Genomic DNA, 55,276 nt, shown 5'->3' with positions numbered 1-55,276 from the left:
TCTCCAGCGAGCCGAGGCTTGCTTCAATCTGGGTGGTGTCGAGCCGGGCGATGAGTTGGCCGGCCCTGACGTGATCGTTTTCCCTGACGTAAATTGATTTTACTATTCCTCCCTCAAGATGCTGGACTGCCTTGCGCTTCGAATGAACTTTTATGACTCCTGGAGCCACAACCGCGCCGCGAAGTGGCACTGCCATCGCCCAGACCCCGAAGCAGCAGAACTGCAGAACGAGCAGCACACATCCCCATCCGATGATCCGCCGCATATCGGATCGTGGCCGTTCCTTGCGGAAAACGGCGACTGCGCGACCTTGACCCCTTTCCGTCATCGAGCAGTTCTCCCCGTGGACAGTTGCGCAGGTTCCGTGCCGTTCCGGACCACCTGCGGCTTCGAAACGGAAGCGACAGCAGGGCGGAGAACTTCAGCAGGCGGTCCGAAACCGAGTTGCACGCCATCCCGCAAAAGGAGCGCTGCATCTGCAATGGTCAACAGTCCGGGCCGATGGGTGACAATGACCAGCGTCGCGCCGCGCGCTTTCGCACGCTCGATGGCGGTACACAGCGCTTGCTCGCCCTCCGGATCGAGGTTGGCATTTGGCTCGTCCAGCAGGATTAGCTTGCGATTGCCAAAGAAGGCGCGGGCAAGGCCGATACGCTGACGCTGACCACCGGAAAGCTTGCTGCCGTCGCGCCCTATTTCGGTCTGGTAGCCCGCGGGGAGAGCCAGGATCATCTCATGCGCCTGCGCGAGCATGGCCGCGGCAACGATGTCCTCGTCACGTGCGTGTTCGTCAAACCCGGCGATCGCTTCGGCCACTGTGCCGCCCAGCAGCTCCACGTCCTGAGGAAGGTAGCCGATGAACTGACCAAGCTGGTTGGGGTCCCAGGTATGCAGCGCCGCATCGTCCAGCCGGATCGTCCCGCCAGTCGGTCTTTCAAGCCCTGCCATCAGGCGCAGCAAGGTCGATTTTCCGGCGCCGGACGGGCCGATCACGACGATCAGCCTGGAAGGAGGGCATTGAAAGTTGATGCCTGCGAGGATGGGGCGCTGCGTCGCAGCCGTCCGATATGTCACCCGCTCGACTTCAACTCTGCCGGACGGCGATGGAAGCAGCGTACGTCTCTCTCGAACGACAACTGGAGCTGCTGCGGCCTGAACTTGTGTCCAGGCCTCGCGCGCGGATGTGAGTACGCGCCGCGCCGAGATCAGGCCCTCCATGGGCTGCAGCGTACGGGCGATCAGGATCGAACTGGCAATCAGGCTGCCGGCCAGCACTTCGCTCTGGAGCACGAGCCACGCACCTGCGCCGATTGCGGCAACCTGCAAGATGGTTCTTACCATGCGCGCCGCGGCGCCGATCGCATAAACGCGTTCGCTGGCTCGCACGACGGGCGCCAGAGCCTGATCGTTGAGGTCCATGAATTCGCGGACGGCACCTCTGGTCCAGCCCATCGCACGAACCAGGCCGGAATGCCGGACAACCCCGTCAAGCGTAGCCTGGGTCTTTTGTGCGGCCTGAGACGCCTGCGCGATCTCGGTACGCGCGATCCAGCGGCTCACGACGCCCATCGCGAGCAGAACTGCCGTTCCGACCAGCGCAATCACGCCGTACCAAGGATGCAGGAAGAAGAGAATGAAAATGAAACCCGGCAGGAACGGGGCATCGAGCAGCGCCGCAATCGTTGCGCTCGAAAGGAACGTCCTCAACTCGCGCAGCTTTGCCATGTCCTGCGCCCTGGCGTCACCGCGATTGGTGGCGTCAACAATCATGCTCTCAAGCACGAGGGGAGCGAGGTGCCGCTCAAATCTGACCGCAAAGCGGCTGAGCAGCCGGCTGCGCAGGGTGTCGAACGCGGCGCAGAAAACAAGGGCAATTGCGGCAATGACGGTGAGACCGACAAGAGTTTCGACGCTGCCGCTGCTGATCACCCGATCGAACACCTCGATAGAGTAAAAAGGCACGACCAGGAGCAGCATGTTTATCGACATGCTGAAAGCGACGATCCACATCAGCGCGGATCGTCCGGGAATCAATCCAAGCAGCGAGCGTTGGCTCAACGCTGGAATTTCACTACGACTACGCAAGGACATGAGCGGCCGGCACTATCACCAATTGGGTACTGCAGAGAGCTGGATCGGGACGGCCCGGCAGCCGCCCCGATCGAGCTTGCATCACACGATTTCGATAAGCGTATCGCCAGCAGCGTCGTTGATGTCGTCGATCGACGTGAACGCGGTTGCGTCACCCGTCACGCCAGTGAGCGTGATGGTGCCGAAGCCGAAGTCGATAACCGTATTGGTGCCGTCATCATCGACCACGACCGTGGTCGGATCAAACCCCGCTGCAGCGTCGACATTGATGTGGTCGCCGTCGGTGAAGCTGAAATCGGTGACTTCGTCGTCGCCAAAGCTTGCTCCAGTACCATCGCCAAAGTTGAGCGTATCGGTTCCGCCGCCGCCCGTCAGCATATCGTCGCCGGCGCCACCATCGAGGACATCGGCGCCGTTGCCGCCGTCCAGCTCGTCGTCACCGGCACCGCCATTCAAGGTATCTTCACCAGCAGCACCCGCCAGCGTGTCGGCACCGTCGCCACCGTTCAGCGTATCATCGGCGTCGCCGCCATCGAGCGTGTCGTCTCCGGCATCGCCGTCCAGCGTATCGTCGCCCGCGCCACCGCTGAGATCGTCGTCTCCGGCACCGCCGCTCATGACGTCGTCACCATCGCCACCGGCCATGACGTCGTCGCCGGCGTTGCCAGACATTGTATCGTCGCCGGCACCGCCTTCCATGGTATCCGCATCGGCGCCACCATTCATGGTGTCGTCACCGTCGTTGCCGTTCAGCGTATCGTTGCCGGCGCCTCCGTTCAGCACGTCGTCATCGGCACCCCCGTTCAGCTCGTCGTCGCCCAGGCCGCCGCCGAGCGTATCGGCTCCCGCGTTGCCGTTCAGGACGTCGTCGCCGAGACCGCCGCTGAGCGTATCGACGCCGTCACCGCCGTTCAGCTCGTCGTTACCCGCACCGCCATTCAGCGTATCGTCACCCGCATTGCCCGAGAGGATATCGGCACCGGCATTGCCGCTAATGTCATCGTTTCCAGCTCCACCTTGGATGTCATCGTCGCCTGCGCCACCAGACAGAACGTCATCGTCGGCTCCGCCATCGATAATGTCGTTACCGGCGTTTCCATTGATCGTGTCGACGCCGGCATTGCCGTTCAGCGTATCGGCTCCGGCGCCGCCATTGATCTCATCGTCGCCGTCACCGCCGTCGATCGTGTCATCGCCGGCATTGCCGTCCAGCGTATCGTTGCCGACCCCTCCATCGATTGTATCGTCGCCGGCCCCACCGCTTACGTCGTCATCGCCTTCCAACGCGGTTATCACGTCGGCGCCCGCGAGCCCGTTGATCTGGTCGTCCATTGCCGTGCCGGGTAGTGTGTCGTCGCCAGCCGTTCCATTGATGAGTGCCATGCAATCTACTCCTTGCGCCCGAGCGTGCGCGATGCGGGACGGCTTGCGGCCCGTCATGCACCTAGCGGTTCTGTGTTTGGTTTATTTTCCATCACGATCGATGTGGATCTCATCACGATCGATGTGAGTTCGACGGCGGCAAGTTGGATGAAAACGGGACGGCGTCACAATCCCCATCTGGGGACAAAAAGAAATGTCAGGTAGACGACGTTGGCGCGGCAGAGCCGCGTTCGCTGATCGGCTTGACCGTCAGCTATTTGCTATTTTGACAGAAACCGGTGAGCCAGCCACGATCGGAAATATTCGCACATACTTTTTGATGTGATGGGCTCCGCGAAGCACGACATCAGCGGCTTGCGAAGCGCCGATCACCTTGACGCTGGCCTTTTGACGCTGGCCTTGGGTTGCGTTGATCGCAGAAAGAAACGATATAGGCCTACGGCTGCGGGCCGTCATAGCCCTCGATGACGATCAGCTCGGCGATCGAGTGCGGCTGCCGCAGCTTCATATTGGCCTGGTATTCCGGCGAATTATAGCAGGCCAGCGCTTGCTCGTAGCTGTCGAATTCGATCACGACGTTACGCGACCGGCTCTGGCCTTCGACGGCGGTGAACTTGCCGCCGCGCACGACATAGCGCCCGCCGAATTTCTTGAAGATCGCGGGATTGGCCGCTGCATAGGGCTTGTAGCCCTCGTCATTGTTCACGTCGACGCGACCGATCCAGTATCCCTTGGCCATCTCACTTCTCCGTTTCTTGTTCGATAATTGATTACCCCAGCGCCTGCTTGATTTCCGCCTGGACGGCATCCGCAGCAAGCCTGGGGTCGGCGGCTTCCGTGATCGGGCGTCCGACCACCAGATAGTCCGCGCCGGCGGCAATCGCCCGCGCCGGCGTCATGATGCGCTTCTGGTCGCCGGTCGCAGCGCCCGCCGGGCGGATGCCTGGCGTCACCAGGTTCATCTGGTGGCCGACAATCTTGCGCAAACTTGCCGCCTCTTCCGGCGAGCTGACGAGGCCGTCGACGCCGAGCACCTGCGCCTGCTGGGCGCGCGCTTCCACCAGGTCGGAGACGTTGAGACGATAGCCCGCGGCGTGCAGATCGCCATCGTCATACGAGGTCAGCACGGTGACCGCGAGAATTTTCAAACCCGATCCGGAGCGCGCCTCGACCGCGGCCTTCATGGTCTGCGGATAGGCATGCACCGTGAGGAAAGTCGCGCCGAGTTTTGCGACGCTCTCGACGCCGCGCGCCACCGTGTTGCCGATGTCGTGCAGCTTGAGATCGACGAAAACCTTCTTGCCCGACTTCGCCAGTTGCTGGACCAGCGGCAGACCGCCAGCATAAGCGAGCTGGTAGCCGATCTTGTAGAAACTCACGCTGTCGCCGAGCCGCGCGACCATCGCTTCTGCCTCAGCCACCCCAGGCAAATCGAGTGCGACGATCAGGCGGTCCTTGGCTGCGATATCGGCTGGCTGCATGTCACCTCACATCATGCGTTGGGAAATGTCGATCAACTGCCGCACCATGGCTTTCAGTCCGTCGCTGTCGGCGGCATTCTTCAGGCGGTCCATCTCGTCATAGGCGTCGTCCGCGAACGGCAGTGCGAACTGGTTCGGGATCACCTGGGCATGGCAGGCCGACAGGATCAGCCGGAGCGCGGCCAGCGCGCGGGCGCCGCCGAGCCGGTTGCCGGAGGCGGAAGCGATCGCAAACACCCGGTCGCGGAACACCTGGCCACGGGTCTCGTGCGCGTCCTGCACCCGGCTTACCCAATCGATGGTGTTTTTCACCAGCGCCGGCACCGAGGAATTATATTCCGGCGTCACGATCAGCACGCCGTGATGGGCTCCCATCATGCGCTTCAGGTTGACCGCGTGCTTCGGCACGCCGGATTTCGCCTGCAGGTCGCCGTCATAGATCGGCAACGGAAAATCTGACAGCGAGATGCGGGTGACTTCGGCGCCTTGCTGCGCCAGTGCGTGGGCCGCAACGGCGGCCAGCTTCGCATTCAGCGAGCCTGTGCGTAGCGATCCCGGGATCACGAGGATTTTCAGCGCGGACATATTTGAATTCGTATTCGGGGCAGACCGGCCGCGCGAATACGCGGCGCATCAGCCCTTGCGATACACCCAGACCCGCGCGGGCGGAAGGTTCATCCAGATCCGCTCGGAGGCTTCTGTGGACACGCCCGGCAGCGATTTCGGAATCGGCGGCGCGACCGAATAGGTGAACTGTACGAAGGGCGCCCCGGGCGCGAGCGCGACGAAGGCGTCGCGGATCAGCTTCAGGCGCGTCAGCATCGGTTTCGTCACAAGCGGCAGGCCGGATACCACGGCGGAAGCTGGCGCATCCAGCACGTCCTTCAGCGAGGAGCGTAGCGCGTAGGCGTCGCCTTGCACCACCTTGGCCTGCGGATAGCGGTCGCGCAGCAGCGCGCAGAAGCCCGGATTATACTCGACCAGCACGAGCCGCTTTTGATCGACGCCGTGTTCGATCAGCGCGTTGGTGATCGCGCCGGTCCCGGGCCCAAGTTCGACGACCGGTCCCTGCGCTTCGACGTCGACATATTCTGCCATGGTCCGGGCGAGCAACTTGCTCGACGGCATCACCGCGCCCATGTGCAGCGGCTTTTCAATCCATGAACGAAGGAAGCGGACCTCATCATCGAGACGAGGCTTCTTCAACGCACGCACGGACGATTGCAAAGGCATGTCGCTACCAGGCGGGACCCGCTGACGAGCGGGATGTCAGAAAACAGTCATAAACACGTATAGATCGACGGGGATGTGGTCAAGCCAAACGGTAACGCATCGGCCGCGCCAAAGTACCCGCGATCCCGCAATAAGACACTGTGCAAGCTGAATGAATCATGACTGCGCGACGCGGCGCCGTCCGGCTATCTCCGCGCGTGCGCCTTACGAGCCCGCGCGGTTGCCGAAGAAGTCCTTGACCTTGGTGAAGAAGCCCGCCGCTTCCGGCTGGGTGGCCCCCGATGACAGTTTTTCGAACTCGGAGAGCAGTTCCTGCTGCTTCTTGGTCAGATTCTGTGGCGTTTCGACCATGACCTGGACATACATGTCGCCAGTCTGGCGCGAGCGCAGCACCGGCATGCCTTTTGATGCAATGCGAAAACGGCGGCCCGACTGTGTTCCAGCCGGCACTTTCACCTTGGTCTTGCCCTTATCGATGGTCGGGACCTCGAATTCGCCGCCGAGCGCGGCCGCGACCATCGAGATTGGAACCCGGCAATGCAGATCGGCGCCGTCGCGCTGGAAGAATTCATGGGTCGCCAGCGACAGGAAGATATAGAGATCGCCGGGCGGTCCGCCGCGAACGCCGGCCTCGCCTTCGCCAGCCAGCCGAATGCGCGTGCCGTCCTCGACGCCTTGCGGGATGTTGACCGACAGCGTGCGGTCGCGCGTCACCCGTCCGGTGCCCGAGCAGTTCGGGCAGGCATCCTCGATCATCTGGCCACGGCCCTGACAGCCAGGACAGGTCCGCTCCAGCGTGAAGAAGCCCTGCGCCTGGCGGACGCGGCCGGCCCCGCCGCAGGTCGAGCAGGTCTTCGGCTTGGTGCCGGCCTTGGCGCCGGTGCCCGAGCAGGGCTCGCAGGTGACGGAAACCGGAATCTCGATCTGCGCGGTCTTGCCCTGAAAAGCTTCTTCGAGCGTGATTTCCATGTTGTAGCGCAGGTCGGCGCCGCGTTCGCGACCACCGCCGCGGCCACGCTGGCCGGCCATGCCGAACAGGTCTTCGAAAATATCGGAAAATGACGAGGCGAAGCCCGCGCCGAAGCCGGGGCCGCCGCCGCCCATGCCCTGCTCGAACGCGGCATGGCCGTAGCGGTCATAGGCGGCGCGCTTCTCGCCGTCCTTCAGCACTTCGTAGGCTTCGTTGATTTCCTTGAACTTCACTTCACTGGTGGCGTCGCCCGGATTCTTGTCCGGATGCCATTTCATCGCCAGCTTGCGGAAGGCCGCCTTGAGCTTGCCGTCGTCCGCGTTCCGCTCGACTTCCAGGGTTTCGTAATAGCAGCGCTTGGTGGACATCAGTCAAACCCGCCCGAAGTTCGTCTTCATGCCGAAGGGTGCTTCTCGAAAGATGCCGCCATCGGCTTAACGAAAAATGACCCCCACCCATCGAACGCAAGCCGCGCGCTCTGTTGGATGAGGGTCATGATCGAAAGCCCGCTTTACGCCGACTTCTTGTTGTTCTTGTCGTCGTCGACCTCGGTGAACTCCGCGTCGACCACGTCATCCTTGGCAGCATCCCGCTTGGCGTCCGCCTCGGCCTGCTGCTTGTACATGGCCTCGCCGAGCTTCATCGAAGCCTGCGCCAGCGTGTTGGTCTTGGCCTTGATGGCCTCGGCATCCTCGCCCTTCAGCGCTTCCTTCAGGTCGCTGACGGCGTCCTCGATGGCGCGGCGCTCGCTTTCCTCGACCTTCGAACCGTGTTCGGCCAGCGCCTTCTCGGTGGAATGCACCAGCGCGTCGGCATGGTTCTTGGCGTCGACCGCCTCGCGGCGCTTCTTGTCCTCGGCAGCATTGGCCTCGGCGTCCTTGACCATCTTCTGGATGTCGGATTCCGACAGGCCGCCGGATGCCTGGATCCGGATCTGCTGTTCCTTGCCGGTCGCCTTGTCCTTGGCCGAAACGTTGACGATGCCGTTGGCGTCGATGTCGAAGGTGACCTCGATCTGCGGCATGCCGCGCGGCGCGGGCGGAATGCCCATCAGGTCGAACTGGCCGAGCACCTTGTTGTCGGCAGCCATTTCGCGCTCGCCCTGGAAGACGCGGATGGTGACGGCGTTCTGGTTATCCTCGGCGGTCGAGAACACCTGGCTCTTCTTGGTCGGGATCGTGGTGTTGCGGTCGATGATGCGGGTGAACACGCCGCCCAGCGTCTCGATGCCGAGCGAGAGGGGTGTCACGTCGAGCAGCAGCACGTCCTTGACGTCGCCCTGCAGCACGCCGGCCTGGATCGCCGCACCGATGGCGACGACCTCATCCGGGTTGACGCCCTTGTGCGGCTCCTTGCCGAACAGCTGCTTCACGACTTCCTGCACTTTGGGCATGCGCGTCATGCCGCCGACCAGCACCACTTCGCCGACTTCGGCGGCGGTGAGGCCCGCATCCTTCAGCGCCTTGCGGCACGGCTCGATGGTCTTCTGCACGAGATCGTCGACCAGCGCCTCGAACTTGGCGCGCGTCAGCTTCATCGTCAGATGCTTCGGCCCGGTCTGGTCTGCCGTGATGAACGGCAGGTTGATTTCGGTCTGCGTCGTCGACGACAGCTCGATCTTGGCCTTTTCAGCGGCCTCCTTCAGGCGCTGCAGGGCCAGCTTGTCGTTGCGCAGGTTGATGCCCTGCTCCTTCTGGAACTCATCGGCGAGATAGCTGACGAGGCGCATGTCGAAGTCTTCACCGCCGAGGAAAGTATCGCCGTTGGTCGACTTCACCTCGAACACGCCGTCGCCGATCTCGAGGATCGAGACGTCGAAGGTGCCGCCGCCGAGGTCGTAGACCGCGATGGTGCCGGATTTCGTCTTGTCGAGGCCGTAGGCCAGCGCTGCCGCCGTCGGCTCGTTGATGATGCGCAGCACTTCGAGACCGGCGATCTTGCCGGCGTCCTTGGTGGCCTGACGCTGCGCGTCGTTGAAGTAGGCGGGCACGGTGATGACGGCCTGCTCGACCTTCTGGCCGAGATGGGCTTCCGCGGTCTCCTTCATCTTCTGCAGGATGAAGGCCGAGACCTGCGAGGGCGAATAGGTCTTGCCGTCGGCTTCGACCCAGGCGTCGCCGTTCGATGCCTTGACGATCTTGTAGGGAACGAGCTTCTTGTCCTTCTCGACCATCGGGTCGTCGTAGCGGCGGCCGATCAGGCGCTTCACTGCGAAGAACGTACGCTCGGGATTGGTCACCGCCTGGCGCTTGGCGGGCTGGCCGACGAGACGCTCGCCGTCATCGGTAACGGCAACGATCGACGGCGTCGTGCGCATGCCCTCGGCGTTCTCGATGACTTTGGCAGTCTTGCCGTCCATTACGGCGACGCACGAATTCGTGGTGCCGAGATCGATCCCAATGACCTTTCCCATGGTCCTCATATCCTTCTTTTTGCGGCAGGTTGGCTGGGCCCTGGACGGCGCACCTAACCGAACCCCCAACGTTCAAATACTCGCGATATTGCGACGGTGAGCCTCATATAGGAGGGTGGGTTATGCCTGCAAGGACCGAACGCAAGCTTAGGGCCTGAAAAGCCTGATGTTTGAAAGAATGTGTCAGCTCAGGGCAAGGGCCGGGCCGGCACCTGGAGCGGCGTTAAGCAATCGGCAAGGGCGCTCATCGCCCGCGCCGCCGGGAGGCGGTGCGCATGGGCCCGCCGCCGGGTGGAGGGGAGCGGTATTTGGCCGCTGGAAGCGCCTCAAAAACAGCCCGGAGAGCGGGCAGAAACCCGCAAAATGCCTAGATATCGGAACGTAACGGGGGAACGGACGCCTACCCTGCCCTGTTGCAGGGACATCAAAACCGCTAAAAGCGGGCCGACTGGAACGACCCTGTCGTTCCCGCAAGGCCCAAAGATTCCATTCGAGATTCCATGCGCCGCATCGTCGGGCCGCTGAACGGCCTCCATGCAAACCCGGTAGATCCTTCATGAAGCCCCTTCGATACTTTGCTGCGGTTGCCCTGGTCGTTGCCACCACGTCTTCCGCATTTGCCGCCGATCCGGTCTTCCCGCCGGGCGCGAGGGTCGGCATGACGCCGCTGGTCGGCCTCAACAAGGCGAGAGCGTTCATCGGATTCGAGACCGAGGACCAGGGCGTCAAGGTCCTGGTCGCGGACCTGCCGGCGGAAGCCTATGGCGAGGTCGCCAATGCCTTCAAGGCCAACCCGGGCGGCACCGGCGGCATCAAGCCGGAGAGTATCGAGACATCAGCAGGACTTGGTTACTACACGGTCGAAAACGGCAAGGATGGCGCGACCAATGTGCGCCGCTATTCGATGATCCTGCCCGGCCCCACCTTCTCCGGCTATGTCGCCGTTCAGGTGCCGGAGAACGCCTCGAAGATCTATACCGACGATGCCGTGCGCCAGATGTTCGCTTCCGCCAAGATCCGCACCGAGGTGCCGGTCGAGGAGCAGCTCGGGCTGATGCCGTTCAAGATGAGCGAGCTCTCGAGCTTCAAGAACATCCGCACGCTGGCGCCGGGCGCCGCCCTCATTCTCTCCGACAGCGACGAAAAGAAGGGTTTTGAGATCGCGCCCTTCATGATCATCGGCCTGATCGGCTCGACGGCGGCCTCACCCGACGATCGCGGCCGCTTTGCCCAGCAGATCGCGACCACCATTCCCGGCGTGCGCGACGGGCGGATCACGATGTCCGAGCCGGTCCGCATCGACGGCCAGCCGGGTTACGAGACACGGATCGACGCCATCAGCGGCAAGGACAATACGCCTGTTACGATCGTGCAATGGCTGCGGTTCGGCTCCCAGACCTCGATGCGCATCATCGGCTCCTCGCCGCGCGACGACTGGACCAAGGCGTTTCCGCGCTTCCGGGCCGTACGCGACGGAATTCATCCGCGGGGCTGATCGCGAAATTTGCGGGCGGCGCCGCAATTTCGAGCTTTCGTCGGTACACACATGGAACTAGCCTTGCCTGCTGTCGGGTTCGCAACAGGGGAGACGCGCTATGCTTTCTCGCAGGCTGGTTCTGACAGGTTTAGGCGCGACGTCCGTCGCCGCCCTCGTACCAGGAGCAATCATGGCCGCAGCGGTCAAGCCGGATAACGCTTCGGCGCTCATCGTCATCGACGTGCAGAACTGTTTCCTTCCGGGCGGAAGCCTCGCGGTCAAGGACGGCGACCAGGTCGTGCCCGTCATCAACCGCATCGCCAAGGGCTTTGCCAATGTGGTGCTGACACAGGACTGGCACACCGCGGGCCATGTCTCGTTCGCGACATCGCATTCCGGCAAGAAGCCGTTCGAGACGGTCGATCTTCCCTACGGCAAGCAGGTGCTGTGGCCGGATCATTGCGTGCAGGGCACCGAGGGCGCGTCGCTGTCGAAGGATCTCGCCATCCCGCATGCCGGGCTCGTGATCCGCAAGGGTTTCAACAAGAACGTCGACAGCTATTCGGCCTTCACCGAGGCCGACGGCAAGACCTCGACGGGGCTCGCCGCTTATCTGAAGGCGCGCAAGGTGAAACGGGCGTTCCTCGCCGGCCTCGCCACCGACTACTGCGTGGCATGGAGCGCACTCGACGCGCGCAAGGCCGGCTTCGAAACCTATGTGGTCGAGGACGCCTGCCGCGGCATCGACCTCCAAGGCTCGCTCGCCAAGGCCTGGACCGACATGACCAAGGCTGGCGTCAAGCGCATCCAGTCGGGTGACATTGCGGCGTAGGCGCGTCCTCTCGAAGAGGCCTGGAATGTCCGATCCGGCGGCTCCGTTCGCGTTCGAGATGATCCGTCGTGCGCCGTCGCCGCGCACGGCGGGCCTGATCGCCGGCATCACGGGTTATCGCGAAACGGCGCGCGGCCGATTTTTCCAGCGCGAAACCGCGGGCCTCGTGGTGCCGCTGATCATCAGCGTCGGCACGCCGTTCCTGATCGCGCTCGGGCGCGATCCTGACGCTGATGACCGGCAGCCGAGTTTCGCCGCCGGACTTTATGCCGGCCCGGCCCATATCGAATCCGACGGCGGCGCCGAATGCGTGCAGGTGGATTTCACGCCGCTCGGCGCTTACAGCTTCTTCGGCGGCGCCGTCGTCGATCTCGCCGCGCGCATGGTCGATATCGGCGATGTGCTGGGGCGCGAAGGACGGCAACTGCGCGAGCGGCTTGGCGCGACATCCCGCTGGCAGGATCGCTTCGATCTGGTCGAGGATTTTGTAGCTGGCCGTGCCACCCATCTGCCTTCGTCCGAGATCGCATTCGCCTATGGACGGCTCGCGCACAGCGCGGGCGGCACGCGCATCGCTGCGCTTGCAAGCGAGATCGGCTGGAGCCGCAAGCATCTGGTCGATCGCTTCCGGGCGGAAATTGGTCTGGCGCCGAAGCCGGTCGCCCGCATCATGCGCTTTCATGAAGCGTGCCGGCTTGCGCGGACCGAAACCGCAAGCGGCTGGGCCTCCATTGCGGCCGAAAGCGGGTATTCCGACCAGGCGCATCTGGTCCGCGAATTTGCCGATCTTGCCGGCGAGACCCCGACGGCATGGGCCCGGCGGCTGAGGCTGATCGACAGCCGCCTGACGCGGCCGCTCGAGGCGCGAGCTGCGTAGCCGGCCGGGTAACAAATCTTCAAGCCGGAACTGGAGCACTGCGGCATGGTTGGCGCAGTAGAGCAATCAGCAAGGAGTTGCCATGACCAGTCCAGGCAAAAGCGAAGCGCCACGCCTCTATCCAACGATGCGCTGCCGGGATGCCGAGGCCATGATCGGCTGGCTGAAGGACGTGATTGGTTTCACCGAACGCGTTGTCTACCGCAACGGCGGCACGATCCATCATGCCGAACTTGCCTATGGGCCCTCGATCCTGATGCTCGGCCAGAGCAGGGACGATGAATATGGCAAGCTTGTCGGCGATATCGGTGGTCGCCGCACGGACGCGATTTACGTCGCCGTCGACGATCCCGACTCGCTGCACGCGAGGGTGAAGGCGGTCAGCGGTAGAATCGAAATGGAACTGCGCGACACCGACTACGGCAGCCGCGACTTCGCCTGCCGGGACCCGGAAGGCAATCTCTGGAGTTTTGGGACGTATCGTCCGAGCACAGACGAGAAGCCGCTGTAAGCTTTCCTGCTCAGTTCGCCACGTCGGCCGCCGGCGCGGCCTTGGCACCGCCCTTGGAGACGCCGACCAGTGCCGGGCGCAGGATGCGTTCGCCGATCATGAAGCCGGCCTGCACGACCTGAACCACCGTGCCCGATGGCACCGACGGGTCGGGCACTTCGTACATCGCCTGCTGGAAATTCGGATCGAACTTCTCGCCGGACGGATCGAACTTCTTGACGCCGTTCTTCTCCAGCGTGTTGAGCAGCGAGCGTTCGGTCAGTTCGACGCCTTCGATGAAAGCCTTGATGCCGGGATCGGCGGTCTCTTTCACATCGGCCGGAATCGCATCGAGCGCGCGCTGCAGATTGTCGGCGATTTCGAGAATGTCGCGGGCGAAGCCGGTAATGCCATAGGCGCGCGCGTCGGCAACCTCCTTGGCGGTGCGCTTGCGCAGGTTTTCCATCTCCGCCAGCGTGCGCAGCATCTTGTCGCGCGCCTCGGTCGCCTCCTTGACCAGCAGCTCCACCGCCCCTTCCTCGGGATCGTCGGGCATGATGTAGGGCTTTGAGACCACGGGTTCGCCCGTCTCTGCCGGGTTTGCCGTGTTGTCATTCGGCCGCTTGGGATCGGTCATAAGGCTGCCTTCTCAAAAAACGCGTCTGGCTCAATGGGGATTTGCTGCCCGCGATATCGTGCTTTAGCGGCCGAAAATCAAGCGTTCCATAGCGTTTTCGAGCGAAGTGGGCACCGGTTCGCGTCAAGAAAACGCGTCAGAACAGAAAATCCCGGATTAGGGTCGATTCATGACCGATCAGCCGCCCAGCATCCGGCTGACGATCCGGGCGGCATAATCCACCGTCGGAATCACCCGCGCATAATTGAGCCGGGTTGGCCCGATCACGCCGAGAACGCCGACGATGCGGCCGGACGCATCGCCATAGGGCGCGATGATGGTGGAGGAACCGGACAGCGAAAACAGCTTGTTCTCCGATCCGATGAAGATTCTGACGCCCTCGGCGCGCTCGGCGCGGCCCAGGAGGTCGATCACGCCGCGCTTGGTCTCGAGATCGTCGAACAGCGACTTGACGCGTTCGAGATCTTCCAGCGCGTGCAGATCTTCCAGCAGATTGGCGTGGCCGCGCACGATGAGTTGGCGCTCCTCGTGTTCGCCGCCGGACCAACTCGCAATGCCCGCCTCGATCACCTTCTGCGTCAGTTGATCGAGTTCGACGCGGCTCTGCGCCATCGCGTTTTCGAGCTCAAGGCGCGCTTCGGCCAGCGTGCGGCCGCGAATTCGCGCATTGAGGAAGTTGCTCGCTTCGGTCAGCGCCGACGAAGGCACGCCGGGCGGCAGCGCCAGCACGCGGTTTTCGACCTGGCCGTCTTCACCGACCAGCACCACCAGCGCGCGCTCCGGCTCCAGCCGCACGAATTCGATGTGCTTCAGCCGCGAATTGGATTTCGCCGTCAGCACCACGGCGGCCGCCCGCGTCAGGCCGGACAGCCGCGTCAGCGCTTCGCCGAGCGCGGCCTCGACCGATTGCGCGCGGCCGACGGAAGCAAGCTGGTTCTGGATCGATTCACGCTCCGGCCCGGTAAGATCGCCAACCTGCATCAAGGCATCGACGAAGAAGCGCAGGCCGAGTTCGGTCGGCAGCCGGCCCGCCGACGTATGCGGCGCGTAGATCAGGCCGAGCGCTTCGAGGTCCGACATCACGTTGCGGACGGACGCCGGCGATAGCGGTACCGCGATCAGGCGGGAAATGTTGCGCGAGCCGACCGGCTCGCCGGTGGCGAGATAACTCTCGACGATTTGACGAAAAATGTCGCGCGACCGCTCGTTGAGCTGAGCCAGCCCGGCATGCGGCGCGATCAGTCCAATCGGATCGTGGTGGGCCACTAACTCTTCCTCCCAGCACCCCTAATTTGTCCATCCGGGGCGCCGATGACAAGCACGCTCTGTTCATGGCGTTTTCCGGCAGAATGGCCGCCATTCGCGTGAAGAAAGCACGTCAAAACATCATGAAATTGCAGGCAAAAGCCCTTGCCGCTGCCCGTTCCCCCTCCTACAAGCACCGCAACCGGATTTTCGCCTCGATTTCGAAAGGATTTCCCATGCGGCCAAGCCGCCGTGCGCCCGATCAGTTGCGCCCCGTGTCGCTGGAACGCGGCGTGGTAAAGTACGCCGAAGGTTCCTGCATGGTGAAGTTCGGCGACACCCATGTGCTTGTTACGGCGACGCTGGAAGAGCGGCTGCCGCCTTGGCTGAAGGGTCAGGGCCGCGGCTGGGTCACGGCCGAATATGGCATGCTGCCGCGCGCCACCCTTGAGCGCACCCGCCGCGAGGCTGCCGCCGGCAAACAGGGCGGCCGCACGGTCGAAATCCAGCGGCTGATCGGCCGCTCCTTGCGCGCAGCCGTCGACCTCGAAGCGCTCGGCGAGCGCCAGATCACGGTGGACTGCGACGTGATCCAGGCCGATGGCGGCACCCGCACCGCCTCGATCACCGGCGCGTGGGTGGCACTGGCCGACTGCATCGGCTGGATGAAGAGCCGCAACATGCTGAAAGCGAACGTTTTGCGCGACAATGTCGCCGCGATCTCCTGCGGCATCTATCAGGGCACGCCGGTCCTCGACCTCGACTATGCCGAGGATTCCGAGGCCGAGACCGACGCCAATTTCGTCATGACCGGCGACGGCCGCATCATCGAGGTGCAGGGCACGGCCGAAAAGACGCCGTTCTCGCAGGATGAGTTCCTGGCGCTGATGGAACTGGCGCGCAAGGGTGTCGCGCGCCTGGTGGACTTGCAGAAGCTGGCCGTCGCGTGAACCGTAAAGACTGTCGTCATGCCCGGGCTTGACCCGGGCATCCACGACTTCCTTTCTTCCTAAGACGTGGATGGCCGGGACAAGCCCGGCCATGACGGAATACAAATGCACATGGCTCAGCACCGTCGAATCACCGGCCGGCTCGTGATCGCGACCCACAATCCCGGCAAGCTTGCCGAGATGCGGGAACTGCTGGCGCCGCATGGCGTCGAGGCGGTCTCCGCGGGCGAACTCGGCCTCGGCGAGCCCGAGGAAACCGGCAAGACGTTCCAAGCCAACGCCGCGATCAAGGCGATCGCGGCGGCGAACGCTGCGCAATTGCCCGCCTTTGCCGATGATTCCGGCCTGGTCGTCGATGCGCTCAACGGCGCCCCCGGCATCTACTCGGCGCGCTGGGCCGGCGAGGGCAAGGACTTCATGGCGGCGATGACCCGGATCGAGCGCCTGCTGCAGGAACGCGGCGCGACCACGCCGGACAAGCGCAAGGCGCATTTCGTATCCGCATTGTGCGTTGCCTGGCCCGACGGCCATGTCGAGGAGGTCGAGGCACGGGTCGATGGAACCCTGGCCTGGCCGCCGCGCGGCAGCGCCGGTTTCGGCTATGATCCGGCCTTCCTGCCCGACGGGCATGCCAGGACCTTTGGCGAGATGACCTCGATCGAAAAGCACGGCCTGCCGCCGCTCGGCCTCGGCCTGTCACACCGGGCGCGTGCCTTCGTCAAACTGGCGGAGATCTGCCTTGGCTAGTCGCGAGCGACCACGCCCCAAGGAGGCCTTCGGTGTCTACGTGCACTGGCCGTTCTGCCTGTCGAAATGCCCCTATTGCGATTTCAACAGCCATGTCCGCCACGCGCCGATCGACGAGCAGCGCTTCGCGCGCGCCTTCGCCCGCGAGATCGAGAGCACGGCGGAGCGCGCGCCTGGCAAAACCGTCACCTCGATCTTTCTCGGCGGCGGCACGCCGTCGCTAATGCAGCCGCAGACCGTCGGCGCGATCCTCGACGCGATCGGCAAACACTGGCGCGTTGCCGGCAATGTCGAAGTCACGCTGGAAGCCAATCCGACCAGCGTCGAGGCGACGCGGTTTCGCGGCTACCGCGCAGCCGGCGTCAACCGCGTCTCGCTCGGTGTACAGGCGCTCGACGACGCCTCGCTGAAAGCGCTGGGACGGCTCCATACCGCACGCGAAGCGCTCGATGCCGTCGCGATCGCCCGCTCCGCGTTCGACCGCTATTCGTTCGACCTGATCTACGCCCGCCCCGACCAGACCCCGCAGATGTGGACGGATGAACTCAAGCTCGCGATCTCGGAAGCCGCCGAGCATCTCTCGCTCTACCAGCTCACCATCGAGGAAGGCACGCCGTTCTTCGGCCTGCATGCCGCGGGCAAATTGAAGACGCCGGACGAGACGCTGGCGCGCGCGCTCTATGATGTCACACAGGACGTCTGCGCCGCGCACGGACTGCCGGCCTACGAAATTTCCAACCACGCCCGCGAAGGCGCGGAGTGCCAGCACAATCTGGTCTACTGGCGCGGCGACGAATATGCCGGCATCGGGCCGGGCGCGCATGGCCGCCTCGACATCGACGGCATCAGGCACGCGACCGCGACCGAGAAGCGGCCGGAGGCCTGGCTGATGCGCGTCGAGGCCAAGGGCCACGGCGTCGTCACCGACGATGACCTGAACAGCGAAGAACGCGCTGACGAATATCTGCTGATGGGATTGCGCCTCGCCGAAGGCATCGACCCCAAACGCTATGCGACGTTGTCCGGCCGCGCGCTCGACCCGGGCCGTATCGCCATCTTGCGCGAGGAAGGCGCGATCTCCGTCGACGCCGATGGCAGGCTGCGGGTAACGAAGGATGGTTTTCCGGTGCTCGACGCTGTTGTTGCAGACCTCGCGGCATAACGCGCAGCCGTAGCCCGGATGAAGCGCAGCGCAATCCGGGGACAGTGCGTCCCGCTTGCGAGACCTTCCCGGGTTACGCTTCGCTTCACCCGGGCTACGCAAACGTTCATCAAGGTTTTATAAGCCAACACGCGAGGATTGCGCGCAGCGCATGCCCATTTGTGCTAGATCAGTTTCGCCCCGCCTCTTTCTGAACGACCATCGTGAACGACCGGACGATATCCCCGCCGATCCATGATCCCGAACTCGACCGCCGTGTCAAAGACGCCGGCGCGAGCAAGACCGTTTACGCGCTCGTCATGCCGGAGACGGAAGCGGCAAAAAACCTCATTCTTGGAAATGCGGCCGACGCCGCGCGCCGTCACCACCTCGAACAATTCCGTGACGCCTGGACCGGCAAGCAGTTCGCTTCGCATGAAGCCTTTCTCGAACGCTGGATGGCATGGGCAGCGCCGGTCATCGCAATCGACACGGCCGGCTTTTCGTGGCGCTATCCGACCGCCGGCGGCAGCGAAGCGCTGTTTCATGTCATCACCGACTATGGCAACCGCGCCCGCGTCGAGCGCTTCAATCCGGAAGTGCACGTCTTTACCGGCGAGTATGAAGGCTACAAGGCCTATGCCGAAGCCTGCGGCATCGCCGTCGTCGAACATCCGCGCGCCGACTGGCAGGCCGTCGGCCGCGCGCTGCCGGCAACCGCGCTGTTCTGCCTGAGCCAGCCGTCCGCCATCGACGGCAATGTGTGGCGCGAGGCCAACGACTTCCTCGCTTTGCTCGCCGCTGGCGCAAAAGCGCCGCGCGTGTTGCTCGACGTCACCTATGTCGGCTCCATCGCCGAACAACCCGCCGCGCGCATTGCCGCCGACAGCCCGTCCGTGCAGGTGCTCGCCTTCAGCCTGTCAAAGCCGTTCGGGGTTTATTACGACCGCATCGGCGGCGTGCTGTGCCGCAAGGCAATGCCGAGCCTGTTCGGCAATCAATGGTTCAAGAACCTCACCTCGCTGCAGCTCGGCCATGCCCTGCTCGATCGTCACGACGTGTTCGATCTGCCGCGCCGCTATAAATCCGTACAGCATGAGGCCGCGGCGCGCGTCGGCCGCCGCCTCGGCCTGACGCTGTCGCCCTGCGACGTCACCGTGCTGGCGAAGGCGGACGCCAGCGCAGCCACCGATCATGCGCTCGCCGCATTCCTGCGCCGACCGGCCGGCGATCTCAACGCGCCGCTCAGGCTGTGCCTGACACCGACCATGGCCGAAATGATCGGCACAGCCGGACCGATCGCGAATCCGGGAGCCGCGCCATGAGGAACGCGATCATCCTGACCAGCCGTGAGGAGATTCACCGCCACGTGCACGGGCTGTGGCGCAGTGCTCCGATCCGCGCCTCGCATGCCGAACGCGGCTTCATTCACGACATCATCGAACAATTCGCAAATCTGCCGCGGCTGTTCTGCGATACGACCGACGATCGGCTGGAGCGCGCGCATTTCTGCTCGTGGTGGGGCGTCACCATGAATCGCGCCTACGACAATCCGGCGATCGAGGATCTCTATCGTTTGCACGAGATGTTCCATGCGGCTTTCATGCCCTATTTCCCCGGCATCGGTTTCGACGCCTTCCACCGCAAGATGGAAGACAATGAGTTGAAGGCCAGCGTCTGTTCGGAGATTCGGGTCTATTTCGAATTGCCGCATTTGCGCGAGATCGCGTTCCCGCATCCGATCTACGCCGACCGCTTCCTGTCCGATCCCGCGATGCAGACGCTCTGGCGCGAGAACAAGCCGGTCGCGATCGAAACGCTGCAGGAAGCGCGGCGCGACGTGATGTTCTCGAAACCCGAGCACGAGATGGATCTGACCGAGCGCTGGATCCGCCGCTTCGCGCTGCAGAACCGGCAATGGTCGACCTGCTGGTACGATCGCTACGGCGAGATCGAGCAGCACATGTTCGCGTTTCAGATACGATCGCTGCAGGGCGACCGCTCCGGCGCCATTGCCGAGCATGCCGCATGGATCGAGGCGCAGGCCGCACAGGATGCCGACGATCACATCCCCTATCGCCAGGAAGCAGCGCTGTTCGCAAACATCTACTGGAGCAACCGGCGGCGCTACGAAGCCGAGTTCGCGAAGGCGACGAAAACCGGTTAAAAATTACGCCCCAAAACTCTTCGGCGAGCCGGCGACCGCCGTGCTGCCGCCGCTGGCGACCTTCATCACCGCGAGGCCTCGCTCGTTGGTGCCGTCGGAGCGGAAGCGGAACAGCCCGTCGGTGCCGGCAAAGCCGGACGGGTTGGTCAGCGTCTCCGGCGCGAAGCGTTGACCGCCCTGTTTCGACAGTGCGGCGACCAGCGCCACCGCGTCATAGGCGAGCGTCGCGGTGCGCACGGGGTCGCTGCCGTATTTGGCGCGGTAGCGGCCGGCGAAGGCGCGGAAACCCGACGGATCGGGCGCGGCATAGAGCCCGCCCTGCAGCGGCGCGCTCGCATAGACCCGCGGATTGTCCCAGAGCCCGGTGCCGAGCAACTGGATGTTGCGCAGATTCGCGCCCGCTGCGGTCAAGGCATCCGCCGATGCCACGACGGATTCGCCGTCATCGGCGATGAACAGCGCATCCGCCGAGCCCAGCGACTGCGCCACCGTCCGCGCCGCCCCGGCGCGATCGGCGGCGTATTTCTCGAAAGCGACGACGCGTCCCTTCCGGCCGACCGCCTGCTTGAAGGCTGCTTCCACCACGTTGCCGTAGGCATTGTCCGGCAGCAGCGCCGCGAAGGATTTCTTTCCGATGCTGGCGGAATAATCGACGATCCGGTTGACGTCGGATTCGGGCAGGAAGCTGAGCAGATAGACGCCGCGCCCGGCGACGCTCGAATCGGTCGAGAACGCGATCACCGAAACGCCCTTCGCGCGCGTCAGTTGCGCGGTCGCCGGCACCGAGGCCGCGAACAGCGGGCCCAGGATGATTTCCGCGCCCTCGCCGAGCGCCTGCTGCGTCACCTGCTGGGCGCCCTGCGGCAGGCCGCCGTCATCCTTGATCAGAAGCTGGATGTTCGGGTTCTGGAATTCCGCCAGCGCCATCTCGGCCGCATTCTTCATCGATTGCGCGGCGACGCCGGCATTGCCAGCGGCCGACAGCGGCAGGATCAGGCCGACCTTGACCTGTCCGGCGCCGATCGCGACCGGCTGTTGCTGCGGGCCCGGGGGTCCCTCGGGCGCGGACGGGCCGAACGGATTGGAAATCGGACTGTTGCCGGCGCAGGCGCCGAGCAGCGGCGCACCGAGAATCAGACCGAGTGCGGTCCGCCGGGTCGGTCCAAACGGACGAATAACCGGGGATTCAGGCGTGCGAATGAGAGGGCCTACCATCTTGTCTCTTCTCTTGACCGACCGCCGTCGGTCAGGACCTCCACCCCAAAACACGAAGGTAGATTCAGCATATTGTCTGCGAATAGTTAACTAAAACAAAAGGATTACACCCCGCACGGCGCATAGCCGTTGCCAAACATCAACTTGCCTCGGTCCCACCGCGATGTGGCGCCGGGCTCGCGGGCGCTCTAGATTGCCATTATGCGCGCAAGAACCAGTTCCAACTACGGCCCTGACACCGAACCGGGTTCGGTCAACAGAACATTTTTGATTCAGGGCCACATCCTGAATGCGCCGAAGCCGGTTCCGGGCCTCCATCTGGTGGCAACCCCGATCGGCAATCTCGGCGACATTACCTTGCGCGCGCTGGAGACCCTGGCCGGCGTCGACATCGTCGCCTGCGAGGACACCCGAATCACCCGCCGCCTGATCGAACGCTATGCGATTTCAGCAGAGCTCAAACCGTATCACGAACACAACGCGGCGATGGCGCGACCGAAGATCCTGGAGCGGCTGGCCCAGGGCGCATCCATCGCGCTGGTATCGGATGCCGGCACGCCCCTGATCTCGGATCCCGGCTTCAAGCTGGTGCGCGAAGTCTCGGCCGCCGGCCATGCCGTGATCGCGGTGCCGGGCGCATCGTCGGTGCTGACAGCGCTCTCGGTCGCGGCGCTCCCCACCGACCGCTTCTTCTTCGAGGGATTTTTGCCTGCCAAGCAGGTCTCGCGGCGGACCCGGCTCACCGAACTTTCCCGCATCGACGCCACGCTGGTGATGTTCGAATCCGGCAACCGCGTGCAGGAGACGCTCGCCGATCTCTCGGAAGTCATGGCCGGCCGCGACGCCGCGATCTGCCGCGAGCTCACCAAGCTGCACGAGGAGATTACGCGCGCGCCGATATCGGAATTGGCGAAGGCCGCCGATCGGCTGGAAACCCGCGGCGAATTCGTGCTCATCGTCGGTCCGCCGCGCAAGGACGCCGATGTCATGACCCAGCACGACCTCGACGATCTCCTGCGCACCTCGCTTGCGCGCGAAAGCGTCAAGGACAGCGTCGCGCATGCGGTAGAGCTCTCGGGACGGCCGCGCCGCGAGGTCTATGCCCGCGCGCTGGAGCTCGCAAAAGAAGCCAGGGGCGATGATGGCGAAGACTGACGGCATTCCGCCCGACGTGACCGCCAAGCTTGCCGCGCCCGAGCGGGTCGCCGCCTTTCGTACCGGGCTTTCGGCCGAGAGCCGCGCCGCGGCCTATTTGATGGCCAGGGGTTACCGTATCCTCGCAAAGCGCTTCCGCACGCCCTATGGCGAGATCGACCTGGTGGCGAAGAAGCGCAATCTCGTGGCCTTCATCGAGGTTAAGGCGCGCGCCAGCCTCGATGACGCCGCCTATGCCGTCACGCCGCGCCAGCAGGGGCGCATCATCAATGCCGCGCAAGCCTGGCTGATGGCGCATCCCGAGCATGCCGAATTCGAGCTACGATTTGACGCCGTCCTGATTGCGCCGCGGCGTCTGCCACGCCATCTGTTAGCGGCATTCGACGCCAGCCCTTAAAGGCATTAATTTGGACGCGTTTTCTTGACGCGAACCGGTACCCACTTCGCTTGAAAACGCCATGACCCTCCAGAGCCCCGGACCTTCCCTATGAAACTGAATGTCGCCGTCCAGATGGATCCCATCGCGCGTATCAACATCCGCGGCGATTCGACCTTTGCGCTGCTGCTGGAGGCGCAAAAGCGCGGCCACAGCCTTTCCTACTACACCCCCGACAAGCTCTCGCTGCGCGGTGAGGAGCTGGTGGCGCCGGTGCAAAAGCTGACCGTCCGCGACGAGATCGGCGACCATTTTACGCTGGGCGAGCCCAAGCGCGAGTCGCTCGAGGCGTTCGACGTCATCCTGCTGCGACAGGACCCGCCCTTCGACCTCGCCTATATCACCTCGACCCATTTCCTCGAGCGCATCCACCCGAAGACGCTGGTGGTGAACAATCCGGCTTCGGTGCGCGACGCGCCGGAAAAACTGTTCGTGATGAATTTTCCGCAGTTGATGCCGCCGACGCTGATCTCGCGCGACCTCGACGAAATCAACTCGTTCCGCGACCAGCACGGCGCCGTCGTCATGAAGCCGCTGCACGGCCATGGCGGCGCGGCGGTGTTCCGCGTGATGCCGCAGGACATGAATTTCGGCTCGCTGTTCGACATGTTCTCGGTGACCTTCCGCGAGCCCTGGGTGATCCAGCGCTTCCTTCCCGAGGTGAAGCATGGCGACAAGCGCATCATCCTGGTCGACGGCGAGTTTGCCGGCGCGGTCAACCGCGTGCCCGCCCCTGATGACCTCCGCTCCAACATGGTGCGCGGCGGCGCCGCGCAGGCGACCGATCTCTCTCCGCGCGAGCGCGAAATCTGCGATACGCTGGGACCTGCGCTGCGCGAACGCGGATTGCTGTTCGTCGGCATCGACGTGATCGACGGCAACCTGACCGAAATCAACGTGACGTCGCCGACGGGCATCCGCGCGATCCAGCGGCTCAACGGCCCTGATGTTGCCGGCAAGATCTGGGACACCATCGAGAAGAAGCGCGCCGGGAAATAATTTTCGCTCGCGCCCTATCGGCCAACCAATTTCGCCGCGTCCGTTACGCAGGAACTTGGGCCGAATGAATTGCATGCTGCCGGTTGAATGGAACCGACGGAGAGAGTCGTGGCGCCGCTCTGCTGCGCCGTCGGCAACGGCCCGTGGGATTCCGGGACGTCTATCGCCATGTGATCCAGTATTCTATCATCCTGCGGCCATTCGTTGGACAAGACTGCACGGAGCGTCGGCTGCATGGTCGACCTGCCACCTGCGGATGACATTGGACGGAAAAGGAAACGCCAATGAACTCCACACCTACTCCGAAAGAAACTGAACCCCACGATGCCCCGATCGCAGGCGCCGACGAACGGCTCGCGCACGCCCACGAGCAGATCAAGCGCGCGGATGAACAGCTCACGCGTTTGACTGAACAGCTCGCAAGGATGGAGCGCGATGACGCGCATCCGCCTTCGGCCCAGCCCGCCCCGCAATCGCCGCCTGCGCCATCACCGGAAAAAAGACCGGCGTTTCGGACCCTCGTCGCCTTGCCAGTGGCGGCGTGCATCGTTGTCGCTGCCCTGGTTTGGCAGGCATCCTATGGCGGCGGGGACAAGCCGGGTGTCGCCGGCTCAGCACCGCAGCTCGCTTCATCTCCATCATCACCGCCGGAAAATCCGCCATCGCCCGCGCAGCCCGCCCCGTCCACTGTTCAAGTGGCCGCAACGGAGGCTCCATCACAGGCACCACCGTCACAGGCAGCACCACCACCAGCATCACCGCCGCAAACATCTCCGCCTCAAGCAGCACCTCCACAAGCAGCAACCCTGGCGCAGGCCGCACCGCCGCAAGACGCCACGCCGCCAACCGCCGCGGCAGCTCCCGACCAGACACAGTTGCTGCAAACGATCGTGGGGGACCTCGCGAAGCTTGAGCGAAACATCGAACAGCTCAAGGCGAACCAGCAGCAAATCACCAGTGACAATTCAAAAGCCATTGGGGAGCTGAAGGCGAGCCAGGAAGAGATGAAACGCGCGCTCGCGAAGGTTTCGGAGCAGAGCCCGCCCAGGGCGTCACCGCCTCCGGCGAAGCCGACCCCGACCTTCCGCAGGCCGGAGCGGTCGCCGCCGCAAGCGAGATATCGGCCCCGATACCCAAGGGAGTGGATCTACGACGACGATTGGTAGCCGTCGACAAAGCGCGGCGCCAAATAACGCCGACTCGCCCGCATTTTGACATCCCTGTTGTGCCGTCTCCGCCCACTTGCCAATTTCGGCAAGCGGGCGCAGCCTGTAGCGACGGATGAATCCGTCCGGGCATATACTGCAATTCAATAAAATCAGTGGGAGGACGACGCATGACGACGAATCTTTCGCGACGGTCTTTGCTTGCGCTCGGCGCAGGACTCGGAATGGGTGTTGGCGCCTCAACGATGCTCGGCGGCGGCGCACTGGCCAAGGCGCCCAAGCTCGCCACGCAGACGCCCTACTGGCACCGCTTCGTTCTCGGCGACGCCGAGGTCACCGTCGTCTCCGACGGCCCGCTGCCGCTCGGCGATCCCTCCGGCACCTTCACCGGCGTGCCGAAGGAAGAGGTGAAGAAGATGCTCTCCGACAACTTCCTCAACCCTGACAATGTCGTGCTGGAGCAGAACTCGCCGGTCGTGAACACCGGCGACAAGCTGATCCTGTTCGACACCGGCATGGGCACCTCGAAGGCGTTCGGCCCGACCACCGGTCAGCAACAGAAGAACCTCGCGGCCGCCGGCATCAAGGCGAGCGACATCGACGCCGTGGTGTGCTCGCACGCCCATATCGACCATATCGGCGGCCTCGTCGGTGCCGACGACAAGCCGCTATTCCCGAACGCGCAGGTCTACATCGCCCAGAGCGATTTCGATTTCTGGACCGATGAAGGCAAGCTCGGCAGCCCGCTGAAGGATTTCATCCTCCACGCCCGCAAGAACCTGATGCCGGTGCGCGACCGCATCGTGTTCATCAAGGACAATCAGGAATTCCTGCCCGGCGTCACCGCGCTTTCGGCGCCCGGCCACACCGTCGGCCACACCATCTTCATGGTGAGCTCGAAGGGCAAATCCTTCTGCTTCCTCGGCGACCTCTCGCATCACGCGGTGCTCTTGCTGGAGAAGCCGCGGATGGAATTCTCCTACGATAGCGATCCGAAGCAGGCCGCGAACTCGCGGGTGAAGATGCTGGACATGCTCGCCGCCCAGAAGATCCCTGTGATGTCCTATCACTTCGCCTGGCCGGGCTTCGGCCACGTCGCCAAGAACGGCGACGGTTTCAGGTATTATCCCGAGCCGATGAACATGCAGCTCTGAAGATGCTCGATCCGGGGCTTGCCGGTGGCTGGCCCCGGATCGTCAAGCCACTGCCGCAGGCGTGCGCGCATCTCTCGGGAACCATCGCGGATCGCCGAAATTTGTTTTGCCGTAAGAATTTGTTTTGCCGTAAGGGAGGAAGCTGTAGCGGAATTTCCGGCCCCGGGCCGGGACAAGATGCCTGAGAGCAAGATGAGCGTCAGGCCGCAGGGCCAACCGGCTTCCAAGCCGAAATAGCGAGGCCCGCGTCTCGGCCGCTTGGCAGCCAGTTTGGAGGCCCGGCAAATGACCAAGGACATGATAGCGATCAGCGCTGGAATGCTATTCGTTGGGCTGGCCGTATGGAGCCTGCGCGACACCCCACCTCATCCAAGCCCCGAGACGACGCAGGCGATGCGCATTCTCGCCGACGATCCGGCGCTGAAGCATGTTTCCGAGAGCAGCCCATACATGAGAACGGAGCGCTGAAGACGGCGGCTGCCCGTCGGAATGTATCCACGCCCCGAGGTTGTGCCGGTCTGACAGGCAGACGGCGCAGACGGGATCGTTTGCGTCTATGTTCTTCAAATGTTCTTGACTTACCCTCCGGTTCCCCGCTACCTTCGATTGCGTCACGAGGGGCGGCATGGTTGCGCGGGTATCTACTGTAGCCTTTGAAGGGATCGAGGCCCGCGCGGTCGACGTGCAGGTGCAGGTCGCGCCCGGCCTGCCGGCGTTTGCGATCGTCGGCCTGCCGGACAAGGCGGTGTCGGAGGCGCGGGAGCGGGTCCGCTCGGCCCTGGTCGCCTCGGGCCTAGCCCTCCCCGCCCGCCGGATCACGGTCAACCTCGCACCGGCCGACGTTCCGAAGGAAGGCAGCCACTATGATCTGCCGATCGCGCTCGGGCTGATGGCGGCGATCGGCGCCATCCCGCCGGATGCGCTCAACGGCTTTACCGTGCTCGGCGAACTCGGACTCGACGGCTCAATCGCGCCGGTCGCTGGCGTGTTGCCGGCTGCGATCGGGGCGAATGGGCGCGAGGAAGGGCTGATCTGTCCGGCGGCGTGCGGCTCGGAAGCGGCCTGGGCGAGTCCAGATATCCAGATCATCGCGGCCAAATCGCTGATCCAGATCGCCAACCATTTCAAAGGCACGCAGGTGCTGTCGCGCCCGCAGCCGCGCGTGCACGAGCAGGAAGCAACCCATCTCGACCTACGCGACATCAAGGGCCAGGAAAGCGCCAAACGCGCGCTGGAGATTGCGGCGGCCGGCGGACATCATTTGCTGATGATCGGCTCGCCCGGCGCAGGCAAGTCGATGCTGGCGGCGCGGCTGCCCTCGATCCTGCCGCCGCTGTCGCCGTCCGAGCTGCTGGAGGTCTCGATGATCGCCTCCGTCGCCGGCGAAATCCGCGATGGCGCATTGACCGCGCGGCGACCGTTCCGCAGCCCCCATCATTCCGCCAGCATGGCCGCGCTGACCGGTGGCGGCCTGCGCGCCAGACCTGGCGAGATTTCGCTTTCGCATCAGGGCGTCTTGTTCCTCGACGAACTGCCGGAGTTCGATCCGCGCGTGCTGGATTCCCTGCGCCAGCCGCTGGAGAATGGCGAGGTCTCGGTGTCGCGTGCCAATCATCGCGTCACCTATCCCGCCCGCTTTATGCTGGTCGCGGCGATGAATCCCTGCCGCTGCGGCCAGGCCTATGATCCCGGCTATTCCTGCCGGCGCGCGCCGATCGAGCGCTGCACCGCGGATTACCAGATGCGCATCTCCGGCCCGCTGATGGACCGCATCGACCTGCGCATCGAGGTCCCGGCGGTGACCGCCGCCGACCTGATCCTGCCGCCGCCATCCGAAGGCTCGGCCGAAGTTGCAGCCCGCGTCGCCGCCGCCCGCGCCATCCAGCTCGCGCGCTACGCAGCCGCCGGCATGCCGCAGATCCGCACCAACGCCGAAGCACCGGCCTCGCTATTGGAAACGATCGCGCAACCGGATACGCAGGGCCAGAAACTGTTGCGCGATGCCGCCGACACCATGAAGCTGACCGCACGCGGCTATCACCGCGTGCTCCGCGTCGCGCGCACGCTCGCCGATCTCGATCGCGCCGAAAAGATCGGCCGGCTGCATCTGGCCGAAGCGCTGTCCTATCGTGCGCTGGCGGAGGACTTGCGGCGCGCGGCATAGATCGAGCCCCGGTTCTGATTCGATCGGGGCTCAGTTGCGTCGCAACAGCTCTTCCGGCGCAGGATGCACCGAAAGATCATCAAATAATCCAAGCGTTTGCCCTTCATTATTTGATTCAGATCAATGAACGATTTCCCGGGTCCACCTACCCTGATGTCGCGGTGACGTATCCTGCAACGACGCGGGAACCCTCTTCGCGCCCTCCGTCTGACGGCGATGGCAATTGGCAAGGTGGCCGGCATGGGCGGGAACGCTCGGCCGGCTGAGCAATTATTCGATTCCAAGGCGGCAGATCGTTACATGGCCGATACGTCAACTCATCATGATGCGCAGCCGGAAAAGGTGCACGGGGCAAGTCGACGTGCCGAGTTGCTGGTATTCGCCATCATCGCCGCCTTCATCTGGCCGGTGGTCGCCGTCGGCGTGGTCGGCGGCTATGGCTTTCTGGTGTGGATGTCCCAGTTGATCCTGGGGCCGCCCGGTCCTCCGGGAGCATGAAACGCCATGCAAACCCAAGGACCTTCGCAACCCCAAGGCCCCTCGCGCCGTGCTCTGTTTCGCGGTCAATTCCTCACCAAGCCGGTCGCCGTCATCGGTGACGAATGCCTCGCCGAAGCCGGCATCTTCTGCCGTTCCTGCGGCGATGTCTGTCCTGTTTCCGCGATTCATTTCCGTCCTCGCATTGGATTACCGCCTCAGGCCGTCATCAATGAAGCCGCCTGCACCGGATGCGGTGAATGCATCGGCGCCTGCCCGGGCGCAACGATCGCGCTGGGCGCTGCGCGTGGCGGAGACATCGCATGACAGACGAAGCCACCATTCACATTTCGAGCGCGGTCGTATCCGTGCTGCCCAAACATCGGGACGAGGTGCTGCAGGCGCTCGCGGCGCTGCCGGAGGTCGAAGTCCATCAGCGCGACGCCAGAAAGATCGTCATCGTGATGGAGGCGGCCGAGAGCGGAATCCTCGGTGCCCGCCTCGCCGAAATCGCATGCTGGCAGGGAGTCCTGTCGGCCAACATGGTGTTCGAGCAGGTCGAAAGATCAGCCGATATCGGAGACTAGGTCATGTCACTCTCGCGACGCGAATTGTTGAAGGCGCAGGCCGCCGCCGTGGCCGCCGCAGCCGCCGGCATCGCCGCGCCTGCGGCCGCGCAACCGGTGACGGGCGGCGGCAGCTCGCTGGAAATCAAATGGTCGAAGGCACCTTGCCGTTTCTGCGGTACCGGCTGCGGGGTGATGGTCGGCGTCAAGAGCGGCAAGGTCGTCGCGACCCACGGCGATACGCTCGCCGAGGTCAATCGCGGGCTGAACTGCATCAAGGGATACTTCCTTTCCAAGATCATGTATGGCGGCGACCGCCTGACCGCGCCGCTTTTGCGCAAGAAGGGTGGCGCCTTCGCGAAGGACGGCGAACTGACGCCGGTGAGCTGGGATGAAGCCTTCGACGTCATGGCGGCCAAGGCCAAGGCGGTGCTGAAGGAGAAGGGCCCGACGGCGCTCGGCATGTTCGGGTCGGGGCAATGGACGGTTTATGAAGGCTACGCCGCCACCAAGCTGATGCGCGCCGGATTCCGCTCCAACAACCTCGATCCCAATGCCCGCCATTGCATGGCCTCCGCAGCGGTCGCCTTCATGCGCACCTTCGGCATGGACGAGCCGATGGGCTGCTACGACGATTTCGAAGCCGCCGACGCCTTCGTGCTGTGGGGCTCGAACATGGCCGAGATGCATCCGATCCTCTGGACGCGTCTCACCGACCGCCGGTTGAGCCAGCCGCATGTGAAGGTGGCCGTGCTCCAGACCTTCACCAACCGTAGCTCCGACCTTGCCGACATCCCGATCGTGTTCAAGCCCGGCACGGATCTCGCGATCCTGAACTACATCGCCAACCACATCATCACGACGGGACGGGTCAACCGAGATTTTGTGAAGAACCATACCACCTTCGTGAAGGGCACGGTCGATATCGGATACGGCTTGCGCCCGGATCATCCGCTCGAGGTCAAGGCCAAGGGCGCCGCGAACCCAGGCGCGACCCAGCCGATCGACTTTGATGCCTATGCCGCCTTCGTGAAGGACTACTCGCTCGAGAAAGTGTCGGAGCTATCGGGCGTCGAGCGCGGCTTCCTGCAGGAGCTCGCCGAGCTCTATGCCGATCCGAAGCGCAAGGTGATGTCGCTGTGGACGATGGGCTTCAATCAGCATGTCCGCGGCGTCTGGGCCAACCAGCTCCTCTACAATCTGCATCTGCTCACCGGAAAGATCTCCGAGCCCGGCAATTCGCCGTTCTCGCTGACCGGGCAACCCTCCGCCTGCGGCACGGCGCGCGAGGTCGGCACTTTCGCGCACCGTTTGCCCGCCGACATGGTCGTCACCAACCCGGAGCACCGCAAGCACGCGGAAGAAATCTGGCGCATCCCGCACGGCATCATTCCGGAAAAGCCCGGCTATCACGCCGTCGAGCAGGACCGCATGCTTCACGACGGCAAGCTGAACTTCTATTGGGTTCAGGTGAACAACAACATGCAGGCCGCGCCGAACAATTCGCGCGAGACCTATCCCGGCTACCGCAATCCGGACAATTTCATCGTGGTGTCGGATGCCTATCCAACCGTCACCGCGATGTCCGCCGATCTCGTGCTGCCGGCAGCGATGTGGGTGGAGAAGGAAGGCGCCTACGGCAATGCCGAGCGCCGCACCCATGTCTGGCGGCAGCTCGTCAACGCGCCGGGCGAGGCGCGCTCCGATCTCTGGCAGATGATGGAGTTCTCAAAACGCTTCACCACCGACGAGGTGTGGCCGGCGCAGATCCTCGACGCCAATCCCAACTATCGCGGCAAGACGCTGTTCGATGTTCTCTTCCGCAACGGCAATGTGGACAAGTTCCCGGTCAGCGAAATTCCCGCCGAGTACGAGAACCGCGAGGCAAAGGTCTTCGGCTTCTACGTGCAGAAGGGACTGTTCGAGGAATACGCCCAGTTCGGCCGCGGGCACGGCCACGATGTCGCTGATTTCGACACCCTCCACGAGGTGCGGGGGCTGCGTTGGCCCGTCGTCAACGGCAAGGAGACCAAGTGGCGCTACCGCGAGGGCCTTGATCCTTATGTGAAGGCGGGCAAGGGCGTCGAGTTCTATGGCAACAAGGACGGCAAGGCGCGGATCATCGCGGTACCGTACGAGCCGCCGGCGGAATCTCCCGACAAGGAGTTCGACATCTGGCTCGTCACCGGCCGCGTGCTCGAACATTGGCACTCCGGCTCCATGACCATGCGGGTGCCCGAGCTCTACAAGGCGTATCCTGGCGCCAGGGTCTACATGCATGCCGAGGACGCCCGCGCGCGAGGCATCAATGAAGGCGCGGAAGTCCGTGTGATTTCCCGGCGCGGCGAAATCAGGAGCCGGGTCGACACCAAGGGCCGCAACCGGATGCCACGCGGCGTGGTCTTCGTACCCTGGTTCGACGCCAGCCAGCTCATCAACAAGGTGACGCTGGACGCTACCGATCCCATTTCCAAGCAGACGGACTTCAAGAAATGCGCGGTCAAGATCATCCCGGCCTGAAGAGACTTCGAACGCCGCTCGCAGGCGCGCTGCTTGGCGGCATGCTGGTGTTCGTCTGCGGCGCAATTTACGCGCAGAACGCGCCCCAAATCGTGCCGCGCGTCACCGGCGCCGCCGCGCCGATGGGCGACGTGCCGGCGCCTGCCCTGGCGCGGCCCGTCATCGATGACAAGCGGCTGATGCGCAACTATCCGGAGCAGCCGCCGATCATTCCGCACTCGATCGACAATTATCAGCTCACGCTCAAGACCAACCGCTGCCTCGACTGTCACCGGCGGCAATTCACCGAAGGCTCGGGGGCGCCGATGATCAGCGTCACCCATTTCATGGACCGCAACGGGCAGGTGCTCGCCGACGTCACCCCGCGGCGTTATTTCTGCACCGCCTGCCATGTCCAGCAAACCGACGCACAGCCGCTGGTCCCGAGCACGTTCAAGGACATGCTGCTCGTCGAACCCGAGAAGAAGTGAGTGGGCGATGAAGCGGCTCAAGGAACTGCTGACCTGGTTCTGGCGCATCGCCAGTCGCCCCAGCACGCATCTCAGCCTGGGCTTTCTCGCGCTCGGCGGCTTCATCTGCGGCGTGCTGTTCTGGGGCGCCTTCAATACCGCGCTCGAAGTCACCAACACCGAGAAGTTCTGCACCTCCTGCCACGAGATGCACGACAACGTCTTCCAGGAGTTGCAGCACACGCCCCACTTCTCCAACCGTTCCGGCGTCCGCGCCACCTGTCCCGACTGCCACGTGCCGCACGACTGGACCGACAAGATCGCCCGCAAGATGCAGGCGTCCAAGGAGGTCTGGGGCAAGATCTTCGGGACGATCGACACCAGGCAGAAGTTTCAGGATCACCGGCTCGAGCTCGCCAAGCACGAATGGGCGAGATTGAAGGCCAATGACTCCCTGGAATGCCGCAACTGCCATTCCTCGGCCGCGATGGACTTCACCAAGCAGACACGGCGCGCCGCTGACATCCACGGCAAGTTTCTCGTCACGGGCGAGAAGACCTGCATCGATTGCCACAAGGGTATCGCGCATGAACTGCCCGACATGACCGGCGTCGAGCCGGGCTGGCGGGCGCCGCCCGAACAGCGGGATCGCCAGAGTTTTCGCGAGGATCCACGCGGCGAACTGGCACGCTACCTTGCCGCAACGACTGCCGCCGAACGGCCCTAGCGCAAGGCGGCGTTCGACGAAACTCGGCATCGGAGTTCGGCGAGACCAGGCCCGCTTTACGGCGCGTCGCAAAACACGTCGATCTTCTGTTTCACGTTGTCGGAAGGATACTGCTGCTTGTCACCGCCGCCGCAGCTGATGAGAACGAAGAATCCCTTGTTGCATCCCCAGCGCTCCATGTCATCAGCCGCGAACAACTCACCTGGCCCGACGCTGCACTCCGTCTTGCCCTCGCACATGCGTTTCACATGCGACAGGAATTTTGGCCCGATGGTCAGATCGGATGGGGCCTTGGTGCAGGCCATCTTCGCCTCGAGCACGTGCTTCATCTTCTTGGCCGACGCGGAATCTGCGGTGGAGATGGTGGCGCAGACAATCGTGACGGCGAGCCCCAAAAATTTTCGCATGACGCAACCCTTCCTTGGTCAATCTGTGGACGCGCGCCGTTGGCAAACTTGCTTGCGTCGTGTCCGTGAACCGCAAGCTGATTTGCCATGCCTACAAGGGCAATTTTATGCAGCAACTGCAGCAAACCGCGAGATCGCGGATGCATGTTCCGTTGTCGTCACCCGCGCATGCGGGTGATCCAGTATTCCAGAGACGTCAATGATTGAGCCGAGAAGCCGCAGCGTGCTGGATCCGCGCATGCGCGGGGATGACACTTGACTATGCAGCTGCCCCGCTCGCGATCAGGATGCCGCCGCCGCAGAAAACAACCGGTGTCAACTTCGCGGTAACTAGTTTCCTTTACCCTCTGCCAACCATAAGGCGCGTGTCGCGGGCTTATGGCGAGTGGGTAGCGTGTCATGTTGCGTTTGAAAGTCCTGGTCTCCGTGGTTCCGCTGGCGATTGTCGCCCTGTTCGCGCGGACCGAGTTTTTGGGCGGTCCGCGGCCCTGCATCGAAATCGCGGGCACTTCCGTCCAGATCGCCGCCCTCTCCTGGGAGGCGCACCACCACGTCAGCTTCACCAGCGATCCGGCCCGCGCGACGGTTCGGGTCCAGATCTCCGACAGCGCCGAAGCGGCCGACTTCGCCGTAATCGACGACATCGATACGGCCGAGGCCGGCGCCTGCGAGAGCAATACGCCGCCGCGGCTGGTCGCGATTTCCCGAAAACCCTCCGGCTCCGATCCCGTGATCTATCTCTCCCGGGACGGGCCGGCCGACTACAGCATCTTCGTGTCCTCGAAGACCTTTTCGCTGCTCGATGCCGCCGCCCTGATCGTCGGCGCCCGCGGCGAGCGCCACCGCATCCAGGCGGCGTCGCTTTAAGTCTGGAGCATGGTCTTCCCGGAACGCGGCCCTCCGGGTCCGGACCATGCTCGGTTAAGGTTTGATTCACCCTGTTCTCATCGCGGCGGTTCCGCGCTGAGCACCTCAAGCACTTTGCAACGTCGGCGACGCATCGTCTGTCTAAGGCATACGGCGCAACGAGCCGGTTCAGTTCAAGCAGCAAGCTCAGGGTCATTGGCGATGGGGCGGACATTCCGGATCAAACTTCGCTTTCGCCGCTTCGGCCGCCGCCATCCCTGGCTCACCTTCGCGCTTCGCTCTTTCATGATCTTCTCGGTCGTGTTCGGCGCCGCCTATGGCTTCATCGCCGGGGCCAGGACGGAAAATTCCGGCTACGACCCGCACTCCTTTGCGATCGGCGTCGCCTTCCTGTTCGCGCTCGCCTGCGTCGCGCTCGCGGCCTCGAGCTTCCGGCTGCGGCTGCTGCGCAAGAGGATGCGCAAGATCGCGCTTCATAATGAAGCACTCGCCGACCGGAACTGGGAATTGCAGGAAGCCGAGCAGCGCGCCCGCCGCCTGTTCGAAGCACAGGGCGACCTGATCGTGCTGCGCGATGCCGAAAGCCGCATCACCTATGCCAACGACGCCTATTGCGAGCTCGCGCAAATGCCGCGCGCCGCGCTGATCGGCAGCCGCTTCGCGCTCAGAGTTCTCGAACAGGGCGACACCGCGCTGGAGCCGAACGGCACCCGCGTTCACGACCAACAAATCGAAGGCCCGCTCGGCCCGCGCTGGATCGCGTGGCGCGAGGGTCTGGTCCGCAACGACGCCGGCGAGCGTGCGGAAATGCAGAGCGTCGGCCGCGACGTCACCGACCGCACCGAGAGCGAACGCGCGCTGACCGAAGCCCGCGACCAGGCCGATGCCGCGAGCCGCGCCAAATCGCGCTTCCTTGCCATGGCGAGCCACGAGATCCGCACGCCGCTCAACGGCATCATCGGCATGAGCGGCCTGTTGATGGATACGCCGCTGACGCCGGAACAGACGACCTATGTCAAGGCGGTGAAGACCTCCGGCGACGCGCTGCTGTCGCTGATCGAGGAACTGCTGGACTATTCCAAGATCGAAGCCGGCAAGATCGATCTCGACCATCGTCCGTTCGCGCTATCCAGCCTGATCGAGGACATCACCGAATTGCTGGCGCCGCGCGCGGAGGCCAAGAAAATCGAGATGGCCGCCTATGTCGATGAGCGGCTGCCGAGCGAGGTGGTCGGCGACGCGGCGCGGCTGCGTCAGGTGCTGCTCAATCTCGCCGGCAATGCCATAAAGTTCACCTCGACCGGCGGCGTCGCCCTGATCGTCGAGCCCGGCATCTGGCCCAATGAAATCAGCTTCCTGGTGCGCGACACCGGCATCGGCATCGAGCCCGAGGCGCGCGAGCGGATCTTCCGCGAGTTCGAGCAGGCCGACGACAAGATTGCGCGCAGCTATGGCGGCACCGGCCTTGGCCTCAGCATCTCCGATCGCATCGTCAAGCGCATGGGCGGCCGCATCACGCTGGAGAGTCAGCCCGGCACCGGCTCGACATTCGAAGTCTCGATTCCGCTTGCCGCCGCGGCCGCCGAACAAATCTCGTTCGCCGCGCCGGATCTCAACGGCCAGTCGATCATGCTGGTGTCGCCGCAGAACATCGAGGCCTCGCTGGCCGCGCGGCGGCTGCAGCGCTGGGGCGGTCAGACCTGCATGGTGTCGGACACCGATGTCGCGGAAGCCCTGCTGCCCGAGCGCGCCTGGCACGCCGTGCTGATCGACCACGCGCTGGGACTCTCCGACATCCAGCGGCTCGGTGAAGCCGCGCGCCTTCACGCCACTCAGCGCATCGTGATGTTCACGCCAGCGACCCGGCACGAATTGCAGCCGTCCACGATCTCCGCCTTTACCGGCTATCTGGTCAAGCCGCTGCGCGCCGCCTCACTCGCGGCCCGCCTGATGGCAGCGCCGGAAGTGAACTCGCCGAGCCTGGATCCCGCGATCGATCCGATCGATCAGCCGGCCGCGTCCTCGGCCAAGGGCCTGTCGATCCTGGTTGCCGAGGACAATCAGATCAACGCGCTGTTGATCCGCTCGCTGCTCGGCCGGCTCGGCCATCACGCCATGATCACCACCAATGGCGCCGAGGCGTTGGAGTCCTGGCTGGCGGCGAAATCGGCGGGCACCCCCTATGATCTCGTGCTGATGGACATCCAGATGCCGCAGCTCGACGGCATCGAGACCACCAAGCGGATTCGCAGCCTCGAGGCCGGCGAGCCGACAAGCCGGACGCCGATTCTCGCGCTCACCGCCAACACGCTGGTGGAGGACCGTTACGCCTGCTTCGAAGCCGGCATGGACGGATTCCTGATCAAGCCGCTCGACCGCGAAAAGCTCGCCGAGGCGCTCCTCGGCCTGATCACGTCACGGCATATCGCAGCATAGGATTCGTAGGGTGGGCAAAGCGAAGCGTGCCCACCATTCCAGTCACCGATTGGGATAGATGGTGGGCACGGCGCGTTGCGCCTTTGCCCACCCTCATATGAGGCCTTTTGAGTCAAGCATCCCGGCGGGGCTTGGATGTGATTTTTACGTTCGGTGGAGCGGCGGCGCGCGGAGCCATGCGTAGCGCAGCGTGCCGCCGCGGTCGGTGCGCTCTGGGACTGGCTTCCGGCGATTTATGCAGTTGCTCACTGCATCACCTCATATCCGGTCGGACCGTTGTCCGTACCCACATTCCGCATGCATGCGGCGAGGAAGCCACGAGGATGAGACCCATCTACGAAACAGCCTGTTTGCTGGCCCAAGGGTGGCACGGTCATCATCCATCCCGCGCTGACCGCGGCAGATGCCGCGACGCTGACGCATTCGTTGAAGTGGTTAGATCTTTACAGCCTTGAGCGCCGCGCCCTCGGGCACGAGGCCGGTCGTGAGATAGCGCCAGAGCGCCACCATCAGCTTGCGCGCCAGGGCGACGATGGCGACGCGCTTGATGCGCTTGCCGGCATCGAGCGTGCGCTTGCGGTACTCCAGGGTCAGCTTGCTGTCCGGCTGATGCCGCAGCCACAGCCAGGCCAGTTCGATCGCGGCACAGCGGGCGCGCGGATTGCCCGCCTTGCTGATGCCCTGGTCGCGGTCGATGCCGCCGCTCCGCCACGGACTGGGCGTCAGCCCGAAATAGCTCCCGACCTCGCGGCGATTGCGGAAGTCCTTGTAGAACACCTCGCTGGTCAGCGTCGTCGCGAACGCCGGGCCGAGACATTTGAGCCGGCGCAGCAGTTCGCTGCGCCGGGTCATCTCGGCTTCCGCAGGCATTGGCTCCGCTGCGGCCGCCTCCTGCGCGAGCGCATCGAGCCGATCGCGCACCAGCATCAGCCGCGCGTGCTCGTGTCGGATCTCGCTCAGCATCCGCGGCGGCACCGCCTGGCCTTGCCAATCCCGCTGCGTTGCCAGCCAGCTCAGCCAGTCGCGCCGCCGCGGGTTCCCGACCGCCATGCCCCGCAGCCGCAGCAGTGCCTTGATCCGGTTGGTGTGAGCGGTTTGCTCCTTGATCAGCCGGTCGCGTTCGCGGCTGCCGCGGCGCGCGTCCTCCTGTTCGGCTGCAGGCACCCGGACGATCCGCACCACCCGCGGCTCGCCGCGCAGATACGCCATCAGCGTGCGCAGCATCCGCTCGCCATCGATCCGGTCGGTCTTCACCCGCCGCGCCCGCTGGTCCACCGCAATGCTGGCGGGATCAAACACGTAGTTCGTGATGCCGGCCGCCAGCAGCAGCCGGTGCAGCCAGAACCCGTCGTAGCCCGCCTCGTAGCAGCTCGCCACCGCCGGAACGCCTCCCAGCGCTCGAGCCGCCCGCTCCCGAACCCGACCCACCAACGCCAACAGCTCGGCATGATCGCCACCCTCCAGCTTGTGGTGCGATATCTTGTCCTTGTCCGGGCTGTGCAGCGCGACCCGCCAGCTCCGCTGGCTCAGTTCGATTGCAACGAAAATTGTGCCAATATGGCCGGCGGTGGGCGTGGCTACGGTGGATGCTTGCATCTGACTCTCCGAGGGGTTCGAGTGTGGAAACCCAAACCTTATCGGAAAGGCCACGCTCACCGCCTCATGGAATCTACGAAAAATTACAGCCGCCGCAGCGCCACCGTCTCGACCAGATGATCGGCGCGCTTTTTCAGGATCAGCGTCGCCCGCGGACGGGTCGGCAAAATATTGTCCTCGAGATTGGCGAGGTTGGTGCGCTCCCAGATCGCGATCGCGGTCGCCGTCGCCTCCTCGTCCGAGAGCACCGCATAGCGGTGGAAGTACGATTTCGGATCGGTGAACGCGGTGTCCCTGAGCGCCAGGAAGCGCCGCACATACCATTCGCGCAGCACCGGCTCCTCGGCATCGATATAGACGGAGAAATCGAAAAAGTCGGAGACGACAGGCACCGCCTTGCCATCGCGCGGCAAGCGTCCGGTCTGCAGCACGTTGACACCCTCGACGATCAGGATGTCGGGACGGTCGACCTCGATCCACTGGTTCGGCACGATGTCGTAGACCAGATGCGAATAGACCGGCGCCCGCACCGGCCGCCGCCCGGCCTTGATGTCGGAGAGGAACGCCAGCAGCGTCGGCAGGTCGTAACTCTCGGGAAAGCCCTTTTTCTGCATCAGCCCCTGCCGCTCGAGCACGGCATTGGGAAACAGGAAACCGTCGGTCGTCACCATCTGGACCTTGGGCCGCGGCGACCAGCGCGCCAGCAGCGCCTGCAGCACGCGCGCGGTGGTCGATTTGCCGACCGCCACCGAACCGGCAACGCCGATGATATAGGGCACCTTGCGGTCGCGGATGTCGAGGAACTGGCGCTGCGCCCGGTAGAGCCGATCGGTGGCGTCGACATAGATCGACAACAGGCGCGACAGCGGCAGGTAGATGTCCTCGACCTCCTGCATGTCGAGGCGGTCGTGCATCGAACGCAGCCGCTCGAACTCGCCCGGCTCCAGCGTCATCGGCGTGTCGTCGCGCAGCCGCGCCCACTGCTCGCGCGTGAAGATGCGGTAAGGGTTGTACTGCTGGTCGGGAGCCCGAATATCCATCAGCTGTCCTCTCGGTCAGTCGCGCTTGCGCGACGCCTTCTCCTCAAGCCCGGACATCGAGGTCCGCTGCGCCAGCGCGGCCTCGACCTCCTCGAGCGTCACGCCACGCGACTTCAGAAGCACCAACAGGTGAAATACGAGATCGGCGCTCTCGGCGATCAGGTGGCCGCGATCGTTCTCGATCGCCGCAATCACGGTCTCGACCGCCTCCTCGCCGAGCTTCTTGGCGCAGTGCTCCGCACCCTTGTCGAGCAGTTTGCGGGTATACGACGCCTCCCCTCCCGATGCGGCCCGTGCATCGATGGTGGCGGCCAGATCGTGGATCGTGAAACGCGACATCAACCGAACTCAACACTCTCGCCCGGCCCAAGGCCGCGGCGCCGTCCCGAACAGGGACTTAGCACTTTTGTGACAGGGAGTCGTCAGGGATCGAGCCGCATTGGCAGGCCGGCGCGGACCATGTGCTCCTTGGCTTGGCGTATGGTAAATTCGCCGAAGTGGAATATCGAGGCGGCCAGCACCGCGGTGGCGTGGCCCTCGCGGATGCCATCGACGAGGTGGTCGAGATTGCCGACGCCGCCGGACGCAATGACCGGTACGGGGACACTGTCGGCGATGGCCTGCGTCAGCGGCAGGTCGAACCCCTGCCGTGTGCCGTCGCGGTCCATCGAGGTCAGAAGGATTTCGCCGGCGCCGAGCGATACCACTTCCTGGGCGTATTCGATGGCGTCGATCCCGGTGGAGTTGCGGCCGCCATGGGTGAAGATCTCCCAGCGGTCCGAGCCGCCGCCGCGCTTGACCCGCTTGGCGTCGATCGCGACCACGATGCACTGCTCGCCGAATTTTTCGGCTGCCTGCTTGACGAATTCGCGGTTCGAGACGGCGGCCGAATTGATCGAGACCTTGTCGGCGCCGAAGCGCAGGAGCGTCTTGATGTCCTCGATGGTGCGCACCCCGCCGCCGACCGTCACCGGCATGAAGCATGCCTCCGCCGTCCGCCTCACGACATCAAGCATGGTGCCGCGGTTTTCGTGGGTGGCGGTGATGTCGAGGAAACACAATTCGTCGGCGCCTGCGGCGTCATACGCGATCGCCGCCTCGACCGGATCGCCGGCGTCGCGCAGGTCGACGAAATTGACGCCCTTGACCACCCTTCCATCTTTCACATCGAGACAGGGGATCACGCGAACCTTGAACATCGCAAATCTCCCAAAACGTTTTCAAGCGAAGTGGGTACCGGTTCGCTTGAAGAAAACGCGTCAAAACAAAAAAGAGGAAGAGCCATAGTTCTAACCATGGCTCTTCGTCGCGGCGCGCGCGTTGCGGATCAGCGTCAGCGCTGCGGCTGGATCGAGCCGGCCGTCATACAACGCGCGGCCGGCAATGGCGCCGGCAAGCTTTTTCGCGCGCGGCTCCAGCAGCGCCTTGACGTCCTCGATGGATGCAAAACCGCCGGAGGCGATCACGGGGATCGAGATACGGTCGGCCAGCGCAATCGTCGCATCGAGGTTGAGGCCCTTCAGCAGGCCGTCGCGGGCGATGTCCGTGAAGATGATCGCGGCGACGCCGGCGTCCTCAAACCGCTGCGCGATTTCGAGCGCGGTCACCTGCGAGGTCTCGGCCCAGCCTTCGACCGCGACCTTGCCGTCGCGCGCATCGAGCCCGACGGCGACGCGGCCGGGGAATTTTTTCGCGGCGCTCTTCACCAGCTCGGGATCGCGCACTGCTGCGGTGCCGATGATGACGCGGGCGATGCCCTTGTCGAGCCAGGCTTCCACGGTCTTGAGATCGCGAATGCCGCCGCCAAGCTGCACCGGCATGGTGACGGCCTTCAGCATCGCCTCGACCGCGAGCGCATTCATCGGCTTGCCGGCAAAGGCGCCGTCGAGATCGACGACATGGAGATATTCGAATCCCTGTTCGGCAAATGAGCGCGCCTGCGCCGCGGGATCGAGGTTGAACACGGTGGCGCGCGCCATGTCGCCCTGTTCGAGGCGCACGCACTGGCCGTTTTTCAGGTCGACGGCGGGAAAGAGAATCACGGCTTCCACTTCAGGAAATTCGAGATCAGAGCCAATCCAAAACGCTGGCTCTTCTCGGGGTGAAACTGCGTGCCGATGGCGGTGTCCTTGCCGACCATCGCCGTCACCGGCCCGCCGTAATCAGCGCGCGCCAGCACATCCGCCTCGTTGGAAGCGTTGAGGTGATAGGAGTGCACGAAATAAGCATGGCGACCCTTCGGCCCGAGCGGCAGACGCTCCAGCACCGGATGCTCGCGGACCATGTCGAGCGTATTCCAGCCCATGTGCGGGATTTTCAGGTTTTCCTCGCGCGGTGAAATCTTCTCGACGTCGCCCGCGATCCAGTTGAAGCCGTCGGTCGTGACATGCTCCTTGCCGCGGGTTGCCATCAACTGCATGCCGACGCAGATGCCGAAGAACGGCCGCGCCTTGACGCGCACCGCTTCGGTCATCGCTTCCAGCATGCCGTCCACGGCGTCGAGGCCGCGGCGACAATCGGCAAAGGCGCCGACGCCGGGCAGCACGATACGGTCGGCGCGAAACACCGCGTCCGGATCGCGCGTCACCACGACCTTCTGCGGCTCTTCCATGCTCCGCGCGGCGCGCTCAAACGCCTTCGCCGCCGAGTGAAGATTGCCCGAGCCGTAATCGACGATCGCAACGGTCATCGCGGCCCTCCCGGCTCCGGAAACAGGCCGATGATGCCGCCCTGCGGCAATGGCGGTGGCGGTTTGGAGAATGACTGGCCGGGAATGTTGCGGGTCGGTGGCGGTCCGCCGCGATCGACCGACCACTGGTCGTTGATCGGGCCGCGCTGCCGCCCGGTCCAGCGTTCGAAGAAGCGGTGTTCGGCCGTCTCCTCATCCTCGGCAACCACGATGTCGAGCTGGCGCCATTTGCGCCGCGACAACGTCCAGCGCCGCAGGCTGGCGGCCTCGAGGCCCATCAGGATGGAAAGCAGGACGTCGACGACGAAGATCGTACCGCGGCTTGCGCCGAGCGCCGACATTCCGAAGTGCACGGCAACCAGCAGGACAATCCAGCCGATCAACGCCAGCCACAGCCGATGCCAGAGCAGCCAGACCACGCCCGCAACTGCCGCCCAGAAATGGAAGCCATCACGGACGAAGACGAACTTGTCGGTCGCCGAAAGATCGGCGCCGTTGGCTACGGGAGCATGCACTGTGTAGACCGGCATCGAACCTCTCCGCCGCGAACGAAAACGCGAACAAGAAATCAGCCGCCGAGCTGACCCTTGGTGGAAGGCACCTCGCCGGCGTTGCGCGGATCGATCGCAACCGCGGCACGAAGCGCCCTCGCCAGACCCTTGAAACAGGATTCGGCGATATGATGGCTGTTCTCGCCATATAAGGTCTCGACGTGCAAAGTCACGCCGGCGTTGATGGTGAAGGCGTTGAACCATTCGCGCACCAGCTCGGTGTCGAACTCGCCGACCTTGTCGCGCGGAAAATCGACCTTGAACACCAGCACCGGCCGGCCGGAAATGTCGATCACGACGCGCGACAGCGTCTCGTCCATCGGCATGTGGATCGAGGCATAGCGGGTGATGCCCGCCATGGTGCCGAGCGCCTGTTTCACGGCCTGCCCGAGCGCGATGCCGACGTCCTCGGTCGTGTGGTGGTGGTCGACATGGAGGTCGCCATCGGCCTTCACGGTGATGTCGATGCGGGAATGCCGGGCCAGCAGATCGAGCATATGGTCGAAAAAGCCGATCCCGGTCGAAACCTTGGACACGCCTGATCCGTCGAGGTTCACCGCGACCTCGATGTCGGTTTCCTTGGTCTTGCGCTTGATGGACGCTGTGCGCATGAAAACTGCTTCCCTTGGGCCGTTTGGGGGCCGAAAACGCCGCCCTTTTAACAGGCCGATGTCACCTTCGCTACTGCGGGATGACGCTTACAGGACCGAACTTCGGCCTATGGTGACCGGAATCACGGCCCATTTTGTTCTGACGCGTTTTCTTTACGCGAACCGGTCCCCACTTCGCTCGAAAACGCTACAAATGCCGCGATTGTAACCCTCCCCGCCAGCCCCTAAATCTGACGGGAACGAGGACAATCCATGCAAGCATCTGAAAGCAACCTGCCGATCTGGCACGGCACCACGATTTTGACGGTCCGCAAGGGCGGCAAGGTGGTAATCGGCGGCGACGGCCAGGTCTCGATCGGCCAGACGGTCATCAAGGCCAACGCCAAAAAGGTCCGGAAAATCGGCAAGGGCGACGTGATCGGCGGCTTTGCCGGGGCGACCGCCGACGCCTTCACCCTGTTCGAACGGCTGGAAAGCAAGCTCGAGCAGTATCCGGGGCAATTGACCCGGGCGGCCGTCGAACTCGCCAAGGACTGGCGGACCGACCGCTACCTGCGCCGGCTGGAGGCGATGATGATCGTTGCCGACAAGGACGTCTCGCTGGTCCTGACCGGAACCGGCGACGTGCTGGAGCCGGAAGCGGGCGTGATGGCGATCGGCTCCGGCGGCAATTACGCGCTGGCTGCCGCCCGCGCCCTGGTCGAGACCGACAAGGACGCCGAGACCATCGTGCGCCGCGCGCTCGATATCGCGGCCGACATCTGCGTCTACACCAACCGGAACGTCACGATCGAAACGCTCTGAGGACGCGCCCATGGCATCGGAATATACCTTCCGCCCGATGACGGCCGCCGACCTCCCACTAGTCCGGCACTGGCTGGCGCAACCGCATGTCGCCGAATGGTGGCATGATCCGGAGACCTTTGAGTTCGTCAGCGGCGACCTCGACCATCCCGACGTAGCGCAGTTCATTGTCACGCTGGATGGTCGTCCTCTCGGCTATCTGCAATGCTATCAGATCGGCGAATGGCACAGCGGCCTTGGACCGCAGCCTAACGGCACAAGGGGAATCGACCAGTTTATCGGCGAAGCCGATAAACTTGCGCTCGGTCACGGATCGGCTTTCATCCGCTCTTTCATTGAACGGTTGATGAAGAAGGGCGTACCGCGGATCGTGATTGATCCGAGTCCGACCAATTCGCGTGCGATCAGGGCCTATGAGAAGGCCGGCTGCCGTCGCGTGTGCGAAGTGGTCACGCCCGATGGTCCGGCGCTGCTGATGATGCGCGATGCGTGATACAAGGCAGGCGATGTTGGATAAATCCTATCGGTTTCGTTCGATGACATCAGCCGATCTGCCGCTGGTCCGGCGCTGGCTGGCCGAGCCGCATGTCGTGCAATGGTGGGGCGATCCGTCCGAACAGTACGACCTGGTCAGCGGCGATTTGAACGAACCGGCGATGGATCAGTTCATCGTCTCGGCCGGAGGTAGCGATTTCGCCTATCTGCAGTGCTACGACCTGACCGCGTGGAATTCAGGTTTTGGCCGGCACCCGAAAGGCACCCGCGGTATCGACCAGTTCATTGGCGAGCCCGGCATGGTCGGGCGCGGACACGGTTCGGCATTCATTCGCGCCTTTGTCGACGAGCGCCTGAGCAAGGGCGCGCCGCGCATCGTCACCGATCCCGATCCGGCCAATACAAGGGCCCTGCGGGCCTACGAGAAAGCGGGCTTTGAAAAAGTCGGGATGGTCGATACACCTGATGGCCCGGCTTTATTGATGGTCCGCAACGCATGACCTCGACCAGCAGCATCGACAAGGTACCCTTCCTCCGCACCCTTTCAGGCTGGCAATGGCTGTCGATCGCCATCGCCATCCTCGCAGCCCAGGCCGCCATCCTGTACGGGATGGGACGGTTGCCGATCTGCGCCTGCGGTTATGTCAAACTCTGGCACGGCGTGGTGCAGAGTTCGGAAAACTCCCAGCACATCGCCGACTGGTACACGCTGTCGCACATCCTGCACGGCATCCTGTTCTATGGCGCGGCCTTCCTCGCGTTCCCTCGCCTTGCCTGGCAGGGACGCCTGATCCTTGCCATGCTGGTCGAAGGCGGCTGGGAACTGGTCGAGAATTCCGACTGGATCATCAACCGCTACCGCGCCGCAACGATCTCGCTGGATTACTTCGGCGACACCATCGTCAACTCGATCTCCGATTCACTCGCGATGATCGGCGGATTCCTGCTGGCAAAAAGGCTGCCGGTAGCCGTCACCATGGCGCTGGCGCTGCTGTCCGAGCTGGTGATGGCGCTGCACATTCGCGACAATCTGACGCTCAACATCATCATGCTGATTCATCCCTTCGAGGCGATCAAGCTATGGCAAAGTGGGCCACCGATCATCTGATCTGCCCCACCTGCGGCTTGTTCTCGCAACATTGGACGCCTACCTAGGACACATGACCGACTTTTCTCCCCGTGAAATCGTCTCCGAACTCGACCGCTTCATTGTCGGCCAGGGCGACGCCAAGCGCGCGGTCTCGATCGCGCTCCGCAACCGCTGGCGGCGGCTGCAGCTCACCGGCAATTTGCGCGAAGAGGTGCTGCCGAAAAACATCCTGATGATCGGGCCGACCGGCGTCGGCAAGACCGAGATCGCGCGACGGCTGGCGAAACTCGCCGGTGCGCCGTTCCTCAAGGTCGAGGCGACAAAATTCACCGAGGTCGGCTATGTCGGCCGCGACGTCGAGCAGATCATCCGCGATCTCGTCGAGGTCGCGATCATTCAGGTGCGCGAGCGCAAGCGCAAGGACGTGCAGGCCCGCGCGCAGCTCGCCGCCGAAGAACGCGTACTGGATGCACTGGTCGGGCCGGCCTCAAGTCCCGCCACCCGCGATTCCTTCCGCAAGAAGCTGCGCGCTGGCGAGCTCAACGACAAGGAAATTGAGATCGAGACGCAATCCTCCGGCGGCATGCCGATGTTCGAAATCCCGGGCATGCCGGGCGCGCAGATGGGCGCGATTTCGATCGGCGATATCTTCGGCAAACTGGGCGGGCGAACCAAGACCCGCCGGCTGACGGTGGAAGGCTCGCATGAGATTCTCGTCAACGAAGAGTCCGACAAGCTGCTCGATAACGACCAGCTCGTGCTGGAAGCAATTGCCGCCGTGGAAAACAACGGCATCGTATTCCTCGACGAGATCGACAAGATCTGCGTGCGCGAGAACCGGCTCGGCGGCGACGTCTCGCGCGAGGGCGTGCAGCGCGATCTGCTGCCGCTGATCGAAGGCACGACCGTCACGACCAAGCACGGCGCGGTCAAGACCGACCACATCCTGTTCATCGCCTCGGGCGCGTTCCACATCGCAAAGCCTTCGGACCTGCTGCCGGAGTTGCAGGGCCGCCTGCCGATCCGCGTCGAGCTGGAGGCGTTGAGCCGCGACGACATGCGCCGTATCCTAACCGAGCCGGAGGCGTCGCTGATCAAGCAATATGTCGCGCTGATGCAGACGGAAGGCGTCACGCTTGATATCACCGACGACGCCATCGATGCGCTGGCGGACATCGCCGTCGCCGTCAATTCGACGGTCGAGAACATCGGCGCGCGCCGGCTGCAGACGGTGATGGAGCGCGTGCTCGACGAGATTTCCTTCGCCGCGCCGGATCGCCATGGCGAGACCATCAAGGTCGACGCCGAATATGTGCAGAAACACATCGGCGATCTCGCCAAGAACTCGGATCTGAGCCGGTTTATCTTGTAGCCGAGGACCAACGCCGTAGCCCGGATGGAGCCAACGGGTCGCGCGAACGCGCGCCCGATGACAGTTCCGCGGAATAGGGGACGGTGATTATACGGATTACGCCTCGCTCCATCCGGGCTACATTGTCATAGCCATAGGAGTCTATTGTGGGCTTCGGCTGAGGCCGATATTCCGTTTGCGACCACTGCCGATGGTTATGGGGGCCCTGCGCCCGTGCGCAATTGCGCACCAGCCAGGGACGAGGGGCTGGGCGACTAATGAACCTGCGTATCCGGGAAAAGCCGTGGCGCTTGATGCTTGCCATCAATGCCGCCGTGCTCTTCGGGGTATTCCTGCACAAGATCTCGCTGCCGCCCTACGTCCCCTACATCCATCTGCTGGCCGATTATCATTTCGGCTTCGCCAAGCGCGCGCTGATCGGCGCGATCGTCGCGCTGTTTACGGCGAAGGTGCCGGTGTGGCTGGTGTTCGGGCTCGGCGGCGCGGTCTGGCTGGCCACGGCCGGACTGTTCGTTCAGCTCTTCCGGAAGACGTTCGATTTTGATGAGAAGCATTTTCCGCTGTTCATCTTCATGGCGGGCTCGCCGTTCTTCCTGAAGAATTTCATGCATACGCTCGGGCATTTCGACATCTATGGCTGCCTGTTCGCGATCTGCCTGCTGTTGATACCAGCCCGCTCGCTTGCCTATGTGCTGCTCGCGGCGCTGCTCTCGGCCACCCTTATCCTGATCCACCACATTCATCTCTTGATGTATGTGCCGACCATCGCCGCCATCGTGGTGCTGCGCTACTACCTGATGCAAAGCGCAAGTCGGCTGAGCATTGCCGTCGGACTCGCATCACTCGCCGCCGTTGGCGCGCTTTTCATTGCGGCACAATTCTACGGCACGATGGCGGTGCCGGAGACGGAGTTCGTCGCGTATCTGCAAGGTCGGATGGCGGATCCGTCGCGAGCGGACCTGCTGAGCTTTGGCTATATCTGGTATCAGCCGCTCACGAAGGAAATTCTGGATACATGGCAGCGCCTGCCGCACAATCTTCTCGGCATTCCGGTATTCGCGTTTTTGATCTGGCTGCACGCGCCGCTCTGGCAATACTTTGATCGGCTGATCGACGCGCTTTCCGTTGACGCGCATCGTCGCATCGTCCGCGCGGTAATTGTCGTGATCACGCTCGGCTACCTCATCATGTTCGCGATCGTGTTCGACTATTCCAGGTGGATTTCGAGCTGGGCGGTGTGCCTGTTCCTGATCCTCCACGCGGTAAAAATGCTGCCTGCGAAAGCGGCGCAACCGATATCGGCCGAGGATCGGAAGACGCTGGCGCGCGGCTGGGTCGCGACACTGATCCCGCGTGTCGGGATCGTGCGGCCATTCTGAAAGATCTAGAGCATGGTCCGGAAAAGTGGGTACTCGGTTTTCCGAGAAGATCATGCTCCAATCAAAGAGATAGAGCGGGATGACGATTCGAAGAAAAGTCATCACGCTCTAGAATCGCGCCCGCCGCACCCGGACGTACAAGGCGCCCTCGCCGCCATGGCCGATATGAGCTTCCTCGAAGCCGACCACCAGCGAGCGGAATTCCGGCAGGCCGAGCCACTGCGGCACCTGGCGGCGCAGCACGCCGCGTTCGGATTCTGCGCCCATCTTGCCCTTGCCGGTGATGATCAGCACGAAGGTCAGCCCGTCATGATGGGCGCGTTGCAGGAAGCCGAGCAGCGCACGATGCGCTCGCGTCTGCGTCATGCCATGCAAATCGAGCCTTGCATCGATCTCCTTGCGGCCGCGCGACAGGTGCGATCGCTCGCGGCGGCCGATCGGCGCCAGCGGCGGCGGCTCCGGCTTTGAAGGCAGAACGATCCGTGCCGGCGCGACATGCTTTGGCGTAGCGGCGGGTTTCGGCGTGATTTTGCTATTGGCTTCGGTTGACGCAACCGACGGCTTCGCGACGCGGTGGCGCTTGCGCAGCGGCTTGACCTGCTTGGCGACGCTCTCCCAGAGCGCGCGCTCCTCCTCGCTCAGGCCGCGCTTGCGTCGTGCTGGCTCCGGCAGTTCGGGTATCAGGCTGGAAGAACGGCGCTTCATCGACGGTGGCGATATCGGCGCAGGTGACGCGGCTGTGGTGAAACTGCTTCAACTTTCGGCCGCGGCTCGGGAAGCGGTACCGGCGTTGCCACCGCAGCCTGGACCGCCGGCGCTTGCGAAGGCGCGGCTCCGGGCGGCGGGGCCGCAGGCTTGGCGCTGGTTGCGGCGGTAACGTCCGGCGGCGGCTTCGCAGGATTCTTCGACGGATCGGTTTGCGGAAACAGCTTCGCAATCTGCTCGGACGGCCGCGGGTCGGGCACCGGCATCTTGCGGCCGAGCGCGCCGGGATCGAGGCCCTTCGGCACCAGCATCACAAAGCGCGCATTGTGACGGAGGCGGCCGGCAACCTTGCCGGCATCGAAACCGGCGCCAAAATAAAGGTCGGCGCGCGCGGGACCGACGATGGCGGAGCCGGTGTCCTGCGCGATCATCAATCGGCGGAACGGCGTCTTTGAAAGCTCCGATTCGATCGGCAGCTCACCTTCGATGAAGAACGGCGTGCCATAGACGTGCAGCGCCTTGTCGACCGCGATCGACCGGCCCGGCGTCAGCGGTACGCCCTGGGCGCCGACCGCCTCGTCCTTGTCGGAAAGCTGCACCTCGCGGAAAAAGACGTAGGACTTGTTCTGCCGCCGCAGCTCGTCGGCCTCATTGGGATTCTGCTCCATCCACTCCCGAATCTTCTGCATCGACATCTGATCCTTGGGGATGATGTTGCGCTCGATCAGGATGCGGCCGACCGCCGTATAGGGATAGCCATTATGGGCGTCGTAATTGATGCGAAGGGTGGAGCCGTCGTCGAGGCTGACCCGCGCCGAACCCTGGATCTGCGAGAACAGCAGGTCGGTCTGTTCCTTCAGAAAACAAATTTCGAGGCCGCGGTCGGCAATCGCTCCATCCTCGATCTCGGCACGATTGTAGTAAGGCACGAGCTTGCGACGGCCGATCTTGCGGAACACCTGGCCTTTGTTGGGCAAGCCGACCGAACCCTGCGTGGTGCCGCGGACGAACAGGTTCGACGGCCGGCGATAGACCGGCACCTTGTAGACCTCGTTCTCCGTCCGTGAGCCATCGACGATGGGTTCGTAATAACCGGTGACAAAACCCTCGCCTTCGCCAAGCCGCGAAATGCGCACGGGAACAAAGTGCTCTTCGAAAAACGCCTTGGCCTTCACACCGTCTGATAGTTCGAGACCCTTGGCGACACGGCAGGGATCGCGCAGCGAGGTGCCGAGTGCCTTCGGATCGGCAGGCGGCTTTTGCTGCGCCGCTATCGGCCTGCAGCTGACCCGAAATGCCTTGTAGGCCGCAAGATGATCATCCTCGCTCCAGCCCGCGATCTGTGACCAGGCGACGGGCGCATACTGGCCGCCGTTGATCTGAAACGGGAGTTCAAGCTCCGGATATGGCAGGTGACGGACGGGTGGCGCCGGCTGCGACGGCTTTTGCGAACGCGCATGACGCGCGGCTGCGACATCCGCCGGAGCCAGCAACCACGCCAAAGCGATCACGCCAAACGCGAGCCTCGCAAGGCCCGGCGAATTAGCCCGCGCTTCCGGTGCCAACCAGCTTCCAGTTCGGATCGCGAGAGCTCGTGTCGCGGGCGAATGTCCAGACATCGGTGATATCGGCGACCTTATCGGGGTTGCCATCGACGATGGCGCCGGTCTTGTCGCGGGTGACCGAGATCATCTGCGACACGAAGCGAACCGTCAGCTGCGCTGCGCGGTCGCGGGCTTCCGCGCTCACCAGCTCGGCCTTGTCGATCGAGACAAACCGCGTTTCGGTCTTCTGCTCGTGCTTCTCGCGATCCTTGATCACAGCCTCGAAGCTCTCATAGACCTCGCTGGACAAGAGATCCTTCAGCGCGCGGCGGTCGCCATTGGCGAAGGCCAGCACGATCATCTCGTAGGCGCTGCGGGCGCCGGAGAGGAAGTGTTTTGGATCGAACGCGGAGTCCTGGGCGGCGATACCGTCAAGACCTGCGGCGAGCGGCGTGCCCGGCTCGGCAATGTCCTTCCAGCGATCGGCCGGAGCGACATCGGCGTTCGGCGCCATCGGTGCCTGGTCAATGACGGTGCCCGGCATCGGAACGACGTTATTATTGTCCTGCGTCCGTTGCGCGACATTGGGCGCGGCCCGGTCATAGGGCCGCTCGCTCCCGGTGCGCTGGCCGAGGACGCTGCGCAGGCGCAGGAAGATAAAGACCGCCAGCGCCAGGAAAATGATGGTGTAGATATCCACGTCGTCTTCGCTTTCTGGTTCTAGCGCCGGCAACGGGCCCGGCGGTCGAGCGTTCCCTGATGAAAGGTTCTCTTGCGAGTTTTCCCTGGGAACGGGAGATTACATCATCGATTGAGACTGCTGCATGTAGGCATGAAACTAAGCCCGGCCAATGGCGCGTTTTGGCGCGGGTCAATTGTAGCGCGTTTTGGCCGCGAGGGGAAACCCGATCGCATCAGGAAATCACGCATATTCAATAATTTAGGTTGCGTATTGGCCCTCCGGTGGAGAGGTATTAGGCATATCCGCCACAAATTGGCCGTCGGGCAGCTCCACCGCCGGACCGTCGTCCTTGTGGAACGAGCCGGGGCTATGATAGCCACTCGCCCGGAAAACGCATTCAGACGAACCCGGGCCGCGCTCGCGAAGCGCTTCAGGAGAGATTTTCATGACCAACGGCAACGGCGCGCCTTCCGAGCAGGCCCCTCCCCAGCTCAATGTGCTGGCCCAATACACCAAGGACCTGTCGTTCGAGAATCCGAACGCGCCCTCCTCGCTCGCGCCGCAACAGCAGCAGCCGGCGATCAACATCCAGATCAACGTCGGGGCGAACAATCTCGCGCAGAACGAGTTCGAAGTGACGCTCTCGATCGAGGGCAAGGCTGAAAATGGCGGCAAGGTGATGTTCAGCTTCGAACTCGCCTATGCAGGCGTGTTCCGCATCGTCAACGTTCCGCAGGAACAGCTTCATCCGCTGGTCATGATCGAATGCCCGCGGCTGTTGTTCCCGTTCGCGCGCGAGATCATCGCAACCGCCGTGCGCGATGGCGGCTTCCCGCCCCTGATGCTCGATCCCGTCGATTTCGTCGGCCTGTACCGTCAGAACATGGAACGGCAGGCTGCGGCACAGGCCGCTTCCGGCGCAAAGCCGAGCTGACCGGGCAAAGACGGCGCGCAAAACAAAATTGCGAAAACAACCCCATGCAAAGTAGGGTAAGCCCTGCTTTGCGGCGCTCGGGGATGCGAGATGGTCGCCTGAATTAGCCGGCGGCCAGCAGAAAATCGTTCCAGATCGGCTTGTCGCCCAAGGTGGCGACAAAGGCGCGATGGACCTCGCGGTCCGCGTCGGTGATTCGCGGCGCCAGCGGCACGTCGCGCTGCCGGCGTGGCGTGTCGCCTGCTCCGCTGGTGATCGTGACGCGGGTTTCCGACGCCAGGATCAGTTGCGACTGCCGCGCCCCGATCAGGTCGATATAGACCTCGGCCAGCAGTTCAGCGTCCAGCAACGCGCCGTGCTTGGTACGGCGGGAATTGTCGATCGAATAGCGCGAGCAGAGATCGTCCAGCCGATTCGACACACCCGGATGTTTGCGGCGCGCCAGCAGCAGCGTATCGACCAGCCGCTCCCGCAAGATCGGCTGCCGCTTGATGCGGTCGAGTTCGGCATTGATGAAGCTGATGTCGAAAGAGGCGTTGTGAATCACCAGCGGCGCATCGCCGATGAATTCCAGGAACTCTTCGACCACCTCGGTGAACAGCGGCTTGCTGGCGAGGAACTCGGTGGACAGGCCGTGCACATCGAATGCTTCGGCCGGCATGTCGCGCTCGGGATTGATGTAGCGATGAAACGTCTGCCCCGTCGGCATGCGGTTGAAGATTTCGATGCAGCCGATCTCGACCAGCCGATCGCCGCGCAGCGGGTCGAGGCCTGTGGTTTCGGTATCGAGAACGATTTCACGCATGGATCTAAGCAACCGCAGTTCGCGGCGAATCAGGCTCGCCGTTGCGGCATCTTAACGACCTCGGCCAGAATGTCGCGAATGGCGGTCCGCACCGGGTCCAGTCCGTGCGAGGTATCCACCACGAAATCCGCCCGCTTGCGCTTTTCGGCATCGGGCAATTGCCGCGCCAGAATGGCGTCGAGCGCCTCTGACGTCATGGTGCCGCGTGCCAAAATTCGTTCGCGCTGGGTCGCCGCATCGGTCGAGACCACAACCACGGCATCGACGCGTTTCTCGCCGCCGGTTTCGAACAGTAACGGGATGTCCATCACCACGACCGACGCGCCGGAGCGTTCGGCGTCGTCGAGGAATTTCTTGCGGGACGCGCCGAGCATCGGGTGAACGATTCCCTCGAGCTGCTTGATGGCGGCGGGGTTATGCACCACCTTGGCGGACAATTTGGCGCGATCGACCTTGCCGTCGACCGTCGTGCCGGGAAATGCCGCCTCGATCGCCGGCGCCGCCTCGCCTTCATAGATTTTGTGAACGGCGGCATCAGCGTCGTAAACCGGCACGCCCGCCTCGACGAACAGCTTTGCGGTGGTGGATTTTCCCATCCCGATCGAGCCGGTCAGTCCGAGAATACGCATTCAGATCGCCGTTTCCGTTCTAGACATTAAGCAGGCCCTCGCCGCGCAGGAATGCCAGCAGCGGCAACAGCGGCAGGCCGAGAATGGTGAAATGATCGCCCTCGATCCGTTCGAACAGATGCACGCCCAGACCTTCGAGCTGATAGGCGCCGACGCTGGTCGTGACCGCCTCGCCCGCCTGATCAAGATAGTTTTCGATCTCGCTGTCGCTCAAATGCCGCATCGTCATTCTGGCAACGCTGACATCGCAAAACCCTATCTTGCCGTCGCGGGCAGCCGCAACGGCGGAGTGCAGTTCATGCGTCTGGCCGGCAAGCAGGCGCAATTGATCCGCCGCCTGTGCGCGGCCGGTCGGCTTGCTGAACAGCCGGCTTCCCAAAGCCAGGGTCTGATCGGCGCCGACGACATGGCGGCCGGGATTTTTTGATGACACGAACTGCGCCTTTTCGCGCGCCAGCAGACCCGCGATTTCGCCAGGCGATGAAAGGCCGGAATTGCTCTGAAGCGCGCGCTCGTCGATATCAGCCGGAACGGCCTTGAAGGGAATGCCGGCGTTCGCGAGCAAAGTTTGCCGTGCACGGCTTTGCGAAGCGAGAATCAGCAGATCTTTTTCGCGCCAGATGGTCATCGCATCAGCTTCATTCCGGCAGCCGCTGTCGCTGTCGATCGGTGAACAACTTCAGCACTGCGGCGGCAGTCTCCTCGATCGAGCGTCGCGTGACGTCCAGCTGCGCCCAACTGAATTTGGCGCTCAGCTTCCGGGCATAGGCGACTTCATCGGCCACGGACTGACGATCGATGTAATCATCGTTGGGCGTATCGGCGCCCATGCTCAGCAGACGATTTTGCCGGACCTGGATCAGCCGCTCCGGTGTGGCATGCAGGCTGACAACCAATGGCTTCTTCAATGTCTCAAGCTGGTGCGGCAGCGGAATGCCCGGCACCAGCGGCACATTCGCGGTACGGACGCCGCGGTTGGCGAGATAGATCGAGGTCGGCGTCTTCGAGGTGCGGGACACGCCGACCAGCACCACGTCGGCCTCCTCCAGGCCTTCGACGTGCTGCCCGTCGTCATGCATCATCGTGTAGTTCAAGGCATCGATGCGCTTGAAATATTCCGCGTTCAGAACGTGCTGGGCCCCTACCCTGCCCGTCGTTGCCGCACCGAGATACGCTTCGAACAATTGCATCACCGGCCCAATGATAGAGAGGCTCGGGATATTGATGTCCCTGCATTTGGCTTCCAGCCGGCCGACCAGATCTTTTTCCAGCAGCGTAAAGAGCACGATGCCCGGCGCCTCCTCGATCTCGTCGAGCACGCGGTCGAGCTGCTTCTGACTGCGCACCAGCGGATAGACATGTTCGACCGCCGTCACGTTCGCGTACTGCGCAGCGACCGCGCGCGCCACCGTGATCAGCGTCTCGCCGGTCGAATCCGAGACCAGATGAAGATGAAAATAGTTGCCGGTCGTGGGCAC

General features: G+C 63.7%; 59 protein-coding genes (1 of these 59 cut by a window edge). 31 read left to right on the top strand and 28 right to left on the bottom strand.

The genetic code is table 11. From position 1 onward, the window contains the following. The 9 genes from LMTR21_RS00295 to dnaK form a co-directional block, all read right to left on the bottom strand. A protein-coding gene (locus LMTR21_RS00295; RefSeq protein WP_246174997.1) for an HlyD family type I secretion periplasmic adaptor subunit crosses the window boundary here: on the bottom strand, positions 1-238 show its 5' portion. The gene continues 1,010 nt to the left of window position 1, outside the view; 238 of the gene's 1,248 nt are visible here — the first part of the coding sequence; the start codon lies at positions 236-238; the stop codon falls past the left edge of the window. A gap of 86 nt (positions 239-324) precedes the next feature. Beyond that, positions 325-2,010 carry a type I secretion system permease/ATPase gene (locus LMTR21_RS00290; RefSeq protein ID WP_084030797.1) on the bottom strand — a complete coding sequence of 562 codons (1,686 nt, stop codon included), beginning with the start codon at positions 2,008-2,010 and terminating at the stop codon, positions 325-327. A gap of 162 nt (positions 2,011-2,172) precedes the next feature. Next, on the bottom strand, positions 2,173-3,474 hold the full coding sequence (locus LMTR21_RS00285) for a calcium-binding protein (protein ID WP_084030796.1): 1,302 nt from the start codon (positions 3,472-3,474) through the stop codon (positions 2,173-2,175). Positions 3,475-3,910: 436 nt separating this feature from the next. Continuing rightward, positions 3,911-4,213, bottom strand: a complete 303-nt coding sequence (locus tag LMTR21_RS00280; RefSeq protein ID WP_065754667.1) for a DUF1330 domain-containing protein — start codon at positions 4,211-4,213, stop codon at positions 3,911-3,913. A 31-nt stretch (positions 4,214-4,244) separates the two neighbouring features. Next, complete coding sequence (gene pyrF, locus LMTR21_RS00275; RefSeq protein WP_065754666.1) at positions 4,245-4,955, bottom strand: orotidine-5'-phosphate decarboxylase; 711 nt, start codon at positions 4,953-4,955, stop codon at positions 4,245-4,247. A 6-nt stretch (positions 4,956-4,961) separates the two neighbouring features. Then, positions 4,962-5,540, bottom strand: a complete 579-nt coding sequence (locus LMTR21_RS00270; RefSeq protein WP_065754665.1) for an NADPH-dependent FMN reductase — start codon at positions 5,538-5,540, stop codon at positions 4,962-4,964. A 48-nt stretch (positions 5,541-5,588) separates the two neighbouring features. After that, positions 5,589-6,188 carry a class I SAM-dependent methyltransferase gene (locus LMTR21_RS00265; RefSeq protein WP_057862206.1) on the bottom strand — a complete coding sequence of 200 codons (600 nt, stop codon included), beginning with the start codon at positions 6,186-6,188 and terminating at the stop codon, positions 5,589-5,591. A gap of 204 nt (positions 6,189-6,392) precedes the next feature. Then, on the bottom strand, positions 6,393-7,526 hold the full coding sequence (dnaJ, locus tag LMTR21_RS00260) for a molecular chaperone DnaJ (protein ID WP_065754664.1): 1,134 nt from the start codon (positions 7,524-7,526) through the stop codon (positions 6,393-6,395). Positions 7,527-7,669: 143 nt separating this feature from the next. Beyond that, positions 7,670-9,571, bottom strand: coding sequence for a molecular chaperone DnaK (gene dnaK / locus LMTR21_RS00255; protein ID WP_057840981.1), 1,902 nt, complete (start codon positions 9,569-9,571; stop codon positions 7,670-7,672). A gap of 556 nt (positions 9,572-10,127) precedes the next feature. On the opposite strand from dnaK, the gene LMTR21_RS00250 reads away from it, so the two are divergent. The 4 genes from LMTR21_RS00250 (at position 10,128) to LMTR21_RS00235 (ending at position 13,268) form a co-directional block, all read left to right on the top strand. Continuing rightward, positions 10,128-11,066: a hypothetical protein gene (locus LMTR21_RS00250; protein ID WP_057840980.1), complete on the top strand. Its 939-nt coding sequence runs from the start codon at positions 10,128-10,130 to the stop codon at positions 11,064-11,066. 100 nt (positions 11,067-11,166) lie between these two features. After that, the gene (gene pncA, locus LMTR21_RS00245; protein ID WP_065754663.1) at positions 11,167-11,880 is read left to right on the top strand and encodes a bifunctional nicotinamidase/pyrazinamidase; all 714 of its coding nucleotides are present in this window, start codon (positions 11,167-11,169) and stop codon (positions 11,878-11,880) included. A 25-nt stretch (positions 11,881-11,905) separates the two neighbouring features. Next, on the top strand, positions 11,906-12,757 hold the full coding sequence (locus tag LMTR21_RS00240; protein ID WP_065754662.1) for a helix-turn-helix domain-containing protein: 852 nt from the start codon (positions 11,906-11,908) through the stop codon (positions 12,755-12,757). Positions 12,758-12,839: 82 nt separating this feature from the next. Then, the gene (locus LMTR21_RS00235) at positions 12,840-13,268 is read left to right on the top strand and encodes a VOC family protein (RefSeq protein ID WP_065754661.1); all 429 of its coding nucleotides are present in this window, start codon (positions 12,840-12,842) and stop codon (positions 13,266-13,268) included. A gap of 10 nt (positions 13,269-13,278) precedes the next feature. On the opposite strand, the gene grpE is transcribed toward LMTR21_RS00235, so the two are convergent. Together grpE and hrcA are read right to left on the bottom strand one after the other, a co-directional pair. Continuing rightward, positions 13,279-13,884: a nucleotide exchange factor GrpE gene (gene grpE, locus LMTR21_RS00230; RefSeq protein ID WP_065754660.1), complete on the bottom strand. Its 606-nt coding sequence runs from the start codon at positions 13,882-13,884 to the stop codon at positions 13,279-13,281. Positions 13,885-14,061: 177 nt separating this feature from the next. Continuing rightward, positions 14,062-15,150 (bottom strand): heat-inducible transcriptional repressor HrcA, encoded by a 1,089-nt coding sequence (gene hrcA / locus LMTR21_RS00225; RefSeq protein ID WP_057840975.1) that lies wholly within the window; start codon positions 15,148-15,150, stop codon positions 14,062-14,064. 215 nt (positions 15,151-15,365) lie between these two features. On the opposite strand from hrcA, the gene rph reads away from it, so the two are divergent. The 5 genes from rph (at position 15,366) to LMTR21_RS00200 (ending at position 20,134) form a co-directional block, all read left to right on the top strand. Beyond that, positions 15,366-16,079 (top strand): ribonuclease PH, encoded by a 714-nt coding sequence (rph, locus tag LMTR21_RS00220; protein WP_057840987.1) that lies wholly within the window; start codon positions 15,366-15,368, stop codon positions 16,077-16,079. Positions 16,080-16,190: 111 nt separating this feature from the next. Continuing rightward, a complete protein-coding gene (rdgB, locus tag LMTR21_RS00215; RefSeq protein ID WP_065754659.1) occupies positions 16,191-16,826 on the top strand; it encodes an RdgB/HAM1 family non-canonical purine NTP pyrophosphatase in 636 nt (211 codons plus the stop codon). After that, positions 16,819-17,988, top strand: a complete 1,170-nt coding sequence (hemW, locus tag LMTR21_RS00210; protein WP_065754658.1) for a radical SAM family heme chaperone HemW — start codon at positions 16,819-16,821, stop codon at positions 17,986-17,988. Before rdgB ends, hemW begins: the two co-directional genes overlap by 8 nt. 203 nt (positions 17,989-18,191) lie before the next feature. Then, positions 18,192-19,292, top strand: coding sequence for an aminotransferase class I/II-fold pyridoxal phosphate-dependent enzyme (locus LMTR21_RS00205; RefSeq protein ID WP_065754657.1), 1,101 nt, complete (start codon positions 18,192-18,194; stop codon positions 19,290-19,292). Further along, on the top strand, positions 19,289-20,134 hold the full coding sequence (locus tag LMTR21_RS00200) for a hypothetical protein (RefSeq protein ID WP_065754656.1): 846 nt from the start codon (positions 19,289-19,291) through the stop codon (positions 20,132-20,134). The genes LMTR21_RS00205 and LMTR21_RS00200 overlap by 4 nt, the downstream gene beginning before the upstream one ends. 3 nt (positions 20,135-20,137) lie before the next feature. Here the strand turns inward: LMTR21_RS00200 and LMTR21_RS00195 are convergent, their stop codons facing one another. Further along, positions 20,138-21,349, bottom strand: a complete 1,212-nt coding sequence (locus LMTR21_RS00195) for a penicillin-binding protein activator (protein WP_065754655.1) — start codon at positions 21,347-21,349, stop codon at positions 20,138-20,140. A gap of 201 nt (positions 21,350-21,550) precedes the next feature. Here LMTR21_RS00195 and rsmI point away from each other — a divergent pair, with 201 nt between their 5' ends. The 13 genes from rsmI (at position 21,551) to LMTR21_RS00130 (ending at position 33,162) form a co-directional block, all read left to right on the top strand. Next, a complete protein-coding gene (gene rsmI / locus LMTR21_RS00190; RefSeq protein ID WP_065754654.1) occupies positions 21,551-22,504 on the top strand; it encodes a 16S rRNA (cytidine(1402)-2'-O)-methyltransferase in 954 nt (317 codons plus the stop codon). Then, positions 22,491-22,901, top strand: a complete 411-nt coding sequence (locus LMTR21_RS00185) for a YraN family protein (RefSeq protein WP_065754653.1) — start codon at positions 22,491-22,493, stop codon at positions 22,899-22,901. Before rsmI ends, LMTR21_RS00185 begins: the two co-directional genes overlap by 14 nt. Before the next feature lie 90 nt (positions 22,902-22,991). Continuing rightward, complete coding sequence (gene gshB / locus LMTR21_RS00180) at positions 22,992-23,939, top strand: glutathione synthase (protein WP_065754652.1); 948 nt, start codon at positions 22,992-22,994, stop codon at positions 23,937-23,939. Positions 23,940-24,223: 284 nt separating this feature from the next. Then, positions 24,224-25,105, top strand: coding sequence for a hypothetical protein (locus LMTR21_RS00175; RefSeq protein WP_141688444.1), 882 nt, complete (start codon positions 24,224-24,226; stop codon positions 25,103-25,105). A 170-nt stretch (positions 25,106-25,275) separates the two neighbouring features. Further along, on the top strand, positions 25,276-26,259 hold the full coding sequence (locus LMTR21_RS00170; protein WP_065754649.1) for an MBL fold metallo-hydrolase: 984 nt from the start codon (positions 25,276-25,278) through the stop codon (positions 26,257-26,259). Between the two features lie 285 nt (positions 26,260-26,544). Continuing rightward, positions 26,545-26,727 carry a hypothetical protein gene (locus LMTR21_RS00165; protein ID WP_065754648.1) on the top strand — a complete coding sequence of 61 codons (183 nt, stop codon included), beginning with the start codon at positions 26,545-26,547 and terminating at the stop codon, positions 26,725-26,727. A gap of 157 nt (positions 26,728-26,884) precedes the next feature. Continuing rightward, positions 26,885-28,423: a YifB family Mg chelatase-like AAA ATPase gene (locus tag LMTR21_RS00160; protein ID WP_065754647.1), complete on the top strand. Its 1,539-nt coding sequence runs from the start codon at positions 26,885-26,887 to the stop codon at positions 28,421-28,423. A 300-nt stretch (positions 28,424-28,723) separates the two neighbouring features. Further along, positions 28,724-28,921 (top strand): periplasmic nitrate reductase, NapE protein, encoded by a 198-nt coding sequence (napE, locus tag LMTR21_RS00155; RefSeq protein ID WP_065754681.1) that lies wholly within the window; start codon positions 28,724-28,726, stop codon positions 28,919-28,921. A 6-nt stretch (positions 28,922-28,927) separates the two neighbouring features. Further along, positions 28,928-29,227: a 4Fe-4S binding protein gene (locus LMTR21_RS41700; protein ID WP_065754646.1), complete on the top strand. Its 300-nt coding sequence runs from the start codon at positions 28,928-28,930 to the stop codon at positions 29,225-29,227. Further along, positions 29,224-29,487, top strand: a complete 264-nt coding sequence (locus LMTR21_RS00145) for a chaperone NapD (RefSeq protein WP_065754645.1) — start codon at positions 29,224-29,226, stop codon at positions 29,485-29,487. The genes LMTR21_RS41700 and LMTR21_RS00145 overlap by 4 nt, the downstream gene beginning before the upstream one ends. Positions 29,488-29,490: 3 nt before the next feature. After that, positions 29,491-31,986: a periplasmic nitrate reductase subunit alpha gene (napA, locus tag LMTR21_RS00140; RefSeq protein ID WP_148635922.1), complete on the top strand. Its 2,496-nt coding sequence runs from the start codon at positions 29,491-29,493 to the stop codon at positions 31,984-31,986. Further along, entirely contained in the window at positions 31,959-32,456 is a 498-nt protein-coding gene (locus LMTR21_RS00135) for a nitrate reductase cytochrome c-type subunit (protein WP_065754643.1), read from the top strand. Before napA ends, LMTR21_RS00135 begins: the two co-directional genes overlap by 28 nt. 7 nt (positions 32,457-32,463) lie before the next feature. After that, positions 32,464-33,162, top strand: a complete 699-nt coding sequence (locus LMTR21_RS00130) for a cytochrome c3 family protein (RefSeq protein ID WP_065754642.1) — start codon at positions 32,464-32,466, stop codon at positions 33,160-33,162. A gap of 56 nt (positions 33,163-33,218) precedes the next feature. Here LMTR21_RS00130 and LMTR21_RS00125 read toward each other — a convergent pair whose 3' ends face one another. Beyond that, on the bottom strand, positions 33,219-33,569 hold the full coding sequence (locus LMTR21_RS00125; RefSeq protein WP_065754641.1) for a hypothetical protein: 351 nt from the start codon (positions 33,567-33,569) through the stop codon (positions 33,219-33,221). Positions 33,570-33,968: 399 nt separating this feature from the next. Here LMTR21_RS00125 and LMTR21_RS00120 point away from each other — a divergent pair, with 399 nt between their 5' ends. Together LMTR21_RS00120 and LMTR21_RS00115 are read left to right on the top strand one after the other, a co-directional pair. Further along, the gene (locus tag LMTR21_RS00120) at positions 33,969-34,436 is read left to right on the top strand and encodes a hypothetical protein (RefSeq protein WP_065754640.1); all 468 of its coding nucleotides are present in this window, start codon (positions 33,969-33,971) and stop codon (positions 34,434-34,436) included. A gap of 201 nt (positions 34,437-34,637) precedes the next feature. After that, a complete protein-coding gene (locus tag LMTR21_RS00115; protein WP_065754639.1) occupies positions 34,638-36,872 on the top strand; it encodes an ATP-binding protein in 2,235 nt (744 codons plus the stop codon). Between the two features lie 435 nt (positions 36,873-37,307). Here the strand turns inward: LMTR21_RS00115 and LMTR21_RS00110 are convergent, their stop codons facing one another. The 8 genes from LMTR21_RS00110 to hisB form a co-directional block, all read right to left on the bottom strand. Continuing rightward, positions 37,308-38,468 carry an IS110 family RNA-guided transposase gene (locus LMTR21_RS00110; RefSeq protein WP_148635921.1) on the bottom strand — a complete coding sequence of 387 codons (1,161 nt, stop codon included), beginning with the start codon at positions 38,466-38,468 and terminating at the stop codon, positions 37,308-37,310. 83 nt (positions 38,469-38,551) lie between these two features. Then, positions 38,552-39,508 (bottom strand): type I pantothenate kinase, encoded by a 957-nt coding sequence (gene coaA, locus LMTR21_RS00105; RefSeq protein WP_065755618.1) that lies wholly within the window; start codon positions 39,506-39,508, stop codon positions 38,552-38,554. A 15-nt stretch (positions 39,509-39,523) separates the two neighbouring features. Next, positions 39,524-39,847, bottom strand: coding sequence for a phosphoribosyl-ATP diphosphatase (locus LMTR21_RS00100; RefSeq protein WP_057862233.1), 324 nt, complete (start codon positions 39,845-39,847; stop codon positions 39,524-39,526). 83 nt (positions 39,848-39,930) lie between these two features. Beyond that, positions 39,931-40,707 (bottom strand): imidazole glycerol phosphate synthase subunit HisF, encoded by a 777-nt coding sequence (hisF, locus tag LMTR21_RS00095; RefSeq protein ID WP_065755617.1) that lies wholly within the window; start codon positions 40,705-40,707, stop codon positions 39,931-39,933. 90 nt (positions 40,708-40,797) lie between these two features. Next, entirely contained in the window at positions 40,798-41,559 is a 762-nt protein-coding gene (hisA, locus tag LMTR21_RS00090) for a 1-(5-phosphoribosyl)-5-[(5-phosphoribosylamino)methylideneamino]imidazole-4-carboxamide isomerase (protein ID WP_187399289.1), read from the bottom strand. After that, positions 41,547-42,197 (bottom strand): imidazole glycerol phosphate synthase subunit HisH, encoded by a 651-nt coding sequence (gene hisH, locus LMTR21_RS00085; protein ID WP_065755616.1) that lies wholly within the window; start codon positions 42,195-42,197, stop codon positions 41,547-41,549. Before hisH ends, hisA begins: the two co-directional genes overlap by 13 nt. Next, the gene (locus tag LMTR21_RS00080) at positions 42,194-42,727 is read right to left on the bottom strand and encodes a DUF2628 domain-containing protein (protein ID WP_065755615.1); all 534 of its coding nucleotides are present in this window, start codon (positions 42,725-42,727) and stop codon (positions 42,194-42,196) included. Before LMTR21_RS00080 ends, hisH begins: the two co-directional genes overlap by 4 nt. A gap of 38 nt (positions 42,728-42,765) precedes the next feature. After that, positions 42,766-43,359 (bottom strand): imidazoleglycerol-phosphate dehydratase HisB, encoded by a 594-nt coding sequence (gene hisB / locus LMTR21_RS00075; protein WP_065755614.1) that lies wholly within the window; start codon positions 43,357-43,359, stop codon positions 42,766-42,768. A 252-nt stretch (positions 43,360-43,611) separates the two neighbouring features. Here hisB and hslV point away from each other — a divergent pair, with 252 nt between their 5' ends. The 6 genes from hslV to LMTR21_RS00045 all read left to right on the top strand — a co-directional run bounded on the left by hslV (position 43,612) and on the right by LMTR21_RS00045 (position 48,499). Next, positions 43,612-44,163: an ATP-dependent protease subunit HslV gene (hslV, locus tag LMTR21_RS00070; RefSeq protein WP_057862238.1), complete on the top strand. Its 552-nt coding sequence runs from the start codon at positions 43,612-43,614 to the stop codon at positions 44,161-44,163. A gap of 10 nt (positions 44,164-44,173) precedes the next feature. After that, on the top strand, positions 44,174-44,656 hold the full coding sequence (locus LMTR21_RS00065; protein WP_065755613.1) for a GNAT family N-acetyltransferase: 483 nt from the start codon (positions 44,174-44,176) through the stop codon (positions 44,654-44,656). A 13-nt stretch (positions 44,657-44,669) separates the two neighbouring features. Beyond that, positions 44,670-45,158 (top strand): GNAT family N-acetyltransferase, encoded by a 489-nt coding sequence (locus LMTR21_RS00060; protein WP_065755612.1) that lies wholly within the window; start codon positions 44,670-44,672, stop codon positions 45,156-45,158. Then, the gene (locus LMTR21_RS00055; protein ID WP_065755611.1) at positions 45,155-45,766 is read left to right on the top strand and encodes a DUF2585 domain-containing protein; all 612 of its coding nucleotides are present in this window, start codon (positions 45,155-45,157) and stop codon (positions 45,764-45,766) included. The genes LMTR21_RS00060 and LMTR21_RS00055 overlap by 4 nt, the downstream gene beginning before the upstream one ends. Positions 45,767-45,818: 52 nt before the next feature. Then, positions 45,819-47,120, top strand: a complete 1,302-nt coding sequence (gene hslU / locus LMTR21_RS00050; RefSeq protein ID WP_065755610.1) for an ATP-dependent protease ATPase subunit HslU — start codon at positions 45,819-45,821, stop codon at positions 47,118-47,120. Between the two features lie 257 nt (positions 47,121-47,377). Then, a complete protein-coding gene (locus LMTR21_RS00045; protein WP_065755609.1) occupies positions 47,378-48,499 on the top strand; it encodes a hypothetical protein in 1,122 nt (373 codons plus the stop codon). Between the two features lie 108 nt (positions 48,500-48,607). Here the strand turns inward: LMTR21_RS00045 and LMTR21_RS00040 are convergent, their stop codons facing one another. From LMTR21_RS00040 to LMTR21_RS00030, 3 genes are read right to left on the bottom strand one after another with little or no spacing between them, the layout of a single operon-like run. Further along, positions 48,608-49,204 carry a Smr/MutS family protein gene (locus LMTR21_RS00040; protein ID WP_065755608.1) on the bottom strand — a complete coding sequence of 199 codons (597 nt, stop codon included), beginning with the start codon at positions 49,202-49,204 and terminating at the stop codon, positions 48,608-48,610. After that, the gene (gene mltA / locus LMTR21_RS00035) at positions 49,201-50,769 is read right to left on the bottom strand and encodes a murein transglycosylase A (RefSeq protein WP_065755607.1); all 1,569 of its coding nucleotides are present in this window, start codon (positions 50,767-50,769) and stop codon (positions 49,201-49,203) included. Before mltA ends, LMTR21_RS00040 begins: the two co-directional genes overlap by 4 nt. Then, on the bottom strand, positions 50,747-51,448 hold the full coding sequence (locus LMTR21_RS00030; protein WP_065755619.1) for a Tim44/TimA family putative adaptor protein: 702 nt from the start codon (positions 51,446-51,448) through the stop codon (positions 50,747-50,749). The genes mltA and LMTR21_RS00030 overlap by 23 nt, the downstream gene beginning before the upstream one ends. A 427-nt stretch (positions 51,449-51,875) precedes the next feature. Here LMTR21_RS00030 and secB point away from each other — a divergent pair, with 427 nt between their 5' ends. Further along, a complete protein-coding gene (secB, locus tag LMTR21_RS00025; protein WP_065755606.1) occupies positions 51,876-52,364 on the top strand; it encodes a protein-export chaperone SecB in 489 nt (162 codons plus the stop codon). Between the two features lie 103 nt (positions 52,365-52,467). Here the strand turns inward: secB and dnaQ are convergent, their stop codons facing one another. The 4 genes from dnaQ to LMTR21_RS00005 are packed head-to-tail and all read right to left on the bottom strand — an operon-like array spanning position 52,468 to position 55,276. Further along, on the bottom strand, positions 52,468-53,169 hold the full coding sequence (gene dnaQ, locus LMTR21_RS00020; RefSeq protein ID WP_065755605.1) for a DNA polymerase III subunit epsilon: 702 nt from the start codon (positions 53,167-53,169) through the stop codon (positions 52,468-52,470). 29 nt (positions 53,170-53,198) lie between these two features. Continuing rightward, positions 53,199-53,798: a dephospho-CoA kinase gene (gene coaE, locus LMTR21_RS00015; protein WP_065755604.1), complete on the bottom strand. Its 600-nt coding sequence runs from the start codon at positions 53,796-53,798 to the stop codon at positions 53,199-53,201. Between the two features lie 19 nt (positions 53,799-53,817). Beyond that, positions 53,818-54,426, bottom strand: a complete 609-nt coding sequence (locus tag LMTR21_RS00010) for a Maf family protein (protein ID WP_065755603.1) — start codon at positions 54,424-54,426, stop codon at positions 53,818-53,820. A 10-nt stretch (positions 54,427-54,436) separates the two neighbouring features. Continuing rightward, positions 54,437-55,276 (bottom strand): pyruvate, water dikinase regulatory protein, encoded by an 840-nt coding sequence (locus LMTR21_RS00005; protein WP_057834502.1) that lies wholly within the window; start codon positions 55,274-55,276, stop codon positions 54,437-54,439.

Origin of the sequence: Bradyrhizobium paxllaeri, from assembly GCF_001693515.2 — a bacterium.
Taxonomy (GTDB): domain Bacteria; phylum Pseudomonadota; class Alphaproteobacteria; order Rhizobiales; family Xanthobacteraceae; genus Bradyrhizobium; species Bradyrhizobium paxllaeri.
The sequence above is the reverse complement of the archived record's forward strand: the minus strand, read 5'-3'. Positions and strand labels throughout refer to the sequence as shown.

What these genes read in the sequence shown, in the direction of transcription:
- LMTR21_RS00110 (WP_148635921.1), bottom strand. Translation starts at nt 38,468, where the DNA reads ATGCAAGCATCCACCGTAGCCACGCCCACCGCCGGCCATATTGGCACA.
- LMTR21_RS00040 (WP_065755608.1), bottom strand. Translation starts at nt 49,204, where the DNA reads ATGAAGCGCCGTTCTTCCAGCCTGATACCCGAACTGCCGGAGCCAGCA.
- pyrF (WP_065754666.1), bottom strand. Translation starts at nt 4,955, where the DNA reads ATGCAGCCAGCCGATATCGCAGCCAAGGACCGCCTGATCGTCGCACTC.
- LMTR21_RS00285 (WP_084030796.1), bottom strand. Translation starts at nt 3,474, where the DNA reads ATGGCACTCATCAATGGAACGGCTGGCGACGACACACTACCCGGCACG.
- LMTR21_RS00010 (WP_065755603.1), bottom strand. Translation starts at nt 54,426, where the DNA reads ATGACCATCTGGCGCGAAAAAGATCTGCTGATTCTCGCTTCGCAAAGC.
- LMTR21_RS41700 (WP_065754646.1), top strand. Translation starts at nt 28,928, where the DNA reads ATGCAAACCCAAGGACCTTCGCAACCCCAAGGCCCCTCGCGCCGTGCT.
- gshB (WP_065754652.1), top strand. Translation starts at nt 22,992, where the DNA reads ATGAAACTGAATGTCGCCGTCCAGATGGATCCCATCGCGCGTATCAAC.
- LMTR21_RS00145 (WP_065754645.1), top strand. Translation starts at nt 29,224, where the DNA reads ATGACAGACGAAGCCACCATTCACATTTCGAGCGCGGTCGTATCCGTG.
- LMTR21_RS00115 (WP_065754639.1), top strand. Translation starts at nt 34,638, where the DNA reads ATGGGGCGGACATTCCGGATCAAACTTCGCTTTCGCCGCTTCGGCCGC.
- LMTR21_RS00290 (WP_084030797.1), bottom strand. Translation starts at nt 2,010, where the DNA reads ATGTGGATCGTCGCTTTCAGCATGTCGATAAACATGCTGCTCCTGGTC.
- dnaJ (WP_065754664.1), bottom strand. Translation starts at nt 7,526, where the DNA reads ATGTCCACCAAGCGCTGCTATTACGAAACCCTGGAAGTCGAGCGGAAC.
- LMTR21_RS00080 (WP_065755615.1), bottom strand. Translation starts at nt 42,727, where the DNA reads ATGCCGGTCTACACAGTGCATGCTCCCGTAGCCAACGGCGCCGATCTT.
- LMTR21_RS00240 (WP_065754662.1), top strand. Translation starts at nt 11,906, where the DNA reads ATGTCCGATCCGGCGGCTCCGTTCGCGTTCGAGATGATCCGTCGTGCG.
- hisH (WP_065755616.1), bottom strand. Translation starts at nt 42,197, where the DNA reads ATGACCGTTGCGATCGTCGATTACGGCTCGGGCAATCTTCACTCGGCG.
- LMTR21_RS00125 (WP_065754641.1), bottom strand. Translation starts at nt 33,569, where the DNA reads ATGCGAAAATTTTTGGGGCTCGCCGTCACGATTGTCTGCGCCACCATC.
- LMTR21_RS00130 (WP_065754642.1), top strand. Translation starts at nt 32,464, where the DNA reads ATGAAGCGGCTCAAGGAACTGCTGACCTGGTTCTGGCGCATCGCCAGT.
- hslV (WP_057862238.1), top strand. Translation starts at nt 43,612, where the DNA reads ATGCAAGCATCTGAAAGCAACCTGCCGATCTGGCACGGCACCACGATT.
- LMTR21_RS00280 (WP_065754667.1), bottom strand. Translation starts at nt 4,213, where the DNA reads ATGGCCAAGGGATACTGGATCGGTCGCGTCGACGTGAACAATGACGAG.
- secB (WP_065755606.1), top strand. Translation starts at nt 51,876, where the DNA reads ATGACCAACGGCAACGGCGCGCCTTCCGAGCAGGCCCCTCCCCAGCTC.
- rdgB (WP_065754659.1), top strand. Translation starts at nt 16,191, where the DNA reads ATGGCTCAGCACCGTCGAATCACCGGCCGGCTCGTGATCGCGACCCAC.
- rsmI (WP_065754654.1), top strand. Translation starts at nt 21,551, where the DNA reads ATGCGCGCAAGAACCAGTTCCAACTACGGCCCTGACACCGAACCGGGT.
- LMTR21_RS00065 (WP_065755613.1), top strand. Translation starts at nt 44,174, where the DNA reads ATGGCATCGGAATATACCTTCCGCCCGATGACGGCCGCCGACCTCCCA.
- LMTR21_RS00200 (WP_065754656.1), top strand. Translation starts at nt 19,289, where the DNA reads ATGAGGAACGCGATCATCCTGACCAGCCGTGAGGAGATTCACCGCCAC.
- LMTR21_RS00195 (WP_065754655.1), bottom strand. Translation starts at nt 21,349, where the DNA reads ATGGTAGGCCCTCTCATTCGCACGCCTGAATCCCCGGTTATTCGTCCG.
- grpE (WP_065754660.1), bottom strand. Translation starts at nt 13,884, where the DNA reads ATGACCGATCCCAAGCGGCCGAATGACAACACGGCAAACCCGGCAGAG.
- LMTR21_RS00265 (WP_057862206.1), bottom strand. Translation starts at nt 6,188, where the DNA reads ATGCCTTTGCAATCGTCCGTGCGTGCGTTGAAGAAGCCTCGTCTCGAT.
- LMTR21_RS00250 (WP_057840980.1), top strand. Translation starts at nt 10,128, where the DNA reads ATGAAGCCCCTTCGATACTTTGCTGCGGTTGCCCTGGTCGTTGCCACC.
- pncA (WP_065754663.1), top strand. Translation starts at nt 11,167, where the DNA reads ATGCTTTCTCGCAGGCTGGTTCTGACAGGTTTAGGCGCGACGTCCGTC.
- dnaQ (WP_065755605.1), bottom strand. Translation starts at nt 53,169, where the DNA reads ATGCGTGAAATCGTTCTCGATACCGAAACCACAGGCCTCGACCCGCTG.
- coaA (WP_065755618.1), bottom strand. Translation starts at nt 39,508, where the DNA reads ATGGATATTCGGGCTCCCGACCAGCAGTACAACCCTTACCGCATCTTC.
- hslU (WP_065755610.1), top strand. Translation starts at nt 45,819, where the DNA reads ATGACCGACTTTTCTCCCCGTGAAATCGTCTCCGAACTCGACCGCTTC.
- LMTR21_RS00185 (WP_065754653.1), top strand. Translation starts at nt 22,491, where the DNA reads ATGGCGAAGACTGACGGCATTCCGCCCGACGTGACCGCCAAGCTTGCC.
- LMTR21_RS00160 (WP_065754647.1), top strand. Translation starts at nt 26,885, where the DNA reads ATGGTTGCGCGGGTATCTACTGTAGCCTTTGAAGGGATCGAGGCCCGC.
- napA (WP_148635922.1), top strand. Translation starts at nt 29,491, where the DNA reads ATGTCACTCTCGCGACGCGAATTGTTGAAGGCGCAGGCCGCCGCCGTG.
- LMTR21_RS00270 (WP_065754665.1), bottom strand. Translation starts at nt 5,540, where the DNA reads ATGTCCGCGCTGAAAATCCTCGTGATCCCGGGATCGCTACGCACAGGC.
- LMTR21_RS00175 (WP_141688444.1), top strand. Translation starts at nt 24,224, where the DNA reads ATGAACTCCACACCTACTCCGAAAGAAACTGAACCCCACGATGCCCCG.
- coaE (WP_065755604.1), bottom strand. Translation starts at nt 53,798, where the DNA reads ATGCGTATTCTCGGACTGACCGGCTCGATCGGGATGGGAAAATCCACC.
- napE (WP_065754681.1), top strand. Translation starts at nt 28,724, where the DNA reads ATGGCCGATACGTCAACTCATCATGATGCGCAGCCGGAAAAGGTGCAC.
- LMTR21_RS00165 (WP_065754648.1), top strand. Translation starts at nt 26,545, where the DNA reads ATGACCAAGGACATGATAGCGATCAGCGCTGGAATGCTATTCGTTGGG.
- LMTR21_RS00060 (WP_065755612.1), top strand. Translation starts at nt 44,670, where the DNA reads ATGTTGGATAAATCCTATCGGTTTCGTTCGATGACATCAGCCGATCTG.
- hisB (WP_065755614.1), bottom strand. Translation starts at nt 43,359, where the DNA reads ATGCGCACAGCGTCCATCAAGCGCAAGACCAAGGAAACCGACATCGAG.
- LMTR21_RS00055 (WP_065755611.1), top strand. Translation starts at nt 45,155, where the DNA reads ATGACCTCGACCAGCAGCATCGACAAGGTACCCTTCCTCCGCACCCTT.
- LMTR21_RS00170 (WP_065754649.1), top strand. Translation starts at nt 25,276, where the DNA reads ATGACGACGAATCTTTCGCGACGGTCTTTGCTTGCGCTCGGCGCAGGA.
- rph (WP_057840987.1), top strand. Translation starts at nt 15,366, where the DNA reads ATGCGGCCAAGCCGCCGTGCGCCCGATCAGTTGCGCCCCGTGTCGCTG.
- LMTR21_RS00045 (WP_065755609.1), top strand. Translation starts at nt 47,378, where the DNA reads ATGAACCTGCGTATCCGGGAAAAGCCGTGGCGCTTGATGCTTGCCATC.
- dnaK (WP_057840981.1), bottom strand. Translation starts at nt 9,571, where the DNA reads ATGGGAAAGGTCATTGGGATCGATCTCGGCACCACGAATTCGTGCGTC.
- hisF (WP_065755617.1), bottom strand. Translation starts at nt 40,707, where the DNA reads ATGTTCAAGGTTCGCGTGATCCCCTGTCTCGATGTGAAAGATGGAAGG.
- LMTR21_RS00100 (WP_057862233.1), bottom strand. Translation starts at nt 39,847, where the DNA reads ATGTCGCGTTTCACGATCCACGATCTGGCCGCCACCATCGATGCACGG.
- LMTR21_RS00120 (WP_065754640.1), top strand. Translation starts at nt 33,969, where the DNA reads ATGTTGCGTTTGAAAGTCCTGGTCTCCGTGGTTCCGCTGGCGATTGTC.
- LMTR21_RS00235 (WP_065754661.1), top strand. Translation starts at nt 12,840, where the DNA reads ATGACCAGTCCAGGCAAAAGCGAAGCGCCACGCCTCTATCCAACGATG.
- LMTR21_RS00135 (WP_065754643.1), top strand. Translation starts at nt 31,959, where the DNA reads ATGCGCGGTCAAGATCATCCCGGCCTGAAGAGACTTCGAACGCCGCTC.